We start from the raw sequence: 48,821 nt of genomic DNA, 5'->3' as shown, positions 1-48,821 counted from the left end.
ATCCCGCGGGATGGCCCTTCTGCATTCTGAATCACTCTGACGAGTGGTTATGCCGCCACTCTGCGCATCCCCATATGGGGGATATCATCTTCGAGATAGCCTTCCCCTTCCGCCACAAAACCGTGCTGGCCGTAGAAGCCCTGCAGATGAGCCTGCGCCCCCAGCCAAATGCTGTGGGTCGGCCAGCGCGCCTCGCACGCCTTGACCGCCTCGCCGATCAGCTTATGACCGAGACCGCCGCCGCGCGCCTTGGGTGAGGTCACCACCCGACCGATGGCGGCACCGCTCTCATCGCCGATGCCGGGCGCCATGATCCGCGCATAGGCGGCCAGCAGCTCGCCCTGATAGCCGAGCAGGTGCCAGACCCCGTCGCGGCGATCGAGCCCGTCCAGATCCTGAAAGGGGCAGGTCTGCTCCACCACGAACACCTCGGCCCGCAGCGCCAGCAACTCATACAACTCGTCTGTGGTCAGTTCAGACCAGGGTTTCAGGATCCAGTTCATCGGCAACTCCTTATCAGTTCGGCCTGCCAGCATAATCGTGGCGCCAGCGCCCTGCATTAACCTTTGTTAAGTTCTTTCAGTCGCTTGCGAATGCGGCTCAGGCTGATGGGAGTAATGCCGAGATAGGCGGCAATCTGGTGGTCGGGCACTCTGGCATCGAGTGCGGGAAAGCTGTCGAGAAAGTGCTGATAGCGCGCCTGCGGGCTGCCGGTCAACAGTAACTGCTCCTTCTCCTCCTTGATGCGCAGCTGCACCTCCAACAGGTGCTGGTACCAGCGCGGCCAGCCGGGCAGCTGGCGCAGGTCAGCCAGACTGAACAACTGCAGACGACAGGGCTCCAGCGCCTCCACACTGTAGCGGGCCGGCTCGCCACTGAGCAGGTGGTGAAAGTCGAGAAACTCGTCCCCCTCCCAATAGAACTCCTTGATGTACTCGCGGCCATCCTCCAGCACCAGCTTGGCCCGCAGCAGCCCCTGCTCCACCCTGACCAGCAGATCCGGGCTGTCACCGGCATGCCAGAGGCAGCTTTTCGGGCTGAGGGTCAGCGGGCGGGCAAAAGAGAGGAGGCGCGCGGCCTCCTCTTTATCTGCGACCTGCGCCCAATCGAAGGGGGGTCTGTCAGTCAGCATGATTAACCGCGACGCTGACGCACGGCTTCAAACAGGCAGACACCGGTTGCTACCGAGACGTTGAGGCTGGATACCGCCCCCGCCATCGGGATGCTCACCAGCTCGTCGCAGTGCTCGCGGGTCAGACGGCGCATGCCTTTACCTTCAGCCCCCATCACCAGCGCCATCGGGCCGGTCAGTTTGGCCTGATAGAGGTCGTGATCGGCCTCGCCAGCGGTGCCGACGATCCAGACGCCGCGCTCCTGCAGCTCGCGCAGGGTGCGGGCCAGGTTGGTGACCTGAATAAGCGGCACCACTTCGGCCGCGCCACAGGCGACCTTGCGCACGATCGGGGTGAGACCCGTGGCCTTGTCCCGCGGCACGATGACCGCATGAGCCCCGGCAGCATCGGCACTGCGCAGGCAGGCGCCGAGGTTATGCGGGTCAGTCACGCCATCCAGCACCAGCAGGAAGGGCTGGCGCTCTTGTGCCGCCAACTCGTCCAGCAGACTGGCCAGATCGTGCTCGGCCAGCTTCGGCGCCTCTTTCACCCGGGCCATGATGCCCTGGTGATTGTTGCCTTCCGCTTTGTCATCAAGGGTCTTGCGGTTCACGCTCTGCACGCGCAAGCCGAGGGACTCCAGCTCAGCCAGCAGGGGTTGCAGCCGGTCGTCATCCCGCCCTTTCAGCGCCCATACCTCGATGAAACGCTCCGGGGTACGCTCCAGCAGCGCGGTGACAGCGTGAATGCCGTAGATCAGTTCAGTACTCATTTAGTGCTCTTGGCCTTATCGCGAGCCTTTTTGCTCGGTCGTCTGTTGCTGGGTTTGGCGCGGCCACCCTTGTCGGATTTGCCGTGATCCTTGCCCTCTTTACGTTTTTCGTGGCGCTGGGCGCTCTTGGCCTTCTCTTTCTTGATCTCGGCCTGCTTGCGCGCCATCTCTTTGGCGTTCTTGCCGGTGGCCTTGAGCGGCTCTTCCACCATCACGAAGTCGATCTTGCGATCATCCAGATTCACGCCCATCACCTTGACCCGCACCTTGTCACCCAGACGGTAGCGACGGCGGAAGTTCTCGCCAATCAGCTGCATGTGCAGGGGATCAAACTGGTAGTAGTCGTTGGTGAGGGTGCTGACGTGCACCAGACCGTCGATGTGGATCTCCGCCAGACGCACGAAGAAGCCAAAGCCGGTGACGCTGGCGATAACGCCGTCAAACTCGTCACCCACGTGATCCAGCATGTACTCGCACTTGAGCCAGTCGGCCACGTCGCGGGTCGCATCGTCGGCACGGCGCTCGGTCATGGAGCAGTGCTCGCCCATCGGGTCCACTTCTTCCAGCTGGTAGTGATAACCACCGCTCGGGGTCCACTTGTGGCGCAGGTTGCCCTGCTGCTCCTTGGCAGTCTGGTACTTGATCGCCCGGTGCAGGATCAGGTCGGGATAGCGACGGATTGGCGAGGTGAAGTGCGCGTAGGACTTCAGTGCCAGACCGAAGTGACCGATGTTGTCAGCCTGATAGATGGCCTGACGCATGGAGCGCAGCAGCATGGTGGAGAGCAGCTCCGCATCCGGGCGTCCCTCAAACTTGGCGGCCAGCTCGGCAAAGTCTTTCGGCTCGGGCTCGAGTCCGCCCTTGAGCTCCAGACCCAGTTCGGCCAGGAAGTCACGGAAACCGGTCAGACGCTCTTCGCCCGGACGGTCGTGTACCCGGAACAGGGCAAAGGCTTCGTTCTTCTCGATGTAACGGGCAGCAGCCACGTTCGCCTGGATCATGCACTCTTCGATGATCTTGTGGGCATCGTTGCGCACCAGCGGCACGATGCGGTCGATCTTGCGCTGGGCGTTGAAGATGAAGCGGGTCTCCTCGCTCTCGAACTCCACCGCACCGCGCTGGTGACGGGCATGCTTGAGCGCCTTGTAGAGGTTGTTGAGCTCCTCGATATGGCCCACCAGCGGATCGTACTGCTGACGCAGCTTGGGATCCCCGTCGAGGATCGCCGCCACCTTGGTGTAGGTCAAACGGGCATGAGAGTTCATTACCGCTTCGTAGAACTTGTAGCCGGACATGCGGCCAGCGGCGGAGATGGTCATCTCGCACACCATGCAGAGACGGTCAACTTGCGGGTTGAGCGAGCAGAGGCCGTTGGAGAGAACCTCCGGCAGCATGGGCACCACGAACTCGGGGAAGTAGACGGAGTTGCCGCGCTGATACGCTTCGGCATCCAGCGCCGTGCCGGGCTTCACGTAAGCGGAGACGTCAGCAATGGCAACCCACAGGCGCCAGCCACCACCACGCTTGGCTTCACAGAAGACGGCGTCATCGAAGTCACGGGCATCTTCGCCGTCGATGGTGACCAGCGGCAGGGCGCGCAGGTCGATGCGGCCCTCTTTGGCTTTCTCCGGCACCTGTTCGCCGAGACCGGCAACCTCTTTGGTCACCTCTTCCGGCCAGGAGTGCGGGATACCGTGGGTACGCAGGGCAATTTCGATCTCCATGCCCGGCGCCATGTTCTCGCCCAGCACTTCCAGTACGGTGCCGACGGCATTGATGCGGGAAGTGGCGCGCTGATTGATGCGCACAACCACGACCTGGCTCTGACGAGCCCCTTTGTTTTCCCCTTCCGGGATGATGATGTCCTGGCCGATACGGCTGTCATCCGGCACCACGAAACCAACGCCATTCTCGACGAAGTAACGGCCGACAATGTCTGCCTCACGGGACTTGAGCAGGCGCACCAGACGCGCTTCCTGACGACCCTTGCGGTCAATCTCGGTCGGCTGCACCAGCACGTAATCGCCATGCATCAGGCGTTGCATCTCTCGGTTATTCAGATACAGATCCGGACCACCACCTTCCGGACGCAGAAAACCGAAGCCATCCTTGTGGCCGATTACATAACCTTTGACCAGATTCAGGCGATCCGGCAGGGCATAACATTGGTTGCGAGTGAATACCAGTTGTCCATCACGCTCCATGGCGCGCAGACGACGACGCAAGGCTTCCAACGGCTCTTCATCTTTCAGCTTGAGGACCTTGGCCAACTCTTCACGGGACATGGGCTTTTCATGGCCCTTGATGAGTTCCAGGATCAACTCGCGACTGGCGATGGGGTTATCGTATTTTTCGGCCTCGCGTTCGAGGAAAGGATCTTTTTGAGACATAAGCAGGCCTTAGGGTAGGTGGTAACGGTGCCATTATATCGGAGGGGGGGGCGAATGGCATCCATCGGCTGCCTTTTGGCCAATCTCTCTGTCATACTATCTTCAGTTCGCTGGCATGATGAGACACAGAACTCATGAGTAAGGACACATTTGCCCAATCCGCCGCCTATCTCAAACAGGCGGTCCCTTTGATGATCAAGTACCAGATCCCCACGACGCCGGACAATTACCACCTGTGGTACAACTATGTCTCGGCCAGCATGCCCGAGCTCAACCAGGCGATTGATCAGGCAGTCAAAATGCAGGGAACCTGCTCGCTCACGACCTGCGAGCGGCTCTATCACCAGTATCTGGCCGCTCAGGACGAGAAGCAGATGGAGGCGATGAAACTGAGCCTAGCCGCCATGGCCAACGAGCTCGGCCACTCCATGCAGGACGCCATCTCCGATACCGGCATGTTTCAGGAGATGCTCGACAAGAGTTTTGACAAGCTCAGCCGCATTGATGACGAGGGCTTCAGCCTGGAAGACACCATGGGGATCCTGCGGGAGCTGGTGCGCGAATCACGGGACGTGCGCATGTCCACCATGCACTTTCGCAACCAGCTCAGCAATGCGGAGAAAGAGATCAAAGAGCTGCGGGCCGCGCTCAACGAGACACGCAAACTGGCCAACGAGGATGCCCTCACCAACCTGCTCAACCGCCGCGCCTTCGATCTGGAGCTGGAGGGGTTGATCCGCAGCCAGCACCCCTTCTCGCTGATCCTCGCCGATATCGATCGCTTCAAGAACTTCAACGACGAATATGGTCACCTGCTCGGTGATCAGGTGCTGCGCGCCTTCAGCAAACGGCTGCGCGATGCCTGCAAGGAGGGGGTCACCGCCTATCGGCTGGGTGGGGAGGAGTTCGCCATGCTGGTCCCTCATCGCTCGCTGGCGCTGGCCAGACAGATGGCGGAAAGCATGCGCCGCGCTATCGAGCGGATGTCGATTCTGGATCGCAAATCGGGCCGCCGCATCGACCACATCACAGCCTCGTTTGGCGTGGGCGAGTTCAACGGTCAGGAGAGCGCAGACTGTCTGGTCGAACGTACCGACAAGCTGCTCTACAAGGCCAAGGAGCTGGGGCGCAACCGGGTGATGCCACTCCCTTCCTGATTTAGTCCCTTGTCAGACCGCAATTCCAATGTAAAAAGCCAGTCAGATCAACTGACTGGCTTTTTGGTCTCTCTTGCTCCAACAGGGGCTGTTCATTCCAGCCCCAGTGGAACTCTGCTCAGTGTGAAGGATTACTCCTGCACCTCGCTGACACCTTCGACTTTCACATCAACACGGCGATCCGGAGCCAGGCAGACGATCAGCTCACGCTTGGACTTGCTGACGCAGCTGTCGCCGGTAACCGGTGAGGATTTACCACGCCCTTCCACATTGATCTTGGCGGCCGGGATCCCTTTACCAACCAGATAGTTGGCAACGGTCTGGGCACGCTGTTCGGAAAGCTTCTGGTTGTAGGCATCGGAACCGATACGGTCGGTGTGACCAATTACGGTTGCCACGCCATCTTTGGGTCGTGCTTCTTCAATCTGGCTATAGAGGCTATCCAGTGCCTGACTGGCCTCTGGCTTGAGAGTCGCCTTGTTGAAGTCAAACAGCACATCGGAGCTCAGGGTGAACTGCTTCTCAACCATCACAGGTGCGGGAGCAGGTTCCGGAGCCGGGGCGGGCGCCACAGGGGCAACCTGACCAAAGCGATAGACTGCGCCCACAGAGAGCAGGCCATTGTCCATACGCAACCCGGTATTGTTTCGACTGCCGTAGGGGGTAGTGTATTGATATTCAAGACGGGCAGCCCAATCACGATTGAAGGCATACTCTGCACCCAGCGCGCTGACAAAGTTGAACCGGCCATCACCCCCTTTCAGGTCACTGTTCGCGGCCGCATAACCACCACCGATGCGTCCGTACAAGTCGAGGCTATCAGTTACAGGGAAGCCCAGCTTCAATGATAAATGAATAAGTTGGGCCTGAACTTCATCTTGAAACGCTGCGCCCGTGGCTGAGCGGGCATCATATTTGTACTTACCCAGATAATCGTAGCCATACTCGATGCCCAAGTTCTTGTTAAGCTGATAGCCGGCAAATACACCAGCCCCAAGAGCATCATTGGTCTCATTGCCGAGGGTAAAGCTGTTGCTTTCATCAATGCCGTAGAAGTTGGACCAACCCAGTTTGGCACCGCCATACCAGGTGTTGTCTTGACCGGCAGCCTGGGCATTGGCCGCCAGCAAGCCGGTAACCAGCAAGGTAATCAATGATTTTTTCATGTTTGAGCCTCTGCAACTTTATGTAGGAGGAGGTTAATTGATATCACCTCGTCTTATAGGTGCAACCACCCAAAAGCGATCGCAGCATATCAACGTTAGCCTATTTTCAAGTCACTGATATCAATTAACAAAAAACACTCTAACGCAACCACGTTACAAAAACAGCAACAAACGTTTGTTATTTGAACTGAATGTGGCGCAAAAAGACGCACTGATGAGGATAGATAGGAGAAAAAGGGCCAGCAACATGCTGGCCCGAAGCGATATCAGTGACGAACAAACTCGTAGTGCTGATCGATAAAGTCAGCAACACGCTGGCTCAGTACCTTGTGCACCGTCTTGGTCGGATGCACCTGATCCCAGAACATATGCTCATCGCAGTTGAGAGTCGCTGCTCGCCCTTTTGCCTGCCCGCTCACCACCGCCTGCGCCAGGATCGGGTTACCGGCAATAGCCACTCTTTCGGAGACACTCAAAGCCGGGGTCGCAGCCACCTCGGCGGCGCTGCCGGAGAACGGCTTCCACGTATAGCCGCCACCGTAGCAAGCGTGTTCTGTGTCACTCAGCCCGAACAGCTGGGGATCGCGCATCATCTCATCAAACTGCTTGTCCACTTCGAACAGCTTCACGATGCCAAGGGGAGCCAGCTCTCGAGTGAGGTTCTGCAACTTCTGGTTGTGGTAACTGGCCACATGGCGCACCTTCTCCACTACCTTCATGCTGCGGGCTGACGGGGTCTGCCCCAGATCAGGAATGTTGAACAGCAGGATCTGCTGCGCGCCGTTGAGCACCAACCGGTTGGATGCCAGCCGGATGGTATCGATCACCCGATCCGCATCCCGCTCGGTGTTCCAGCCATAGGCCAGATAGTCGTTGGCACCGACCCAGATCACCACCAGATCATCGGGGCGGAACTTGTCCTTTTTCAGGAACTGATCGATCTCGTAATCGAGATTGTTGATCACCTGATATTTGGGATCCCAGGACCAGAAACCGAGCCAGCCATTCAGAGCCCCCAGATGGTTATAGGCCACCGCGGTCGCACCGCCTTCCGCCTCGTTGGCTACGACCAGACCGGGGAAACGCTCGTCACCCAACTGCTCCAGCCACACCGGGCCGTTGCTGAAGCGCCCGTTGAAGTAGGGTGGGCTGGAGGGGAGATACCCCCGCATCTTTTTGTACATCTTGCCGGTGTCGGAGAGGCTGTCCCCAAACATCACAACCCGGGAAAAAGGTTGGCGTCCCTCTGCCGCTTGCGCGGTCAATGCCATTAACCCCAATAAACAAACAAGCCATTTTTTCATATTGTTATGCTCTTCGATTAAGCAGGTGAGACCTGCGGACTTCTCCTCGAGTGGCGACAGGCATGGGAAGAGTCTGCAGCCACTGACTTCTGGTGAAGGCGACAGATTACAGTTCCAGATGAAATCACACATGTTCCGCCACCGATGAAATCGCTTGCGCTCACAAAACAGACAATCACACCAGCCTATTTCTTTCACACTTGTTTCACGCCCCCCCCGGCACAATGCTCCCATACCAACGACAGGAGTATGAAATGAACAAGGCAAGCGCAAGCGTAATCGGACTGTTGACCCTGATGTCTGTTTCCTCTTTTGCCATGGCGGCCTATACCGGCCCGCAAGAGCAGAACAAGGTTTCCGTTGCTCAACTGAAAGATCTGGCAGATGACAGCTGGGCCACCCTGGAAGGGAAACTGGTCAAGCACCTGGGCGGCGAGAACTATCTGTTCCGTGATGCCAGCGGTGAAGTGGAGGTCGAAGTGGATCAGGATGTGTGGCGTGGCACCGAAGTGGGCCCGGATGATCAGATCCGTATCCGTGGTGAAGTGGACCACAGCTGGAACAAGACCGAAGTGGAAGTCAAAACCCTGGAGAAAGTGGGCGCTGCCCCGCAGACCAAGGGCGGCTTTATTGCCAAATAAGGCCACTTCAACGACGAACTGGCCAGACGTTAAAAGGGCGCTTGATATCAAGCGCCCTTTTGCATGGTTAACCCAGCGTCACCGCTTAACCGGCCCGACTTGCAAAGGCTCTCTTGAACCCCTTCTCGGCCTGATTGACCTTGTAGAGGTAACGGCGCGCCTCCTCTTTGGGATGTTGCTCGGTCAACACCTGATAGACCGCCTCGGGGGAGAGCCGGTTGATCCGGCCCGGCGCCGCCTTGCGATCGCTGGAGAAGGTATTGAGTACCCCGCCCGCACCACCGTTATAGGCGGAGATCACCGCATAGCGACGGGAGCGCGGATCCTCGATATCCGCCAGATAGACGGTCTGCAACAGGTGGAGATAGGCGGTACCAACATCGATGTTGTAGGCCGGGTTGAACAGCTCCTCCCGGGTCGGCTGGCCGTTCTTGCCCTTGACCCGAACATAGACGTCACGACCGGCAGTGGCCGGGATCACCTGCATCAGGCCATAAGCGTTGGCATGGCTCACCGCATAGGGGTTGAAGCTGCTCTCGGTCTTGATCACCGCATAGATCAGGCTCTCCGGCACGCCGTATTTGCGCGACGCTTCCCGGATGATCCCCGCATACTTGTAGCCCCGTCGATCTTCATGGTTGGCCACCATGGGAATATCGACGAAGAAGATGGTGCGAATCCCCAAAGTGCGCTTCTTCATCGCCGTGTTGAGCAGGTAATCGGCATAACGCTCGGCGCGCCAGGAGGCGCGGATTGGCTGGCGCTGATTGTCCAGCACCTGACCGTAGAGGAAGGGCTCGCCGCCGGTCAGAATTTCCCGGTCGGAGTAAAGATCCACTTCGGCCGGATCGTCCGGGGTCAGCAGGGTCTCGATGATGGCGCGACGCAGGTGAGCGCGGGGATCGATGCCCGAGACGGTCTCTACCATGATGTGGCCGCTGGAGAAGTCGATGTGGGCCCGGCTCTTGTACTGATCCGTGTATTTGACGTAGTCAAACTTGCCCGCAAACAGCGCCTCCCGCCCCCATATCTCGTTCACGTTATGGGAGAGCGCGCTGATCATGTGTTCAAAACCGCGGATGTCCTTGCCGTTGACCAGATCGTCATCCTCACTCCCGCTGGGCTTGGGGGAGGATGAGCAGGCACAGAGAAACAGCAGGGTGCACAGCAGCCAAAAAATTCGGCCCATAGGATCCTCAAACCGGGCAGCAGAGCTGCCCATCATTCATTTGCTGCGACTTCATGAGCGGTCACGCCAGTGTGGCGCCATTCCCGCACCTGTTCACACGTACAACAGCCGAAGAGCTTACTGGGCAGGCGGGGTGTAACCTTCGATCTGCACTTCACCTGCATCGAACAGGTAGCTGACCATCTCTTTTTCCAGCAGTTGGCGATGCTCAAGATTCATCATGTTGAGCTTTTTCTCGTTGATCAGCATCACCTGCTTCTTCTGCCACTCGGCCCAGGCTTCCTTGCTGATGTTGTCAAAAATCCGCTTGCCGAGCTCACCGGGATAGAGTTGGAAATCCAGACCCGGGCCCTCTTTTTTCAGGCGTTGGCAAAATACAGTACGGCTCATGTTGACCTCTATGGTTGTAACTCTGGATAGGCGAGGAGACGGGCCGTGGCGGCCGCCAGCCCCACCTCGGCAGGATGGCGTAAGTTATACCAGAGTCGGTTATCTGCTTCCATGAGCCGCAGCGGCTGCGCCTCATCAATGTCAATCAGCAGCGGCAGAATATCGAGATGGAAGTGGCTGAAGGTATGGCGAAAACCGGCCAGTTCCCGATAACCGTGATGGCTCAGGCCGAGGGATGCCAGCAGACCATCCACCTCCGCCAGCGAAGCCACCTGCGGGAAGCAGTAGAGCCCGCCCCAGATCCCCTGTGGCGGCCGCTTCTCCAGCAATAACTCGTCACCATGGCGGATCAACAACATGACGCCATCGCGGGCCGGAATGCTCTTCTTGGGCTTGCTGTTGGGATAAGCGGTAGGCTTGCCTTGCGACAGCCCCTGGCAATCGGCCCGCACCGGACAGCGATCACAGGCAGGCTTGCTGCGGGTGCAGATAGTGGCCCCGATATCCATCATTGCCTGATTGTATTGCGCCACACCCAGCTTGGGAGTGAGCCGGATGGCGATCTCCCACAGCTCGTTCTCCACCTGTTTTTGGCCGGGCCAGCCCGGCAGCGCCAGCCAGCGGGTAAGTACCCGCTTCACGTTGCCATCAAGGATGGCGTGGGGCTGACCCAGAGAGAGCGACAACACGGCCCCGGCGGTAGAACGACCAATCCCCGGCAGCGCCATCACCTCGTCAAAGCGCTCGGGAAAGAGACCATGGTGATGATCGCGGATCTGCTGGGCCGCCTTGTGCAGGTTGCGGGCCCGGGCGTAGTAGCCAAGCCCGGTCCAGTGGTGCAGCACCTCGTCGACAGGGGCATCGGCCAGCGCCACTACATCGGGGAAGCGCGCCATAAAACGCTGGTAATAGGGGATGACTGTGGCGACCTGGGTCTGCTGCAGCATGATCTCCGAGACCCAGACCCGGTAAGGGGTCTTCTCCTGCTGCCAGGGCAAGGTTTTGCGGCCATGAAGCTCGTACCACTCCAGAACCCGGCTTGCGAAGGTTGATTGATTCACGTTGTTCTCATGTCGTTGATATAAGGGGAACTCTGCGGTTCCTTCGGCTCATCTGGCCTGAGCGGGCATAAAGTCATCCCGCAGCACAGCACCAGCTGTCTGGTGCGGCAGCGTAAGGCCTCGCCACGCCCAAGTCAAAGCCCTGCTGACTGGCGCTATGGGCAGGTGGTGGTCAGGCAGCAAAGCGATAACAAAGACGATATACTCGGCCCCACGATTGATGACGGGAGAGACGGTTTGCAGACTTATCTGGTTGGGGGCGCAGTGCGGGATCGCCTGCTGGGATTGCCGCAGGGCGATAGGGATCATCTGGTGGTCGGCGCCACCGTGGAGCAGATGCTGGCGCTGGGTTTTACCCAGGTCGGTCGCGACTTTCCCGTGTTTCTTCACCCCAAAACCCAGCAGGAGTATGCCCTCGCCCGTACCGAACGCAAACAGGGTCAGGGCTACACCGGCTTTGTCTGCCACGCCGCCCCCGATGTGACGCTGGAGCAGGATCTGCTGCGCCGGGATCTCACCATCAACGCCATCGCCGAAGATGATCAGGGCCAGCTCCACGATCCCTACGGTGGCATCGAGGATTTGGAAAAACGGCTGCTGCGCCACGTTTCCCCTGCCTTTGCCGAAGATCCGCTGCGCATCTTGCGGGTCGCCCGCTTCGCCGCCCGCTTCCACGCTCAGGGCTTTACCATAGCGCCGGAAACCTTCGCCCTGATGAGCGAGATGACGGCCGCTGGCGAGCTGGCCCACCTCACGCCGGAGCGAGTCTGGAAGGAGCTGGAAAAAGTGCTGCTGGGGCCGACCCCGCAGATCTTTATCGAGGTGCTGCGCCAGTGCGGCGCCCTCAAGGCACTCTTCCCCGAAATCGACGCTCTGTTCGGCGTCCCCGCCCCGGCCAAGTGGCACCCGGAGATCGACACCGGCATCCACACCCTGATGGTGCTGGAGCAGGCGTGCCGGATCTCCCCGGAATTGACCGTCCGCTTTGCCGCCCTCTGCCACGACCTTGGCAAGGGAGTGACCCCCAAGGAGTTCTGGCCAAGCCATCACGGTCACGGCCAGAAAGGGCTGCCGCTTATTCGCGCTCTGTGCGAGCGGTTCCGGGTACCCAATGAGTGCCGGGATCTGGCGCTGCAGGTGAGCGATCTGCACACCCACATCCATATCGCCTTTGAGCTCAAGCCCGCCACCCTGCTCAAGGTGTTCGACAAGGCGGATGCCTGGCGCCGCCCCGAGCGCTTTGCCCAGTTGCTGGATGCCTGTCGCGCCGACTTCCATGGCCGTACCGGTTTCGAGGAGCGGGTCTACGCCGAGCCGGACTATGTGGCCGAAGCGCTGGCTGCCGCCCAGGCGGTGCCGGTGAAAGAGATAGTGGCGGCCGGTTACAAGGGAGAAGAGATCAAGGAGCAGCTGGCCAAAAAGCGGACCGATGCCATCAGCCGCATCAAGGATGAGTGGACCTTTATCGAAGAGTAACCTCGGCCCCATAACAGACGGCCGCCCTGATGATGAACTCCGCAAGGAGAGCATCGCCAGGGCGGCCGTTTTGCATCCAGGTTTATATGTGAAGGGGCGCTAACCCCTGCTGGTGCCGTTATGCCGGACCAATTCGCTCCATCAGGCTCATATGGGATGAGCCATCGTGGCGCTTGAGGTTCTGGCGATATTCGAACTGGCGCTGGCTCTCCTGCTTGAGCCCCAGCATCAGCGAATAGCACATCGCCAGCATAATCACCGAGAAGGGCAGCGCCGCTATGATGCTGGCCGCCTGCAAGGCTGCCAGGCCGCCAGAGACCAGCAGGATAGCGGCAACCAGCCCCTGCCCCAGACCCCATACGGCGCGGTGCAGTACCGGCGGCTCCTGATCACCGATGGAGAGCAGGGTGGTGATGACCAGCGTGCCCGAGTCACTGGAGGTGATGAAGTAGGTGCAGATGAGCAGGGTCAACACGGCCTTGGCGATCCAGCCGAAGGTATCCCAGTGCAGCAGCTCGACCGTCTTGTAGAGCGCCAGCGTCACATCCTGATTGACCGCAGCGACCACGCCACCATCACCGAACAGCTCCAGATTCATCGCCGTACCGCCAAACACGGTGAGCCAGAACATGCCGAGCAACGAGGGTACCAGCAGCACACCTAGCACAAACTCGCGAATGGTACGCCCCTTGGAGATACGGGCGATAAACATGCCGACAAACGGCGCCCAGGCAATCCACCAACCCCAGTAAAACGCCGTCCAGCTCGACTGCCAGGCCGAGGTGCCGTTGGCCTCGGTGTTGGTCCAGAAGCTCAGTTTGACGATGTTCTGCAGGTAATCACCGATGTTCTGTACATAGGCGTTGAGGATATAGGTGGTCGGCCCCAGCACCAGAAAGAGCGCGAGCACGAAAACACTCAGCCAGATATTGAGCTCGGAGAGGAGCTTCACTCCGCGCCCGACCCCGGAAACCGCCGACAGAGTGGCGATCAGGCTGATACCGCCAATCAGCCAGAGCTGGTTGGACTGCGACACCGCCATACCAAACATCTGGTTGAGGCCGGTATTCATCTGGGAGACCCCCAGACCAAGGGAGGTCGCCACCCCGAAGACGGTGCCGAACACGGCCAGCACATCGGCCGCATGGCCCCAGAAGCCGTAGATCCGCTCGCCGAGGATGGGGTAAAGCACAGAGCGGATCGCCAGCGGCAACTTGCGCCGATAGCTGAAAAAGGCCAGTGACAGGCCGACGATCACATAGATGGCCCAAGGGTGCAGGCCCCAATGGAAAAAGGTGAGGCGCATGGCGATCTGGGCCGCTTCCGGGGTCATCCCTTCGGTAATGAACGGATTGCCCTGCAGATGGTTCATCGGCTCAGCGATGCTCCAGAACACCAGACCGATACCCATGCCTGCGCTAAAGAGCATGGAGAACCAGGCGAAGTAGCCGAACTCCGGTACCTGGTCGTCGTCACCCAGCCGGATGCTGCCAAAACGGCTGAACATCAGGTAGACAGCGAAGAACAGGAACAGGGCGACCACCAGAATGTAGTACCACTTGAACCCGGCAATAATCTGATCCTTGGCACCGACAAACCAGGCGGCCGCGGTATCGGGAACAAATACGCCAAACAGCAAAAACAGGGTGATCACGGTGAGGGCCGTCATGGCCATAGTCGGGTTGAGGCCTTTCAATAGCCCTTTGCTTGCTCGCATCCAGCCTCCTTAGTCGTTGTTGAAAAAGTCTTCGCCCACATGATCACCGGCACCGCCGATGGCGCGATAGACCAGTTTGCCGGCCGCCTGTTCGCGGTGATCCACCAGCGAAACCGAGGGCTGGCCATTCACGGCGTGACGCTTGCCAAGGAAGATGGCCATGGGGACGCCGAGATTGGAGATACCGCTGGTGATCCAGAGGCGGTTGAAGTCGTAAGAGCCACCGATGAACTCCAGCTGTGCCAGGCCGGTATCTAGGCCAGTCAGATAGAAGTTCATGGCACTTTCGTCAGGAAAGAGGTGCACCAGCACATAGGCGTAGCGTAATTCATTCACCAACTCCTTTAGGTTGAAAGTACCTGTCTCACTGCAAGAGAGGGGTAACTCACCATCATAGTGGTGTACCTTGAGGTTGTTCGGGTCTTCATCATAGGCAGGCTGATAGCGCACAAAAGCCGAGGTATCCGGCAGTTCATAGCGCACTCTGACCACACGTAACTCGGCCACCAGAGACTTGATATCCAGCTCGTCATTCATCATTTCGCTCCTCAAATGTCAGGGTGAATTCCGTGAAATGCTCGTCAACCTAACACAAAATTAGTTAGAGCAGAAATTATTACAGCAAAAACCATATTGACCTTGTGACGAATTAGGCGGAAAATTTTGCCCCTCTCCATAGCCCTCCAATGACGCACACCCCATGGAAAAACATGATGAAGTGCTGGTCGCCCTGCGCCAGATTATTCGTGCCATCGACATGCACTCCAGGCGCTTGATCAAAGAAGCCGGGCTCACCTCCCCGCAACTCTTGCTGCTCAAAGGGATCGACGAACTGGGACAGATCTCCATGCGTCAGCTGGCCGATCACACCAACATGAGCCAGGCCACCGCCACCACCATCATGGACCGATTGGAGAGCCGCAAACTGGTGCAGCGCGTTCGCAGCAATACCGACAAGCGCAAAGTTCACGCGACACTGACTGACGCAGGCCACGCCCTGCTGGCCCAGGCCCCGACCCCGCTGCAAGAGCGCTTCATCCAACGTTTTCAATCCCTTGAAACCTGGGAACAGACCCTGCTGCTCTCCTCCCTGCAACGCATCTCCTCCATGATGAATGCAGACGAAATCGACGCGGCCCCGGTGCTGAGCGTCAGACCCCTCACCGAAGAGCAGGCATAGCCCCCACGCTAAATAACCGGGATGTACCGGAAAGTGGACACTAGTTGTGGTGTAACCAATTGCTATAGCCAGTTCGCTCTGGCTAACTGAGTAGTCTCTATCAGACGGGTCTAATTGGCCTGACAGTATGTGGCACATATGGTCGGAGCATGCTGTCATGGCGGGCTTTCTGTTCAGGGCGTAGCTGGCGGGGTGGTCGCCGGTTCAGCCTTGGCGGTTGGGGAGGGTTGCCACTCCACATAGGGGCGGTGGATCTTCTCGTAGATCTCGGCCAGTTTGCCGGTGGCAGCCAGCTGATCGATGGCTTGGCGGAGAAATTCGTCCATCTCATCACCTGCAGCCCCTTTCTGGATGATGAAGACATCCTCGAAATCTCCGAAAAATTCTCGCCTGATATTGGTCAGCCCCAGCTGCTTGAGCATCAGGTCGGCCTCCTCTTGCGCCCAGACAAAGGCGTCGATACGGCCGCGTGAGAGCTTGCGCAGTGACTGCTCGATACTCATCGAGCGCTGCACCGGGAAGGGCATATAGTCGGGAACCGCCTCGATTAGCAGATCCCGTTTGGTGGGCACTATGCCGTAGGCCATATCCGTGGTGACTGGATAACTGGTATTGCTGTAGATGACATGGGCAACCTTGCCAAAACTGCGGGTACTGAAGCGATAAGCCAGCATATCGATATCCTTGAGGTTGCGGATGGCGGGTAGCCCCAGATCAGCCTTGCCGGAGATCACCCCAGCCATGGCACGGGCGATGGGGTAGATGGTGATCTTGATGGTCACATCGGGGTAGAGATCATCGATGGCGTGTACCAGATCGACAAAGGGGCCTGTCTTGTCGGCATTGATCAGCCCTGGCAGCTCGCCAAGGTGGGCATTGAGGATGCGCACCTGTTTCGGCGGCTCGGGGGTGGCGTCGTTTTCCGGAGTCTGCGACAGGCCGAGAGTCGCGCTGCCGAGCAGGGTGACCACGAGCAGCAGAAGGGGGATGTGTCTGGTCATGGCGTGTCTCTCTTGGTGATGGGTCAGCTAAAGTGTAGTCAGCCCGTCGCCAGCGCCCCTCGGCCAGGCCATCATGGATAGGGTTTTACTTCTCGGCCCCCGCTCACTAGACTTCGCCTCCCACTTCTTTGTTGACGTAGCGCCATGACCTTTAGCGAACTTGCCCTTCATCCCGCCTTGCTGGCCTCTTTGCCCGTCACCTTGCAGACGCCGACCCGCATCCAGCAGCTGGCCATACCGGCGGCGCTGGCGGGGCAGGATCTGCTGGCGCTGGCCCAGACCGGAAGCGGCAAGACGCTGGCGTTTGGCTTGCCGCTGCTGCAACGGCTGGATCCTGCCTCCAGCCAGGTGCAGGGTCTGGTGCTGGTGCCGACCCGCGAGCTGGCGATTCAGGTCTCTGCCGCGCTAAAAGAGGGTGCCGAGGCGCTGGGGCTGCGCATCGTGACGTTGTGTGGGGGCGTTGCGCAGGAGCGGCAACAGGCCGAACTGGCGCAGGGGCCACAGCTGCTGGTCGCCACGCCGGGACGGTTGCGGGATCTGCTGACCCAACAGTTGCTGGGGCTGGATGGTTTGCAACTACTGGTGCTGGATGAGGCGGATCGCTTGCTGGAGATGGGCTTTGCTCCCGACATCAAGGCGCTGCTCGGCTTTATTCCTGCGGATCGCCAGACCCTGCTCTTCTCCGCCACCTTGCCTGCCGAGCTGGAGACGCTGGCCAACGGCCTGCTGCGCGAGCCTAACCGTATCGAGGCAAACCCCCTCAATAGTGTGGTGAACGAGATCGAAGAGCGGCTCTATCTGGTCAACAAGAGCAGCAAGGTCCCGGCGCTCATCAGCCTGCTCAAGGAGCAGGCATGGCCGCAGGTGCTGGTCTTTATCAGTGCGCGGGATGATGCCGACGGGGTCGCCAGAAAGCTGGCCAAGGCGGGCATTGCGGTGGCCGCCCTCCATGGCGAGAAGGAGCAGGTGGTGCGCGAGCAGGCGCTCGGTGATTTCAAAGAGGGAAAAATTCGGGTGCTGGTGGCCACCGACCTGATGGCGCGCGGTATCCATGTGGAGGCGCTGCCGGTGGTGATCAATCTGGATCTGCCCGCCAGCGCCCCTGTCTATGTACACCGCATCGGTCGTACCGCCCGTGCTGGCCGTGAAGGGCTGGCCATTTCGCTGGTCTGTCATGGCGAGAGTGACATGCTGCAAGCCATTCGCACCCTGACCGGCCGCGAGCTGCCGTTGGGCGATCTGGCGGGATTCCCGGTCACCGACCAGCCTGCCAGTGGGGAGGGCAAGCGCCCCCCTCGTGACAAGCAGGCCAATCGCCGTACTCAGGCCAAACGCAGCGTCAAGCAGTTCAAGGGCAAGCGCTGACCTCAGGGTTTGCCTTGCTCCCGCGCGAAGAAGTCACGACGCCACTGGCTCAACACCTCCTCCTTGTGCTGTTGCCACAGGGCAGGATCCATCTGCTGTTGGCTGGCCGCCAGTTGCTGCTCCAGCTCGGCCAGCTCTCGCTGGTAGCGGCTGCGTTGATCGAGCTGTTGCTGGCGCGCCCCGGCAAACGCCAGCGTGGCTTCGGCCTTCTCTGCGGGCAGGAAGTGATGGGTCAGGGTGGCCAGCTCCTCATCTCCCCACAGCTGACGGGCTTGCTGCAGGCGGGCATCCGGGTTGAACAGATCCACCGCCAGATCCGGATGATCCGCCGCCCACCGATCCTGCAAGCGGCTGAGGGCGTCCAGCCGCTCGGCCAGCGGTAACTGCTCGCTCTCTTGCGCCAACTGATCCAGCGCCAGGGCATAGCGCCCCTGTAGCCGGATCAGGCTCTCACCCTCGCTCAGCCACCCGGCCTCTGTTGCTTCCAGATTGCTCACACGCTGCGCCAGCGGCAACTCGCTGTCGCTGATCTCGCTGGCAAGCTGGTTGATCAGTTCATCCGGCATCGCCTGCCAGCTGCTGGGCACTTCTTTGCTTTTGCCATCTATCCCCTCAGTGTTTGGCATGCGGGGAGGCGGGCTCCCCGGTTCTGTTGGCAACTGCACATCGGCCAGAGAGGGCGTAGCCGACCGTTCTGGTGATATCGGGGACTGCTCTTCCTGCCAGCCCAGATTCACCAGCAAAAGGGTCAGGATAGCCAGTGCCAGTATCCCGTAACGGCGAGTCATCGGCTGATCTCTCCCTTGACCGGGAAGTGGTCTGAGAGGTTGCTGGTGGGCCAGAGGCTGCCATCGCTGCTGCGCGGGATCCAGACCGTGTTGAGGTTGTGGCTGGCGTTGCCGTACTCCCGGCTCACCACCAGATAGTCCAGATACTCGACGTTGGCGCCACCGGAGAGCAGGCCACCGGCATAGGGGTTGATCCTGGGATCGAAGGTGGCTTCGGTATAGCCGCCATAGGCGGGTTCATTGGCGTTCAGATTGGCCAGCATATTGGCGTAGTCATCGGCAAACTTGCGTTTGTTGACGTTGAAGTCGCCGCCGTAGATGACGGTGTCCGTGGTCGGGATCTTGAGGCTGGCAGCCAGAGAGCGGATCTGACCGAACTGGATCTGCCGCAGTTTGCGCGCCTCGTCGGTGTCGAAGCTGGCGGTGTGGGTGGCGAACAGGTGCCACGCCTTGCCCCCCTTGATCACCTCGGCGTACATCACCCCCTTGTCGGCGAAGCAGTCGGTGCCGGTGCATTGGGGATAGACCAGCTGGGCCTCCCGCACTATGGGATAGCGGCTGACAATCACTACACCGCCGTCGTGGACGTTGACCCCGGGTTTGTCGAGCACCTTGGTCTGGTAGGGATACTCTTTCGCCAGCGCCTGCAAAAAGCCCTCGCGGCGGCCATCGAATACCTCTTGCAGCAGCAGTGCGTCATAGCCCTTGAGATGCTCTGGCAGCAGAGCCAGCCGCTCACCGATGCTGGAGGCGATCACCGGCAGCGCCCAGACGTTGTAGCTGGCCACCTTGAGCCTGTTTTCTGCCGGTTCCGGTTGCTCCCGTTTTTGGGGAGGCGTGATCATATAGTGCAGATCGTCGTAGCGGCCGGTGAACTTGGCGGCAAAGGCCAGCTCTTGTGGCCCCGCAACGCGGTGGATCGCCCGATCGTTTTGCCAGCCGGATGCGCCGGTTGGCGTTTCGCCACCGTGCTGCAAGGTGGTGTTCCACCAGGTTCCCTCCATCAGCTGGTTGAGCCGATAGACGTCGCCACCCGCTGTGGTCACGCTGGTTTCGAACAGATAGCTCTTGCCCGCCTTTACCCCCTCATAGCGATTGAAGCTGAGTACCATGGCGCTCTCCCACGGGCCCAGCTCGGTGCGGTGCTGGCTCCACTGACTGCCGGGTTGCAGCTGGCCGCTGCCGCTTTGGCGGATGTCGATCTGGAGCGGTTCAGGACTGTTGTTGGTGAGGTAGACATCGGTATCGGCCAGTGCCAGTTGCGGGAACTGGCTGACCAGCAGCAGGGCGGCATAACTGAGGGTTTTCTGCATCACAGGATCCTTTTGGTTGCAGGGCAATGGAAAGTGACTGTTATGGCGAATGCAGAGGTCAGTTTGTTTACATTTTGGTTACAAGTAAATGAATTGGTTTTGTTTGGAGCTTTGTGGAGGTGTAAAGCGAGCGAGGCAGCACGCTTAAAGAGAGAGGGGGAGGAGCGAGGGAAGGCGCCCGTGTCAGGCGCCTTCAGGAATTAGCGGTGGGCCAGCGGGTAGGTGAAGAGCGCCAGATGGGCGAAGTTGAAGGCGAAGTGGATCAGGATGGCCACGGAGAGTCGCCCGCTGAGCTGGAATGCCAGGCCGTAGCAGCAGCCTGCCAGGGTCGCAAACAGCGCCAGCAGTGGGCCACCGGGCAAGTGGATGGCTCCGAACAGTAGCGCAGCCACGACGATGCCAATCCAGGGGCGGTAACGCTCGGTCAGCCCCTGCTGGATCGCGCCGCGAAACAGCGCCTCTTCCGCCACACAGGTGAACAGCAGATTGTTGAGTGCAAACAGCCACCACCAGTGGGGCAGACCCACTTCCGGTTTCAGTGCCCCCAACTGCCAGGCGATGACCAGCAGGGCACCCAGCGGCAGCAGTAACAGGGCCAGCGGGCGCCAGCGGATGGCGCCCCCCTTGCCCAGCAGCATCGGGCAGGCCAGCAGCAAGCCAAAGAGCAGCAGCGGTTTGTCGAGGTTCAGATACATGTTGAACGGCACGCTGGCGGGGCCTGCCAGCGCCTGATCCAGCACCTTGAGATTGTTGAAGCCGGGGATCAGGTGCAGGGTCAGCGCAATCGCCCAGAGGATCAGCACCACTCTGGCCGCCATCGCCCAGCGGGCGGGGAGGGTTGGCGTACGCCACGCCAGCAGTAATCCTGCGACCGAGACCAGCAGGGCGGGTAGCGTCATTCGGTCAAGCCACAGTGCCAGCAGCAGGGAGAGTCCCAGCAGAGCAAAGGCGGGAAGACGTTGGCGGAAGAGGGCAAGCAGCACGGCCAGCGCCAGCGCGCCCCAGATAAATGAGTCGGGAAGGGGTAACATTGGATCTCCTTGATCGAGGCAGGCGGCAACCTTAACAAGAGGGCGTCAGCAGGACAACCGCGCAGGAGGTGGTCGGATCCCTTCTCTATACTCATCAACAGGGTAAAGGGAGAGCAGCTGATGAAGCACTGTCTGTGGTTGTTGTGTTGTTGGGGGGTCTGGCTGCAGGCGGCACCCTTGCTGCTGGTGACCGGTGAGTTCACCCCCTATACCGGCAAGGCACTGCCTGAAGGCGGCGAGAGCACCCGGCTGGTGACGACCCTTCTGCAAGAGGCCGGGTATCGAGAGCTCCAGGTCGACTACCTGCCCTGGCCCCGCGGCTATCAGTTGACCCGCAATGGGTTGGTCGCGGCCACCTTCCCCTACGCCTGGACTGCCGAGCGGGCCAAGCTCTTCCACTACAGTGCTCCCATTCATATTGATCGCCTCTCCTGGTTCACCTATCGGGGGAGCGAGGCCATTCAGGCTGGCCGCTGGCAAGGGCTGCGAGTCTGCATTCCGCTGGGGTGGAGCACCAGCCATGCCGACGGGGTGATCAAGCGTTTCGGGCTGGATCTGCAGCGCCCCAAGACCCTGGCACAGTGTCTGCAACTGCTGGATCGCAAACGGATCGATCTGCTGCCGATGAACGAGACGGTGACTAGGGATGCCAGCCGTCAGCTGTTTGGCGATCCCTGCCATCTGCAGGCATTGCCCCACTTTCGCCAGAGCGACACCTTTTACCTGATCATTTCACGGCAGTACCCGGAGGCCGCCAGCCTGCTTGAGCGCTTCAATCATGCCCTGGCTGCCGCCCGTGCCGATGGTCGCTATGACCAACTGATCTCCCGAGCCGGAAAGGGGATCGATTGCCGTTGAGAGTGCACGGCCGGAAAACAAAAAGCCGGAGCAGTGGCTCCGGCTTTCTATTTGCCTTCAGGGACGCTTAGCGGCCTGATTCGGCAATCACGCGGGCGATGATATCGGCGCGCTTGCTGGCTTCCAGTTCGCCCAGGGCGATCAGGCCAGCCTTGAAGATGACGTTCTTCGGCAGGCTGACGTCGTCCAGCGTGGCGATCGCTTCAACGTGCATACCGTTCAGGCGGCTGGCATCGCGCGGGCTCAGGTTGACCTGAGTGTTCATCACCTGCTTGCCTTTCTTCTTGGCAGGTGCAGCCGCTTTCTTGGTGGATTCCTGTTCTTCGTCTTCCGGCAGTTCGTCATCAAAATCGTAAATAGACATAGTCAATCCTGTTGAGTTAGGCAAAAGGGCACGTTTGCCCGACATAGTAATCCGACATTGGGTCAATCAGCCCATATCCTCGTTACGGATAAAGGCGCGCCAGGAGGTGAGCACCTGGGCAAAATCTTCCAGCCCGCACATGGCCAGCTGTTCATCATCGTAGTAGGCGAGATCGTCAAGATCCTCACCCAGCTCGATATTGAGGGCGTTGGCTTTCACCTCCGCCTCTTCATGGGTCAGCAGCAGGGAGTAGTCACCGCCGTTGAGCCGGTATTCGACTCGGGTGCGGTTGGAGAGCTGATCAATGATGGAGAAGAGCTCGTCGAGCTTATCTTCATCTTTGCCAACTTCGTCGATCAGCCACTGACCGATGGCTTCATGGCCCATGGAGAACCGGGCGCGATAGCCACCAAACGGGTCGCGGCGAAATTCATAATCCATAGCACAGTCCAGATCGGAGGGATGGGCCATCACGGGCAGGCGGGTGCAAGCACGCAAGTCCTGCTCCATGGCGGGGCACACATCGGGTAAAGTGGCCTATTCTAGCGATCCCCCTCTCGCTTGTCTTGATGATGTGGCATCTTTGCGCCCATGTGCCCTGAATCGCCTCGTGGTGACGTAGCCAGATCAGCCCCTTGTCCGGAGATGTTATGCAGCTAAACGATAACCTTGCCCGCCAGATCGTCGCACGGGCGATGAAGATCCTGTCGTTCTCGGTCAACGTGATGGACGAACATGGTCTCATCATTGCGTCCGGCAATCCGGAGCGGATCCATCAGCGCCACGAAGGGGCCGTGCTGGCGCTCACCGAGAACCGGGTGGTGGAGATCAGCGAAGCGACCGCCCTGCAGCTCAAAGGGGTGCGACCCGGCATCAATTTACCCATCTCCTATCAGGGGGAGCTGATCGGGGTGATCGGCATCTCCGGCGATCCGGAGGAAGTGCGTGCTTACGCCGAGCTGGTGCGAATGACCGCCGAGCTCATTCTGGAGCAGGCGGCGCTCACCGAGCAGCTGCAGTGGGACAAGCGCCACAAGGAGGAGCTGGTGCTGCAGCTAATCCGTGGTGAAGGGCGGGACGATCAGCTGCAGCAGGCGGCCCGTTTTCTCGGGCTGGACTTGGCCCAGCCCAGGGTGGTGGCCGTGCTGGCGCTGGAGGAGGCCGATCCGGCTCGTCTGCGGGAGCTGGTTCATCAGCTGGAAAATCCGGAGCGGGACAATCTGGTCGCCATCAACGGGCTCGACGAGATAGTGGTGCTCAAACCGGCACAATTGAGTGATGGCGTCTGGCAATCGGCGCAGGAGCGCAGCCGGATCAAGCAGTTGCTGGCCCGCATTCCCCACTTCAAGGTGCATATCGCGGTGGGCGATTACTTCGCCGGGATCGACGGGCTGGCGCGCTCTTACCAGACGGCGCGAGATACCCTGCGCCGTGGCATGCGGCAGGCACCGCGCAAGCAGGTCTACTTCTTTGAGGACTACCGCTTGCCGGTGCTGCTCGGCAGTCTGGCGGACTCCTGGCAGGCGGATCAGCTGCGCACACCGCTACAGAAACTGGCCCGGGAAGATGGCAAAGGGGCGCTGCAGAAGACCCTGCGCCACTATTTCTTGCAGGATTGTGATCTGCATCGCTGTGCCGAAGCCCTGTTCATTCACCCCAATACCCTGCGCTATCGGCTGGGGCGGATAGAGCAGATAACTGGGTTGAATTTCAACAAGTTAGACGACAAATTTTTGCTCTATCTCGGCCTTAATCTCGACTTGTGATTGTGAAGTTGGACAAAAAACCACTTTTACATGATGCAATTTTTGGTTTTTAAGCCAAAGCATTCTGATTGCAGATCTCCATAATGGCGGTCATTCACTCCCATTGAAGGTGTCCGTCATGATCCCGGTTACAGCCCTTGGCGCCATCGCGGCGCTCTCCATCGCCATCTTCCTGATTCTGAAGAAGGTACCGCCCGCTTACGGCATGATCGTGGGGGCTTTGGCCGGTGGTCTGATTGGCGGTGCCGATCTGACCCAGACCGTCGCCCTGATGATCGGCGGCGCCCAGGGGATCACCACAGCTGTGATGCGGATCTTGGCGGCCGGTGTACTGGCGGGCGTGCTGATCGAATCGGGTGCGGCCACCACTATCGCCGAGACCATCGTCAAGAAACTCGGTGAAACCCGCGCCCTGCTGGCGCTGGCGCTGGCGACTCTGATCCTGACTGCGGTCGGCGTATTCGTGGATGTGGCCGTCATCACGGTTGCCCCCATCGCGCTGGCTATCGCCCGTCGTGCCGATCTCTCCAAGGCGGCCATCCTGCTGGCGATGATCGGCGGCGGCAAGGCGGGTAACGTCATGTCCCCCAACCCCAACGCCATTGCCGCGGCTGATGCCTTCCATCTGCCCCTCACCTCTGTGATGGCGGCGGGCATCATTCCGGGCCTGTTCGGTCTGTTGATGGCCTACTGGCTGGCCAAGCGGCTGAACAACAAGGGCAGCAAGGTTGCCGCCGACGAGGTGGTGAGCTTTGCCGGTGCCAAGTTGCCGGGCTTTGCCGCCGCCATCAGTGCGCCGCTGGTCGCCATCCTGCTGCTGGCTCTGCGTCCTGTTGCCGGTATCGTGGTGGATCCGCTGATTGCACTGCCGCTCGGTGGTCTGGTTGGTGCCCTGATGATGGGTAAATTCAGCAAGGTGAACCAGTTTGCGGTCTCCGGCCTCGCCCGCATGGCGCCGGTCGCCATCATGCTGCTGGGTACCGGTACCCTGGCAGGCATCATCGCCAACTCCGGCCTGAAAGATGTGCTGATCAGCGGCCTGACCGCCTCCGGTCTGCCTTCTTACCTGCTGGCGCCTATCTCCGGAGCTTTGATGTCGCTGGCGACCGCCTCGACCACCGCCGGTACCGTGGTGGCCTCCAACGTATTCAGCTCCACCCTGATTGAACTGGGGATCAGCAGTTTGGCCGGAGCGGCGATGATCCATGCCGGTGCCACTGTGTTTGACCACATGCCCCACGGCTCCTTCTTCCATGCCACCGGTGGCAGCGTCCACATGGGGGTGGGGGAGCGCCTGAAACTTATCCCTTACGAAACAGCAGTCGGTCTGACCATTGCCACTGTCTCCACCCTGATGTTTGGCGTGTTTGGCCTCGCCTAAGGAATTGATATGAAAATTGTTATTGCCCCCGATTCATTCAAGGAGAGTCTGAGCGCCATGGCGGTGGCTGATGCCATCGAGGCCGGTTTCAAACAGGTGCTGCCGAACGCCACCTACGTCAAATTGCCGATGGCCGATGGCGGTGAAGGTACGGTGCAATCGCTGGTTGATGCCACCGGTGGCCGCATCCTGCCGGTCGAAGTGACCGCGCCTCTTGGCAACAAGGTGCAGGGCTTCGTCGGCCTGCTGGGTGATGGCCAGCGTGCCGTCATCGAGATGGCCGCCGCTTCCGGCATCCATCTGGTCGCTCCCGAGCAGCGCAATCCGCTGCTCACCTCCAGCTTCGGTACCGGTGAGCTGATCCTGGCCGCGTTGGAGATGGGGGTGAAGCACCTGATCCTCGGTATCGGCGGCAGCGCCACCAATGACGGCGGTGCTGGCATGATCCAGGCGCTCGGTGGCAAGTTGCTCAAAGCCGATGGTTCAGCCATCGAGCTGGGTGGCGCAGGTCTCAGTGAGCTCGCGACCATCGATCTGAGCGGTCTGGATCCGCGTCTGGGTGAGCTGGTTATCGAGGTGGCGTGTGATGTGAACAACCCGCTGTGCGGCCCGAAAGGTGCCTCCGCCGTGTTTGGCCCGCAAAAGGGGGCGACTCCAGAGATGGTTGTCGAACTTGATGCCAACCTCTCCCGTTATGCCGACTGCATCGAACAGGCGCTCGGCAAGCAGGTGAAGGATATTCCGGGGGCGGGTGCCGCCGGTGGCATGGGTGCCGCACTGGTCGGTCTGCTTGGTGCCGAGCTCAAGCCCGGTATCCAGATCGTCATCGAAGCGCTGAAACTGGCCGAGGAAGTGGCCGATGCGGATCTGGTCATCACTGGCGAAGGGCGCATCGACAGCCAGACCATCCACGGCAAGACGCCAATCGGTGTCGCACGTTGCGCCAAGCAGTTCGGCAAGCCGGTGATCGGTATCTCCGGTTGCCTGACCGACGATTGCGGTGTGGTACATGATCACGGGCTGGACGCGGTATTCGCCGTGGTCAACCGCGCCATGTCTCTGCCGGAGGCGCTGGAGAGCGCCAGCACCAACATTCAACTCACTGCGCGCAACGTCGCGGCACTCTATCAACTCAAGGGTTGATCCGGTTCGGCCGATGCGCGCCATCGGCCACTCAATATCCCCGTTTGGGGCATCTCCCATCTCGCGAGATGTCTGACTGCCCTGGCACTTATTTGCCGATCCATCGTGATCGGCTCTTTTCTTTCCGTTCCTTTGTCTTGCCACACTTTTGACTCCATGGGTCAGCGCGGTTTTGATAGGCGCACATCTCCCTTTACGGCATAGTGGTCGTACCAAGTACAAGGAGAGACTCATGTTCCTGCTGACCCTGGGGGTTGCGCTGTTTACCCTGATCCATCTCTACCCCTGTTTTGCGGTGGCCCATCGGGCGCGACTGAGAGAACGGCTGGGTGAGAATCGCTACAAGGGGCTCTTCTCCCTGCTGGTGTTTGTCGCCATCGCCTGCATCATCGCCGGTTGGCGCTCGGCCAGCTCGCTGCCGCTCTACTTCCTGCCGGAGTGGGGGCCGATGACCATGACGGTGATGATGCCCTTTGCGCTGATCCTCTTCTTCTCCGGCCAGGGGCCCAACCATCTGCGCCGCTGGCTGGTGCATCCCCAACTGCTCGGAACCCTGCTCTGGGCGGTGGCCCATCTGCTGGTCAACAGCGAGGCCAGATCTCTGGTGCTGTTTGGCGGCATCGGGCTGTGGGCGCTGGTGAGCATGGTCTGGATTTCGGTGCGGGACTGGCAGCGATATCCCCGCCCGGCGGCTAACTGGACGGGCACCGGCATCAGCGTCGGGGCGGGCCTGGCTGCCACCGCGCTGCTGGTGTTCTGGGGCCACGGCTGGCTGACCGGCATTCCATTGCATTGAGAGTGAACTGCGGCTCTGGTAACCGCGTATGATGGACAAAACAAAAGGAGTCTTGGCGATGAAATGGTTCACTCTGTTGCTGTTATTGGGGGCCAGCGTGGCCTCTGCGGCGTGCCCAGATTATTTCAATGTGGAGATGCGGGAGCTAAACAACTCTCAGCGCCATAACCTCTGTCAGCTGACTGAGGGCAAGGTGGTACTGGTGGTCAATACCGCCTCCTACTGCGGCTATAGCGGCCAGTTTCGCGATCTGGAGAAGCTTTATCAGAGCTACAAGGATAAGGGGCTGATTATTCTCGGTTTCCCCTCCAACGACTTTTGGCAGGAGGCGGGCAACGAGAACAAGACCGCCGAGGTGTGTCGCCGCGACTATGGCGTCACCTTCCCCATGTTCAATCGGGTAGCGGTGCGGGGCTCCGATGCAGTGCCACTGTTCAAGGGGCTGGCGGCGGCCGCTGATGGGGATGAGCCGAACTGGAACTTCCACAAGTATCTGGTGGGGCGCGATGGCAAGCTGATCGCCAGCTACGGCGCCAACCAGAATCCGGCTGACGACCCCCTCAAACTGCAGATCACCCGGGCGCTGGGGCTCTGACTCTACCCCTTGGCGGGCGGCTCTGGAATAATGGGCTTCCGCCACTCAATCCGGTTATCTTGTGCTGCAACGTCTTCCTCAAATGGTGATCTTCGATGCGCTGGTGCGCGAGCAGGGGATCTCTGCCGCCGCCCGTCGTCTCGGGGTCTCCAAATCTCATATCAGCAAGCAGCTGGCGCTGCTGGAGACCACCCTCGGTGCCCAGCTGGTGCAGCGCACCACCCGCCGTTTCGTCCTGACCGAGCTGGGTCAGGAGTATGCCCGTCACTGCCATGCGCTGGTGGCGGTGGCGCAGGAGGCGGACTCCATGATCGCCGAGCGGCGTGGCAAGGTGAGTGGCGTGCTCCATCTCGGGGTGGGCCAATCCTTTGGCCGCTTGCACGTCATTCCTCATCTCAAGGCGTTTCAGGATCGCTATCCCGAGCTGGAGCTGGAGGTCTCGCTGTTCGACCACAGAACCAATCTGGTGGATGAGGGGCTGGATCTCTGGCTCACCACCTATGAGGACAAGCCGGAAGGGCTGGTGGGACAGCGGCTGGCCGACATCGGCTTCGTGGTGGCGGCTTCGCCGGATTACCTGCTGAGCCACGGTACGCCGCTTCATCCCAAGGATCTGGCCCAGCACAACTGCATCACTTACCAGAGTCGGGAGCGGCGCTATCACCAGTGGTCGTTTCGCCAGGGCAAGGAGCGCCAGACGGTGCAGGTGGCGGGCAACTATCGGGTGGATATGGCGGAGGCGGTGCGGGATGCTGCACTGGCCGGGCTCGGCATCGCCTATATCGCCAACTACTTGCTGGACAAGGAGTTACAGAGCGGCAAGCTGATCCCGGTGTTGCCAGGGTGGCGACCGAACCAGCAGATGGCGGTACATGCCGTTTATGCCCGGCGCGAACATCTGGATCCCAAGATCCGTCTCTTCATCGATTTCCTCAAGGCCAGCTTTGGCCCCGAACCCTATTGGGAGCAGCGACTGGCCCCCTGGCTCGGGGGTAAATTGTCCGGCGGTGAGGAATGATTGTTTCCATTTAAGAACTCTCGATTTCTCCTGATACTAAAACCGAACCAAATCAGCCAGTTGGCGCAACCGATATCGTGCAAACGTTTTTTCTAACAGGGTTGTAACCAAGCGGACTTGCAGTGACGGGGTGAGAGGCGCAGAATCCGCGCCCATCTTTTGCCCCACCTGATGGAGTCCCTATGATTGCCCTGCTCGGCATCCTGAGTATCCTGGCGCTTGCCGTCATCTGCTCTGATAATCGTCGTCGTATCCCGTTGCGAACAGTTGGCCTTGCCCTCTGCCTGCAAATCATGTTTGCCGGTCTGGTGCTCTGGTTGCCTGCTGGTCAGCACGTGCTGAACGGGGTCAGCGAGAGCGTAAGTAGCGTGATCGGTTATGGTCAGGAGGGGATCGCCTTCCTGTTCGGTGATCTGGCCAAGTTCAAGCTGGGCTTCATCTTTGCCTTCAACGTGTTGCCGGTCATCATCTTCTTCTCCGCGGTGATCGCCATCCTCTACCACATCGGCATCATGCCTCGGGTGATCGCCCTGCTGGGTGGTGGCTTGCAGAAATTGCTGGGCACCGGCCGTGCCGAGAGCCTCTCCGCGACCGCCAACATCTTCGTCGGCATGGTGGAAGCGCCGCTGGTGGTCAAACCCTACCTCTCCAAGATGTCCGATTCCCAGTTCTTCGCTGTGATGAGCTGTGGTCTCGCCTCTGTCGCCGGTGGCACCCTGGTGGGCTATGCCAGCCTCGGGGTTGAGCTGAAATACCTGATCGCAGCGGCCTTCATGTCGGCCCCTGCCGGTCTGGCGATGGCCAAGATCCTGGTGCCGCCGGGAGCTGAAGAGGTCGATCACCATCAGGATGTGGAGATCCCCCGCGCCACCAACGTGATCGAAGCGGCGGCCGATGGCGCCATGTCTGGCCTCAATATTGCGGTGGCGGTCGGTGCCACCCTGCTGGCCTTCGTTGGCGTGATCGCCATGCTCAATGGTCTGCTCGGCTGGGCTGGCGGTCTGGTGGGGCTGGATCTGAGCTTCCAGATCATTCTGGGCTGGCTGTTTGCCCCCGTATCCTGGCTGATCGGGGTACCCTGGGATCAGGCGCAAGCCGCTGGCGCTCTGATCGGTACCAAGATCGTGGTCAACGAGTTCGTCGCCTTTATCGGTCTGGTGCAGGATCAGACCCTGAGCGAGTCGAGCAAGGCCATCGTGACCTTCGCCCTGTGTGGTTTTGCCAACATCTCCTCCATGGCGATCCTGATCGGCGGTCTGGGCTCCATGGTGCCGGAGCGCAAATCCTTCATCGCCCGTTACGGCATGCGCGCCATTCTCTCCGGCGTGCTGGCGAACCTGATGAGTGCCTGTCTGGCCGGTCTGTTCCTTGCCCTGTAACCGCTGCGGCACGGAATAGATGCAACAAGGGCGCTGCGATGGCGCCCTTGTCATATGGATAAAATGAAGCCCCGACCTTGGTCGGGGCTTCTTGTTGCTGCTCAGTCGACGTAGAAGGTCTGCTGGAAGCTGAGGTTCTGTTGCTGCCCGCCGCCCATGATCTTCAGGGTGAACTGATAGGTATCTTCGTTGCGGTAGGGGAGGGTTGCTAGATAGTAGATGGCATCGCCCTCTTTTACCTCCTGAAAGTTCAGGGTGCGGATGGTGCCGGTCAGGTTCTTGGCCTCGCCGGTGATCCCCACGGCTTGCGCCACTTTCTGCTTGTCCTGTACCGCGATATTGATGATGGCGTTGTAGCGGCTGCGCTCCAGTCCATACGCCTTGGCGACCTCTGGTGTAAGGAAGCTGGAGTTGAAGGCGTTGTAGTGCACCAGCCAGGGCCCCAGCTCCTTCATCTGTTCTGCCTTGAGCGGCAGGGTCATCAGCAGTGCCAGCAGGCCACTCATCCAGGCTATTTTCATCTGTCATCCCTCTCATATCTACGGTTGGCGCAGGCCGATTCATTCAGCCTTGCGCGTCATTCAGCAGTGCACTCACTTCTTGCGGCAACTGTTTGGGGCTGTCGATGGCGACGGTTTTATGCCGCCCCAGTTCGCCCCGCACTATGGTGATCTGTCCCTTGGCCACCTTGAACTGCTTGGCCAGAAACTTGATCAGATGGCTGTTGGCCTGGCCATCGACGGGCGGCGCCGTGATGGCCACTTTCAGCTCTTCGCCATGCAATCCGATGATCTGATCCCGACTCGCCTTGGGCTGGATCACCAGATGCAGTACCAGTTCATCCCCTTGTTGCAGGACGGCTGGCATCAAATCATCCACCACAGCTGGCCGAACAGGTCACCCAGCAGGTAGTTGATGGCTTGCAGGCCGATAAAGGCGACCAGCACCGAGAGATCCAGTCCGCCCAGCGCCGGCAGTACGCGGCGGATAGGAGCGAGGAACGGCTCGGTCAGCTGATGCATCACGTATTCGATGGGGTTGCGGCCCTGGCTGACCCAGCTCAGGATGGCGCGGATCAGCAGTACCCAGAAGATCATCGAGCCCGCTTTCTTCAGCACGGTCAGCGCGGCAAACAGGCTGATGCTGAGCCAGTCCGCCAGCAGTACGTTCATGCTCTTGAGCAGGGCCAGCTTGAGGAAGGCGACAGCCAGCGCCAGCACCACGGAGGCGAGATCGATGCCGCCAAAGCCCGGGATAACGCGGCGCAGCGGGATCACCAGCGGATTGGTCAGCTTGACCACCATCTGGCTCATCGGGTTGTAGAAGTCGGCGCGGGCCCACTGCAGCCAGACGCGCAGCAGGATCACCATCAGGTAGAGATCGAAAACGGTGTTAATCAGAAAGTAAGCAGTGTTCATCTGGGCTCCTGTTAGAAGAGGGTTTCCATTTCGGTGGCGCGAGCAACGGCCGCCTGCATGGCTTGCGCAGTCAGCGGCATCAGCCCCTGCTGCTGGAATGTCTTGATGGCTTCGGCTGTGGTGCCGCCCTTGCTGGTGACCTGCTCACGCAGGGTTTGCAGCGCCAGCTCAGGGTTCTGCTCCACCATGGTGGCTGCGCCCAGCGCGGTCTGCTGCACCAGCAGGCGTGCCTGCTCGGGCGAGAAGCCCATCGCCTCTGCCTCTTCGGCGATGGCCTGCATAAAGAGGAAGAAGTAGGCCGGAGCACTGCCCGCCGCGGCGATGACGCCGTTGATGCCGGACTCTTGCTCCACCCAGAGGGTCTTGCCGACCGCCTGCATCATCTGCTCGGCAAAGTCGCGATCCGCGGCGGCAATATGTTCGGGTGCATAGAGACCGGTCATGCCCAGACCCAGCAGGGCCGGGGTATTGGGCATGGTGCGGATGATGCGGTCATGGCCACCGGCCATCTCGCCAAGGCGCGCCACCTTGATACCGGCCGCGATGGAGATGAGCAGCTTGCCCTCAAGGGAGCCCAGCTCGGCAACCAGCGCGGCCAGCATGCCGGCCATCAGCTGCGGTTTGACCGCCAGCACGATCACCTCTGCGTCGCGGGCCGCCTCGGCATTACTCTGGGTGATGCGAATGCCATGTTCGCTCGCCAGCGCCTCCAGCTTGGGCAGACTGGGGTTGGCTGCAGTGATCTGCCCAGCGGGATAACCCGCCTTGACCAGTCCGGCGATGATGCTGCGGCTCATATTGCCCGCGCCGATAAAGGCCAGCGTTCTATGCTGCATCAGATGCTCCTGTAGCACATGGGGTCGCGGCGGGGTGGGTGCTGCCTGCACCACCAGACGCCAGAATTCGGTGTTCCATCAAACGCTCCTGTTGATGAAGTCGCGGCAAGAGGCGGACGTATGGGTTATCCGCTGGCCTTGCCTATGAGTAGTCACGGGCGCCGAAGATGGCGGTGCCGACCCGCACCATGGTGCTGCCGTGGGCTATCGCCAGTTCAAGATCCTCGGTCATCCCCATCGAGAGGGTATCCACCGTGGGGTATTGTCGCGCAAGCTCGGTGAACAGAGTCTGCATACGGGTCATTTGGGCGGCCAGTACGCTCTCGTCACTGGTGTGCTCGGGAATGGCCATCAGCCCCCGCAGCACCAGTCGCTCACTTTGAGAGACCAGCTCGGCAAGGCGGAAAATCTCTTGTTCCGACGTTCCGGATTTGCTGCTCTCTCCGCTAATATTGATTTGCAGACAAACATTTAGCGGTGCCATTGTAGTTGGGCGCTGGTTGTTGAGGCGGTCGATCAGCTTGTCCCGATCCACGCTCTGCACCCAGTCAAATCGTTCGGCGACCAGTTTGGATTTGTTCGATTGCAAAGGGCCGATAAAGTGCCACTCTATGTCGCTATATTCCGGCTGCTGGCGCAAGGTATCGATCTTGGCCGCTGCTTCCTGAGCGTAGGATTCGCCAAAGCAGCGCTGACCTGCGGCATGGGCAGCCATGATGGCCTCGACCGGCTTGGTCTTGCTCACGGCCAGCAGGCGGATCTGCTGCAAGTTGCGGCTCGCCCGTTCGGCGGCCTGGGCAATACGTTCCTTTACCTGAAACAGGTGCTGGGCAATCTGGTTCATATTTCGTTAGTGATCTTGTGATGGGAGAATGACAAGTCTATGGATATCACAGAGTTATTGGCTTTCAGTGTAAAGCATAAAGCCTCGGATCTACACCTCTCGGCCGGGGTTCCCCCGATGATCAGGGTTGATGGTGAGGTTCGCAAGATCAATTTGCCAGCCCTGGAACACCGGGAAGTGCATGCCCTCATTTACGACATCATGAACGACCATCAACGCAAGGAGCTGGAGGAGAACTTCGAGGTCGACTTCTCGTTCGAGGTGCCCAATCTGGCCCGTTTCCGGGTTAACGCCTTCCAGCAGGCGCGCGGTTCAGGCGCGGTATTTCGTACCATCCCCAGCACTGTGCTGAGCCTCGAAGATCTCGATGCGCCGGAGATCTTCCGCAAGATCGCCGAATTCCCGCGCGGTCTGGTGTTGGTGACCGGCCCGACCGGCTCGGGTAAATCGACCACCCTGGCGGCCATGGTCAACTACATCAACGAGAACTTCCATCACCATATCCTCACCATCGAGGACCCCATCGAATTCGTCCACGAGAACAAGCGCTGTCTGGTGAACCAGCGGGAAGTGCACCGCGATACCAAGAGCTTCAGCAACGCCTTGCGCTCGGCCCTGCGGGAAGACCCGGACATCATTCTGGTGGGCGAGATGCGCGACCTTGAGACCATTCGTCTGGCCATGACCGCCGCCGAAACTGGCCATCTGGTGTTTGGCACCCTGCACACCTCGTCGGCGGCCAAGACCATCGACCGTATCATCGACGTCTTCCCCGGCGCGGAGAAGGACATGGTGCGCTCCATGCTCTCCGAATCCCTGCGGGCGGTCATCTCCCAGACCCTGCTCAAGCGTATTGGCGGTGGCCGGGTGGCGGCCCACGAGATCATGATGGGCATTCCTGCGGTGCGTAACCTGATCCGGGAGGACAAGATTGCCCAGCTCTACTCGGTGATCCAGACCGGGATGACCCACGGCATGCAGACCATGGATCAGAGCCTCAAGCAGCTGGTGAGTCGTGGCGTGGTGGCATCCCTCGATGCCAAGGCCAAGGCTGTTGATCCCAACAGCATTTAAGCGACTCGCACCCAGGGAGGGATAGATGATGAATCTGGATGATCTGCTGAGCGAGCTGGTCGAGCGAAAGGGATCGGATCTGTTTGTGACGGTGGGCTCGCCGCCCACCCTCAAGGTGAATGGCCATCTGGTGTCGCTGGGGGGGGAGGCGCTCGACAAGAAGGGGGCGTTGACGCTGGTCAGGGATACCCTCAGCAGCGATCACTTCGAGCGCTATATCCGCACCAAGGAGGCCAACTACGCGATCTATCGCGAAGCGCTTGGCCGTTTTCGGGTCAGTGCCTTCTGGCAGCAGGAGCTGCCCGGCATGGTGGTGCGGCGTATCGAGACCCGCATTCCCACCTTTGAAGATTTGCAGCTACCCAAGATCCTGCAAGAGGTGGCGATGGCCAAGCGGGGGCTGGTGCTGTTTGTCGGCGCCACCGGGGCGGGCAAATCGACTACCCAGGCGGCGATGATCGGCTATCGCAACCAGCATGCCGATGGTCACATTCTGACGGTGGAAGATCCGGTGGAGTTCGTCCATCAGCATGGTCGCAGTCTGGTGACCCAGCGAGAGGTGGGGATCGACACCGAGTCGTTCGATGTGGCGCTGAAAAGCTCGCTGCGTCAGGCACCGGACGTGATCCTGATCGGCGAGATCCGCAGTCAGGAGACCATGGAGTTTGCCCTGCAGTTCGCCGAGACGGGACACCTTTGTCTCGCCACTTTGCATGCCAACAATGCCAACCAGGCGCTGGATCGCATCCTCCATCTGGTGCCGCAAGACAAACACCGCCAGTTCCTGTTCGATCTCTCTTTCAACCTCAAGGCCATCGTCGCTCAGCAGCTGGTGCCAAGTATGGATGGCAAGCGGCGCTGCGCTGCGTTCGAGATCCTGCTCAATACCCCGCTCATCACCGACATCATCCGCAAGGGGGAGATGCATCGCCTCAAGGAGGTGATGACCAAATCCACCGAGCTGGGTATGCAGACCTTCGATCAGGCGCTCTTTAGCCTGTTCTGCGCCGGCCAGATTGGCTACAGTGAGGCACTCGCCCACGCTGACTCGGCCAACGACCTGCGACTGCTGATCAAGCTCTCCGGTCGCGAGCGGCTCGGTACCGGCACGCTGGACAATGTGACGCTGGATGAATGAATCATGGGGCCGCTCTGCCGTTCGGCCCCTCGCCATAAAGGAACGTTATGCTGATTGTGGTTTCCCCGGCCAAGACGCTGGATTACGAGTCACCGCTGGTGACACCCCGTTTCACCCAACCCGAGCTGCTGGATCACTCCGCCGAACTGATTAGCCGGGCCCGCCAACTGAGCCCGGACCAGATCGCCACTTTGATGAAGATCAGCGACAAGCTGGCCGGTCTCAATGCCGCCCGTTTTGCCGAGTGGCAGCCAGATTTCACCCCCGCCAATGCCCGTCAGGCGCTGCTGGCCTTCAAGGGGGATGTCTACACCGGTTTGGCGGTGGAGGATTTTAGCGAGGCCGATTTTGACTTCGCTCAGGCACACCTGCGGATGCTCTCCGGCCTCTACGGCGCGCTTCGCCCCCTCGATCTGATGATGCCCTATCGGCTGGAGATGGGGACCAAACTCGACAATAGCCGCGGTAAGGATCTCTACCAGTTCTGGGGGGAGGTGATCACTCACCATCTCAACGACGCGCTGGCAGCGCAGGGGGATGAAGTGTTGATCAATCTGGCCTCCGACGAGTATTTCAAGTCGGTACGCCCCAAGAGCCTGAAAGGGCGGATTGTCACACCGGTGTTCAAGGATGAGAAGAACGGCCAGTTCAAGATCATCAGCTTCTACGCCAAGAAGGCGCGCGGCATGATGGCCCGCCACATCATCAAGCACCGTCTGACCGAGGTGGAGCAGCTGACCGGTTTCAACGCCGAGGGCTACTACTTCGTACCGGAAGAGTCGGACGCCAATACCCTGATGTTTAAACGCGCCGAAAATTAATTACAAAAAGAGGGAACCAATCTTTCGACCCGCGGGTCTGAATATGTGAATCCTCTGTTGTAAGCACTTTTTATTCGCCGACGTTTGATACGTCGGCTTTTTTATTGCCGTTTTTATTGTCCATCGATTGCCTTCGCCGGGACTATGTGGTTCAGATAGACTCAAGACAGGGAGCGAGTCGTCGTGAGGTGAATATGGAACAGAAAAATGCCATTCGGCAGGTTGCCGTACCTTGGGCTCCGTCCCGCCAGCTACCACCCGGGCTGGTCGTTGCCGAGCTGCATCAGGATCTCTGGAGCGACTCCCTGACCATCATGCTGGGGCGGGCACGCAGCATCGATCTGCCCCCGCAAATCCTCTGCCGGGTCTATTTTCGCCATATCTACGCCCTGCGGGTTATCGAAGATTGCGATCTGGCCGAGGGGAAGGATAGTCACACCATCGAAGAGCAGATCCAGCTCATCACCCCATCCCGTTTTGCCAGCTGGTTCCATCAGGAGTCGGACGGCCTGCATCTGGATGAAGATCTGCAGCACTATCGCATCTCGACCTGGGATTATTGCGCCGATGTGCTGACCTCCTCGGCGCCGGAGCTGCAGTTCCTGCCCCAGAGCGAGTAGCCAGCTGTTACGTCAGAGGCGAAGGATGATCCTTCGCCTCTTGGTTTTTGGGTAGGTGCAGATTTTGTGGCGCTCAGGCCACTCAACCCGGGTGGTGGCCTGTTGTGTCGGCACAAAAAAAGCGCCTCAGAGGAGGCGCGGGGAAAAAGACAGATTGGAAGCGTCACATGGGTGCTACTTGAATCAGCGAATGAGCCGTGCCATTCAAGTATGGAGCCATCATGCCAAGCTCAATCTGAAGTAGTTCTGAGGCGATTCTTCATTTTCTGTTCATCTTGTCAGCAAAGCGTGGCCACTGATTGAAAGCCTTTTCATTCTGGCCACGATATTGTCCCGTCCCTCTCCGAGGCGGTCATCGTGTTATGGGGCCAGCTCGAATGTTGTGCCAGTCTGTTCCAGTTCCAGCAACCAGCGCTTGATGGGAATGCCGCCAGCATAGCCGGTCAGCTCGCCGCTGCGTCCGATCACCCTATGGCAGGGCACTATGATGCTGAGCGGATTGCGGCCGTTGGCGGCGCCCACCGCCCGCACTGCCTTGGGATTGCCGATAGCCTGGGCAATCTCGAGATAGCTCACGGTCTCGCCATAGGGGATATCACACAAAGCGTTCCACACCGTTTGCTGGAACGGGGTGCCCTTCGCTGCCATGGGCAGATCGAACTGCTGCAATTTTCCGGCAAAATAGGCGGTGAACTGCTCGACGAAAGGAGCAAGAGTCAGGTCATCACGCAGCCACTCATCGGTCGGAGTTACCGGCTGCTCCCCCTGTACGAACTCCACATAGCGCAGGCCATCCTGATCGATGGCGACCAGCAGGGGGCCGCGGGCGCTGTCGCAAAAACTGTATCTCATCGGCTGACATCCTTTGGGGGCTGGGGGGGCTCAGTCCAGTACCGGTTTGCCGCGGGCGGACTTGATATCCCCCTTGCGTTTCTTGGCATCGACCCGTTTGCGCTGGGAGCTGCGGGTCGGCTTGGTGGCATGGCGAGCCTTGGGGCGCCAGGCTGCTTTCTTCAGCAACTCCACCAGACGGCTCATCGCCTCCTTGCGGTTCATGTCCTGGCTGCGATGGCTCTCGACCCGGATCAGGATAAAGCCATCGTGTACCCGGCTGTCGCTCAGCTTGTCGAGACCCTCCTTGTAGAGGGGCGTCAGGCTGGGAGAGTTGCGGTAATCGAAGCGCAACCAGACGGCGGAGTCGGTCTTGTTGACGTGCTGTCCACCGTTGCCCTGTGCCCGCATGGTCTGAAATTGCAGCTCATGCCAGGGAATCGTGACGCTGTTGGAGATAACTAACATGCTGTTTTGCTCTTGTTTGGTGCATACCCGCTGACCGCTGCAGCATGGTGCCTCATTATGGGGCGTGCTGGCCAGTTATGGGGATGTGCCTGGCGAATGGCGCCGACATTAAACTCTATCTATATGAAATAAAACAATAAAAATACTTGGCATAAGAATTGAAACCCGATTCATGACACACCATGGATTGGGAGCAACCAGATGAAGCTGATTAGTGCGATTATCAAACCGTTCAAGTTGGACGATGTCCGCGAGGCTATTGCCAACCTGGGGGTGGAAGGGCTGACCGTGTCCGAGGTCAAGGGATTTGGCCGCCAGAAGGGACACACCGAATTATACCGGGGAGCCGAGTATCAGGTCGACTTCCTGCCCAAGGTGAAGCTGGAGATTGCTACCGCCGATGATAACGTGGAAGGGGTGATCGAGGCGATCTGCAAGGCGGCCTATACCGGCAAGATCGGCGACGGCAAGATTTTTGTCTACGACTTGCTGCAAGCGGTGCGCATCCGCACCGGCGAGAGTGACGACGAGGCGCTGTGATGAACCGCATCAGTGACGTACAGATCTGTTGACCTCCCGATCTCGGGGAATCCCGATGGAGTGAGCGCTTATTGAAGCCTGACCAACATAACGTTTTGCTCAGAAGAGGCCGAATGGGATTCCATCCGGCCTTTCTTTGTTGCTTTTAGCTATGTATTTGCTCACGCAAGCGGCAATGCCTCATGACGTGACTATCTTAGTTTGGTAACAGGGCTGGATGAATCTGCCTATCTGAGAACGTAGTATGCACAAGTGTTTTACACCCGTCTGATTCAGTGCGGCTGTCCGGTGATCTCATCCTGGGGCTTGTGTTGCCACACAGCACCGAGCAGCAGCTTGAGCAGTAGCCCGGGCGGGTTGTCCAGCAGCTTGCCGGACTCCAGCAGCAACTGGCCATCGGCACGAAACCCGAGGCTGGCATCTATGGTGCCATCCTCCGAGACCACCTGGATCAGGCCATTGAGGGCAGAGCGTTCACCGGGCTGACAGCGCAGCCGCAGTTCGCGGGGTTCCCCCAGCAGGGTGAAGGCGCGGCTCAGCGGGGGGGAGTCTTCATAGTCGGGCCAGTTGAAGAAGTGATACTGCTCGGCCAGGGTGCCTGCCTGCTGGCAGAACTGGTCGAATAGCTGCCCGATCGCCTGATACTCCTGATCGAGTCGTCTTGCCTGCTCTTCAATCCGTTTCATTGTTTACTCCTTGTCTATCCACTTGATCAGACATTGCTTTTCTGACCCCGTGACTGCCGTTTTCCAGATATGAGGCCAAATGGCCGCGAGGTCTGTGAGCCGGATCGAAGTTTCAGTCTGAAAACGTTATCTTGTTGAAACTGGATGGTTTTTTTGCCCTTCCGCTCACATTTGAATCGATTGCCGCTGATTAATATGGCACCGCCTGGCAATGACCGGGTGCTCGACTATCGAGACTAACTACAGCGGGAATTATAAAAATATGGATATGAAAAAGACCAAAGTGGCGCTGGTAACAGCCTCACTGCTCGCGCTTTTGTCTGGCTGTAATGACAACAGCTCATCTACTTCTACACCTGAACCTTCTGATGGACCTGTCGCTCGCTTGCCCAAGATGGATCCCCCCAAGGAGCTGCTGCAAGCAGGCCCCAACGAGGTAGTCATTGCGCTGGTGGATACCCAGTCGGCAGCCAAGGGGGCCAAGGCACCATTTGACAGCCACAGCCTGCACCTTTGGAACAACGATGCCTGTAACGCTACCTCTGATAGTGGCCTGAATACCGGGTGGGATGACAAGAGCAAGACTCCTGCCACTGCCGACAGCTTTGGTCCGGCCTGGGTTGTTCCGCTCAAAAATGTGGAAGGGTGCATCAACTTTATCGCTCGCAACGGCGATCTGGCCAACCTGACCGGCAGCGATATGAAGGTGAGCTTCAGTGAGCATCCGGATCGCACCGTGGCTATCGTCGCGGGTAAGAAAGATCTGTTTGGCAGCCGTGCCGAAGCCTTTACCGCCGCCTTTGGCGTGGCGGGGGCCAGCGCTCATCTTATCGATGGCAATACCCTGATTTGGCAAGGGGGCAAGGACAAGCCGCACGTTCGCCTCTATTACACCGACTCGGGCACTATCAAGGCCAATACCGATGGGGTGTTCGATTTCCCCTATATCAGCCTGACCGCGACCAGCCTCACTGCCGAGCAGCAGGCCAAATATCCGCATCTCAAGGATGCCGCCGCTTTTGCCCTGCCAACCGGTAAAGATCTCAAGCCCCTGCTCAAGGGGGAACTGGTGGCTATCGGCACCGATGCCGACGGTATCCTGCAAGGAGCGACCCTGGTGCAGAGCGCCGGTGCCCTCGATGCGCTCTATGCTCCCGAGGCGACCAAGCTGAGCTATGGCGCCGTGGTGGAAGGCAACCGGGTGACCTTCCGCCTCTGGGCGCCGACCGCCAAGTCGGTCAAGCTGGCCCTCTACAACGCCAGCCATCAGAAGAGTGGTGAAGTGGCCATGACCTTCGACAGCGCCAGCGGCAGCTGGAGTTACGAAGGGGGCAGCGAGCTGATCGGCCAGTTCTACCGCTACGATATGGAGGTTTACCATCCGCTGAGCCGCAAGGTTGAGCACTACGAGGTGACTGATCCCTACTCCTTGAGTCTGGCGATGAACTCCGAGTTCAGTCAGGTAGTGGATCTCGACGATCCGGCCCTGAAACCGGAAGGATGGGACAGCCTCAAGGCGCCACACAGCCAGCAGAACCCCGCCGATATCACCATCTATGAGGCCCATGTTCGCGACCTGACCGGCAACGATGCCTCCACCGATGAAGAGAAGCGCGGCAAATTTGTCGGCCTGACCCAGCTCGACTCTGTACCGGTCAACCATCTGAAATCCCTGGCAAAGAGCGGCGTCAGCCACCTGCACCTGCTGCCGGTGTTCGATATCGCCACCGTCAACGAGGATCCGGCCAAGGTGGCCAATCTCGGCGATGACTTCAGCAAGCTCTGTCAGGTCAATCCGGATGTGAAAACATCCAAATTTGGCGGCTATTGCGGTGGCGGTCAGACCGTGGGAGATGTGCTGGCCGACCTGCAAGGGGGCGACAGCAAGGATAATCCGCAGGTGCAGGAGCTTTCCGGTTACCTGCGCGGGGTCGACTCCTTCAACTGGGGTTATGATCCCTACCACTACACCACGCCGGAAGGCTCCTACGCGACCAACGCCGAGGGGACCAAACGTATTCTGGAGTTCCGCGAGATGGTCAAGGCCATCAAGCAGAACATCGGCATGAACGTGGTGATGGACGTGGTCTACAACCACACCAACGAATCCGGGCTCGGCCCCAAGTCGGTGCTCGACAAGATAGTGCCCTGGTACTATCAGCGCCTCAATCCGGAGACCGGCTCGGTGGAGAACTCCACCTGCTGCTCTAACACGGCGCCGGAACACGCCATGTTCGCCAAGCTGATGGATGACTCTCTGGTCACCTGGGCGCGCGACTACAAGATCGACGCCTTCCGCTTCGACCTGATGGGCCACCATCCGAAAGATCAGATGGTTCAGGCGTTGGCCGCGGTGAAGAAGGTCAATCCCGAGATGTACTTCTACGGCGAGGGGTGGAACTTCGGCGAAGTGCAGGATGACAAGCGCTTCGTGCAGGCTACCCAGAAGCATCTGGGCGGTACCGGCATCGGCTCTTTCTCGGACCGCTTGCGCGATGCGGTGCGCGGCGGCAGTCCGTTCGACGGCGGCGATACCATTCGCAAGACCCAGGGCTTTGGCAACGGTGCTTTCGTCGATCCTAACGAAATGAGCAAGGTGGATCTGGCTACGGCCTTGCACCAGTCCGATCTGGTGCGGCTCGGCATGGCGGGCAACCTCAAGGAGTTCGTGCTGACCGACAAGGATGGCATGCCGAAGAAAGGCACCGAGATTGACTACAACGGTCAGCCTGCCGGTTATGCCCAGGATCCGGTGGAAGTGCAGAACTATGTCGACAAGCACGACAACCAGACCCTGTTCGACAACCTGATCTACAAGGCTCCTGTCGGAGCCGATCTGGTGCGGATGCAGGGGGTCTCGCTGGCGACTGCCATGCTGGGTCAGGGCATTCCCTTCACCCACGCCGGTGTCGAGCTGCTGCGTTCCAAATCCATGGAGCGGGACAGCTATGACTCGGGCGACTGGTACAACAAGGTCGACTACACCCTGGGCGACAACAACTTCGACAAGGGGTTGCCGCGCAAGGACAAGGATGGCGACAACTATCCGCTGATCGAGCAGGTGCTCGGCAAGCATGCCAAGCCGGGCTCGGCCGAGATGGCGCAGATGGTGAGCTTCTATCAGGAGCTGGCGGAACTGCGCAAATCATCGCGTCTGCTGCGTCTTGGCAGCGGTGCCGAGGTGATCAAGCGGGTCGACTTCCGCAATACCGGCCCGGATCAGGTGCCCGGCCTTATCGTCATGACGGTGGATGATGGCGTCAGTGCCGGGGCGGATCTGGATCCGGCCATCGATGGCCTGGTGGTGATGATCAACGCCACCAACCAGAGCCTGAGCATCGGCGACTTCCGTGACGGCAACGATCAGCCCATCGACCTGAGCGGTATGGTGCTTGGCAGCAAGCATCGCGCAGTCGACAGCATCGCCAGCGGCGCCGCCTATGATAATGGCCAGCTGACGCTGGGGGCCTGGTCGGCCGCTGTGTTCGTCAAGCCGCAGTCTGGTGCACAGGGCGCGGGCCTGCCAGTCAGCAAGAAGACCGACCTGAGCACCCTGCCACCGTTTGGCAACACCGATGTTTATTTGAAGGGGTTCCTCGATGAGTGGGGTAACACCAACCAGATGACCTTCAGCGGCAACTTTATGTACGAGTTCACTACCGAGGTGAGCACCGACAAGCTGGGTACCACCAACGTCAAGATCGCTGACGCCAGCTGGGGGCCGGTCAACTACGGCAGCTGCAACGCCGGTGACAAGCTGGTGGTTGGCACTCCTCTGACCCTTTGCAAGGGGGGAGAAACCGGCAATATCGGTGTCGATCTAGCCAAGGCAGGCAGCTACAAGTTTGTCTTCACCGCCATGAACAAGGACAAACCGACCCTGAGCGTCAGCTTCACCGAGCCGGTGCAGAGCTGCAAGGTGCTGGATACAGTGGCGGGCAATCCGCTCGGCTACAACCTGTTCGTCAAGGGTGAGCTCTCCGGCTGGAATGCCCAACCCCAGTACCAGCTGAGCTACAAGGGGATGGACGGCGATCTCGCCATCTATCAGGCGGCGTTCAACTATGCCGGCAGCACCGAGTTCAAGGTCGCCAACGAGGACTGGAGCAAGGAGTACCTGCTCAACGGTGGCGGCGCGGTGAACGCTGAAACCGGCTATTCGTTCGCCTTCTCCAAGGGTGGCAGTGCCAATAACAGCATCACCCTGCCGCAGGGGCTGTGGAGTGTGCTGGTGAAGGTTGACCCGGCTGGCGTCAAGGCAGGTACTGCCGTCATTCAGGAGTGCAGCGTCAAGTAAGCAAACCATTGAGTCCGGGGGATGGCTCGGCGCCCCCGGGTTGAATTCCACCTTGCCAAGGGTGGGATAACTCCGAGAGAGTAAGCAAAGCGCGACTGCCGACCGGCAGGCGCGCTTTTTCTTTTACGGGGTGCCGTGAGAGAAATGAGGGGAAAAAGAAAAGCCGCCCCGGTTGGGGCGGCGGTTGTTATTTCACGGTTTCTGATTGTGCGGGATTAGCGCTTGCGCAGCAGGCGCAGGGCGTTGGCGGTCACCAGCGCGGTGGCGCCGGTATCAGCCAGCACCGCAATCCACAGGCCGGTAATGCCGAGCAGGCTGGTGACCAGGAAGATGGCCTTCAGCCCCAGCGCCAGCGCAATATTCTGGTGAATATTGGCCAGTGCCGCCCGCGACAACCGGATCATCGCGGCAATACCGCCGAGCTGGTTGTGGGTCAGCGCCGCATCGGCGGTCTCCAGCGCCACATCGGTGCCGCCCCCCATGGCGATGCCGATACTGGCCCGCTTCATGGCGGGGGCATCGTTGATACCATCGCCGATCATGGCAACCTTCCGGGTGCTGGCCAGCTTGGCGATCTCTTCTACCTTGTTCTCCGGCAGCAGACCGGCGCGCCAGCCCATGCCCAGCTCGGTGGCGATCGCCTCGGCGGCACGGGGGTTATCCCCGGTCAACATGATGCTGTTGAGCCCGAGTCGTTTGAGCTCTTGCAGCGCGGCGGCGGCCTCCGGCCGGATCTGATCCCGCAGCGCCAGCAGGGCGACCGGCAGCGCTTGGTCGCCGCTGCTCTGGCAGAGCACCACGACGGTCTTGCCCTGCCGCTCCAGCGAAGCAATCCGGGTCTGCTGCTCCGCATTCAGGGTTGCCACCCGGCTCGGTGCCAGCAGTTGCCACAGTTCACCGTTGATGCGTCCCTCAACCCCCATGCCCGGCAGGGCACGCAGGTCGCGAGCCTCCGCCAGCGTCAGCCCCTGTTCGGTCGCGTTGGCGACCACGGCGCGGGCCAGCGGGTGGTGGGAGCCCTGCTCGATGGCAGCCGCCAGTGCCAGCAACTCGGCCTCCGGTTGGCCATTGAGGCTCACCAGCTCGGTCAACTGCGGCTTGCCCAGCGTCAGGGTGCCGGTCTTGTCAAAGGCGACTGTATCGATATGGGCCAGTCGCTCCAGTGCGGCCCCCCCCTTGATCAGCGCCCCCTGACGGGTTGCGGCGGCCAGCGCCGAGGTGACCGCTGCCGGGGTGGAGATGACCAGCGCGCAGGGGCAGCCAATGAGCAGCAGCGCCAGCCCGCGATAGATCCACTCGTCCCAGCTCTGGCCGAAGGCAAGGGGCGGCATCAGCACCACCAGCAGGGCGACCAGCATCATGGCCGGGGTGTACCAGCGGCTGAAGCGGTCGATAAAGCGCTCGATGGGCGCGCGCTGGCTTTCGGCCTCCTCGATGAGGTGCAGAATGCGGTCGATGGCGTTGTTGCCGGGCTCGGAGACGACTTCAAGGCGCAGCACTCGATCTGCAGCCAGACTACCGGCCGGCACCTTGTCACCCTGACGGCGTTCCACCGGAATAGACTCACCGGTCAGGGCGCTCTCGTCAAACGCACCGAGTTCATCGAGCAGGCGGGCGTCGGCAGGTAGACGGGCACCCGGGGCGATTTCGATAATATCGCCGGGACGCAGCTCATCGGCAGCTACCTCTTCCCACACCTCGCCCTCGGCAGTGGTACGGATCCGCAGCGCCTTGTCAGGCACCAGCGCCATCAGGGCGGTGACTCCGGCCCGGGCGCGTCCGGCAGCGTAGGCCTCCAGATGTTCCCCCAGCATAAAGAGCAGCAGCACCATGGCCGCTTCGGCGGTTTCGCCGAGGAACAGGGCGCCCACGGCGGCTACCGTCATCAGGGTCTCGATGGCGAAGGGGGAGCCGCTTTTGGTCAGCGCCCACGCCTTGCGAGAGATAGGCCACAGCCCCCAGAGGGTCGCTAGGGTAAAGAGCGGCTGACCGAACTCTTTCGGCAGTAGGGCGGCAACCAGCATCAGACTGGCCAGTGACAGGGGCTGCCAATATTTGCCCAGGGTGGTCAGCAGAGGGCTTTGGCGTGTTGCTTCCTTTGTGATTGTGTGGGCTGTATTGGCCTGAGCACCCTTGAGCTGGAAACCGGCGGCCAGCACGGCGGCGGTGACGGGATCGGGGGATAGGCCGGGGGCCAGATCCACCACCAGCTTCTCGGTGGCAAACAGCACGCGCGCCTGTTGCACGCCGCTCACCCGGCTGACGGCGGTCTCGATCTTGCGGGCGCAGCTGGGGCAATCCATTCCCATCACCTGCCAGCTATGGCGGCTGTTGCCTTGCGCAGGCGCAACCAGCGGGTCGGCAGGGGGCATATCGTGCCCATGCTCATGCTTATGATCGTGAGCTGGCGATAAGGGGGCGCTGCAGCACGCTTGATCGTGACAGCCTCCTCGGGGAGGCTCTTCATCCCCGGGGGATTCATTGCCGTCACGGGATGCGTGCTCATGAGGCGTCGGGGTTGAACAGCAACTGACGGGCGTGGTGTTGTCGCAGCAGTGGCTATCGTGGTGATGCTCACTCTGGCCGGGGGCCGCCTTGCTGACGGCCTTGATGGGGGCGGCGTGCTGATGATTGCAGCAGGATTTGCTCATGATGAGTCCCTCTTGATGGATCCCGCCCCTGCGAGATCCCTGATTACCGAGAAGGAGTCTAAACCTTGGTGTTAAGTCCAAGGTCAACCCCTTTATATCCCTTGTCTTCGCGGGTGTTTGTCTGGTCTCGCCGCCCCTATACTGATCACCCGGATTTTTACTACACCAATAAAGGACATAACACATGAGCAACTCAGTCACTCTGCAAGGCAACCCGGTTTCCGTCGCTGGTCACTTCCCGGTCGCCGGTGAGCAAGCCAAGCCCTTCTCCCTGGTGGCCAAGGATCTCTCCGACGTGACCCTGGCAAGCTTTGCCGGTCAGCGCAAAATCCTGAATATTTTCCCGAGCGTCGATACTCCCACCTGCGCGACCTCTGTGCGCAAGTTCAACGAGCAGGCCAGCGCGCTGGAGAACACTGTCGTGCTGTGCATCTCCGCCGATCTGCCGTTCGCCCAGTCCCGCTTCTGCGGCGCCGAAGGTCTGGACAAGGTAGTGACCCTCTCTACCCTGCGCGGTGCGGCCTTCATGGAAGATTACGGCGTGGCCTTCTCTTCCGGCCCGCTGGTAGGTCTGACCGCTCGCGCCATCGTGGTGCTGGATGGTGACAACAAGGTGCTGCACAGCGAGTTGGTCGCCGAAGTGGCCGACGAGCCGAACTACGCTGCGGCGCTGGCCGTGCTGTAAGGCCGCAAGCCATAAAAAAATCCCGCTTCGGCGGGATTTTTTTATGGCTATGATTTGTGGCATCGAGCACCCGCGGGGCTATTTTTGCATGTCAAACAGAACAGGCCACCTAGATATGAGTGTTAATGCGTTACGTAATAAAGTCTCGTAACCTTATGGCCATTATCCAACGTTGTATTTTTATGCAGCTCAATAATTGAAAATTCATTTTATTGATTAATCAGATGGTAGCCAGAGACGAAGAAAAACCTGCTTATAGCAGGTATGTTCTATTTTTGCCTTCGGTTTTTTCGTTGTATTGAGCAGCAAGAAACGATTTTCCATTGGTTGTTGCAGGAGATAGACTCAAACTAAAGCAATACGGTGGAAAATTTAACCATGAGTGACGTAATCAAAAAGTTCCTGAAGCTGGAGGCCGCCTCCGGAATTATTCTGATCATGGCTGCCATGCTGGCAATGATTTTGGCCAATACCGCGCTGGCTGGCGGGTATCAGGCGTTTCTCGACACCCCGGTGCAGGTGCGCATCGCGGCCCTCGACATCAACAAGCCGTTGCTGCTCTGGATCAACGATGGCTTCATGGCGATCTTCTTCCTGCTGGTCGGGCTCGAAGTGAAGCGCGAGATGCTGGAAGGGGCGCTCTCGACCCGGGTTCAGGCGACCTTCCCGGCTATTGCGGCGGTGGGCGGCATGCTGGCTCCGGCCTTGATCTACGCATTTTTCAACTATTCGGATGAAGTGGCGCGCGCTGGCTGGGCGATCCCGGCTGCGACCGATATCGCCTTTGCCCTCGGGGTGATGGCGCTGCTCGGCAAGCGGGTGCCGGTGAGCCTCAAGGTATTTCTGTTGGCGCTGGCCATCATGGATGACCTCGGCGTCATCATCATCATCGCGCTCTTCTATACCCAGCAGTTGTCGCTGGAGGCGCTGGCCATCGGTATTCTGGCAACCCTCACCCTGCTTTGGATGAATCGTCGTGGTGAGGACAGGATCAGCCTCTACATGCTGGTTGGCCTAGTGCTCTGGGTTGCGGTGCTCAAGTCTGGCGTCCATGCGACCCTGGCAGGCGTGGTAGTGGGCTTTATGGTTCCGCTTAACGGCAAGCGTTACGCCTCGCCGCTCAAGTATCTGGAGCATCAGCTGCACCCCTGGAGTGCCTATCTGATCCTGCCGCTGTTTGCCTTTGCCAACGCCGGGGTATCGCTGGAAGGGATTGGTCTCTCCTCCCTGCTGAGTCCGGTGCCTATGGGGATCATGCTGGGGCTGTTTATCGGCAAGCCGCTCGGGGTGTTCACCATCAGCTGGCTGTCGGTCAAGCTGGGCATCGCCCAGTTGCCGCCTGGGGTCAACTTCAAGCAGATTTTTGCGGTCAGCATCCTCTGTGGCATCGGGTTCACCATGTCGATGTTTATCGCGTCGCTCGCCTTCGAGCACGGTGGGCTGGATTACGGCAGCTACTCTCGCCTCGGGATCCTGGTGGGCTCCACCATGGCTGCGGTAGTCGGCTATCTGGCCTTGCGCATGGCCCTTCCCAAGGGTGAAGGGGAACAGAGTACGGA

General features: G+C 59.8%; 47 protein-coding genes (1 of these 47 cut by a window edge). 21 read left to right on the top strand and 26 right to left on the bottom strand.

Going from position 1 to position 48,821, the window contains the following annotated elements; all coding sequences use genetic code 11:
- Positions 1-47: 47 nt before the first annotated feature.
- From AB5Y86_RS11890 to rnr, 4 genes are read right to left on the bottom strand one after another with little or no spacing between them, the layout of a single operon-like run.
- Complete coding sequence (locus tag AB5Y86_RS11890) at positions 48-503, bottom strand: GNAT family N-acetyltransferase (protein WP_042052447.1); 456 nt, start codon at positions 501-503, stop codon at positions 48-50.
- Positions 504-559: 56 nt separating this feature from the next.
- A complete protein-coding gene (locus AB5Y86_RS11885; RefSeq protein ID WP_108612042.1) occupies positions 560-1,132 on the bottom strand; it encodes a Crp/Fnr family transcriptional regulator in 573 nt (190 codons plus the stop codon).
- A 2-nt stretch (positions 1,133-1,134) separates the two neighbouring features.
- Positions 1,135-1,884, bottom strand: a complete 750-nt coding sequence (rlmB, locus tag AB5Y86_RS11880) for a 23S rRNA (guanosine(2251)-2'-O)-methyltransferase RlmB (protein WP_204420269.1) — start codon at positions 1,882-1,884, stop codon at positions 1,135-1,137.
- On the bottom strand, positions 1,881-4,274 hold the full coding sequence (rnr, locus tag AB5Y86_RS11875) for a ribonuclease R (RefSeq protein WP_368192922.1): 2,394 nt from the start codon (positions 4,272-4,274) through the stop codon (positions 1,881-1,883). The genes rlmB and rnr overlap by 4 nt, the downstream gene beginning before the upstream one ends.
- Before the next feature lie 134 nt (positions 4,275-4,408).
- On the opposite strand from rnr, the gene AB5Y86_RS11870 reads away from it, so the two are divergent.
- Positions 4,409-5,431, top strand: coding sequence for a GGDEF domain-containing protein (locus AB5Y86_RS11870; protein WP_019445736.1), 1,023 nt, complete (start codon positions 4,409-4,411; stop codon positions 5,429-5,431).
- A gap of 131 nt (positions 5,432-5,562) precedes the next feature.
- Here AB5Y86_RS11870 and ompA read toward each other — a convergent pair whose 3' ends face one another.
- Positions 5,563-6,597, bottom strand: a complete 1,035-nt coding sequence (gene ompA, locus AB5Y86_RS11865; protein WP_124928502.1) for a porin OmpA — start codon at positions 6,595-6,597, stop codon at positions 5,563-5,565.
- Positions 6,598-6,863: 266 nt separating this feature from the next.
- A complete protein-coding gene (locus tag AB5Y86_RS11860; RefSeq protein WP_047434505.1) occupies positions 6,864-7,901 on the bottom strand; it encodes an SGNH/GDSL hydrolase family protein in 1,038 nt (345 codons plus the stop codon).
- A gap of 254 nt (positions 7,902-8,155) precedes the next feature.
- Here AB5Y86_RS11860 and AB5Y86_RS11855 point away from each other — a divergent pair, with 254 nt between their 5' ends.
- A complete protein-coding gene (locus AB5Y86_RS11855; RefSeq protein ID WP_005335826.1) occupies positions 8,156-8,542 on the top strand; it encodes a YgiW/YdeI family stress tolerance OB fold protein in 387 nt (128 codons plus the stop codon).
- Between the two features lie 85 nt (positions 8,543-8,627).
- On the opposite strand, the gene mltC is transcribed toward AB5Y86_RS11855, so the two are convergent.
- From mltC to mutY, 3 genes are all read right to left on the bottom strand, one after another.
- The gene (mltC, locus tag AB5Y86_RS11850) at positions 8,628-9,731 is read right to left on the bottom strand and encodes a membrane-bound lytic murein transglycosylase MltC (RefSeq protein WP_335830659.1); all 1,104 of its coding nucleotides are present in this window, start codon (positions 9,729-9,731) and stop codon (positions 8,628-8,630) included.
- A gap of 117 nt (positions 9,732-9,848) precedes the next feature.
- The gene (locus AB5Y86_RS11845) at positions 9,849-10,121 is read right to left on the bottom strand and encodes an oxidative damage protection protein (protein WP_005335828.1); all 273 of its coding nucleotides are present in this window, start codon (positions 10,119-10,121) and stop codon (positions 9,849-9,851) included.
- An 8-nt stretch (positions 10,122-10,129) separates the two neighbouring features.
- Positions 10,130-11,182: an A/G-specific adenine glycosylase gene (gene mutY, locus AB5Y86_RS11840; protein ID WP_101529682.1), complete on the bottom strand. Its 1,053-nt coding sequence runs from the start codon at positions 11,180-11,182 to the stop codon at positions 10,130-10,132.
- A 237-nt stretch (positions 11,183-11,419) separates the two neighbouring features.
- On the opposite strand from mutY, the gene AB5Y86_RS11835 reads away from it, so the two are divergent.
- Entirely contained in the window at positions 11,420-12,658 is a 1,239-nt protein-coding gene (locus tag AB5Y86_RS11835) for a multifunctional CCA addition/repair protein (RefSeq protein WP_368192921.1), read from the top strand.
- Between the two features lie 118 nt (positions 12,659-12,776).
- Here AB5Y86_RS11835 and AB5Y86_RS11830 read toward each other — a convergent pair whose 3' ends face one another.
- Complete coding sequence (locus tag AB5Y86_RS11830) at positions 12,777-14,375, bottom strand: BCCT family transporter (RefSeq protein ID WP_368192920.1); 1,599 nt, start codon at positions 14,373-14,375, stop codon at positions 12,777-12,779.
- Positions 14,376-14,384: 9 nt separating this feature from the next.
- Positions 14,385-14,912: a hypothetical protein gene (locus AB5Y86_RS11825; protein ID WP_005335836.1), complete on the bottom strand. Its 528-nt coding sequence runs from the start codon at positions 14,910-14,912 to the stop codon at positions 14,385-14,387.
- 163 nt (positions 14,913-15,075) lie between these two features.
- Between AB5Y86_RS11825 and AB5Y86_RS11820 the strand changes: the two genes are divergently transcribed.
- On the top strand, positions 15,076-15,555 hold the full coding sequence (locus tag AB5Y86_RS11820; protein WP_368192919.1) for a MarR family winged helix-turn-helix transcriptional regulator: 480 nt from the start codon (positions 15,076-15,078) through the stop codon (positions 15,553-15,555).
- Positions 15,556-15,728: 173 nt separating this feature from the next.
- On the opposite strand, the gene AB5Y86_RS11815 is transcribed toward AB5Y86_RS11820, so the two are convergent.
- The gene (locus tag AB5Y86_RS11815; RefSeq protein ID WP_368192918.1) at positions 15,729-16,556 is read right to left on the bottom strand and encodes a transporter substrate-binding domain-containing protein; all 828 of its coding nucleotides are present in this window, start codon (positions 16,554-16,556) and stop codon (positions 15,729-15,731) included.
- 144 nt (positions 16,557-16,700) lie between these two features.
- Here AB5Y86_RS11815 and AB5Y86_RS11810 point away from each other — a divergent pair, with 144 nt between their 5' ends.
- Positions 16,701-17,921, top strand: coding sequence for a DEAD/DEAH box helicase (locus AB5Y86_RS11810; RefSeq protein WP_368192917.1), 1,221 nt, complete (start codon positions 16,701-16,703; stop codon positions 17,919-17,921).
- Positions 17,922-17,923: 2 nt separating this feature from the next.
- Here the strand turns inward: AB5Y86_RS11810 and AB5Y86_RS11805 are convergent, their stop codons facing one another.
- From AB5Y86_RS11805 to AB5Y86_RS11795, 3 genes are all read right to left on the bottom strand, one after another.
- A complete protein-coding gene (locus tag AB5Y86_RS11805; protein WP_368192916.1) occupies positions 17,924-18,709 on the bottom strand; it encodes a hypothetical protein in 786 nt (261 codons plus the stop codon).
- Entirely contained in the window at positions 18,706-20,022 is a 1,317-nt protein-coding gene (locus AB5Y86_RS11800; protein ID WP_368192915.1) for a sphingomyelin phosphodiesterase, read from the bottom strand. The genes AB5Y86_RS11805 and AB5Y86_RS11800 overlap by 4 nt, the downstream gene beginning before the upstream one ends.
- 200 nt (positions 20,023-20,222) lie before the next feature.
- Positions 20,223-21,053 (bottom strand): CPBP family intramembrane glutamic endopeptidase, encoded by an 831-nt coding sequence (locus AB5Y86_RS11795; RefSeq protein ID WP_139473011.1) that lies wholly within the window; start codon positions 21,051-21,053, stop codon positions 20,223-20,225.
- 120 nt (positions 21,054-21,173) lie between these two features.
- On the opposite strand from AB5Y86_RS11795, the gene AB5Y86_RS11790 reads away from it, so the two are divergent.
- Positions 21,174-21,911, top strand: coding sequence for a substrate-binding periplasmic protein (locus AB5Y86_RS11790; RefSeq protein ID WP_368192914.1), 738 nt, complete (start codon positions 21,174-21,176; stop codon positions 21,909-21,911).
- Positions 21,912-21,978: 67 nt separating this feature from the next.
- Here the strand turns inward: AB5Y86_RS11790 and AB5Y86_RS11785 are convergent, their stop codons facing one another.
- Both AB5Y86_RS11785 and AB5Y86_RS11780 read right to left on the bottom strand, forming a co-directional pair.
- The gene (locus AB5Y86_RS11785) at positions 21,979-22,275 is read right to left on the bottom strand and encodes a hypothetical protein (protein WP_005340323.1); all 297 of its coding nucleotides are present in this window, start codon (positions 22,273-22,275) and stop codon (positions 21,979-21,981) included.
- A gap of 66 nt (positions 22,276-22,341) precedes the next feature.
- Entirely contained in the window at positions 22,342-22,716 is a 375-nt protein-coding gene (locus AB5Y86_RS11780) for a YacL family protein (RefSeq protein WP_101530225.1), read from the bottom strand.
- Positions 22,717-22,925: 209 nt separating this feature from the next.
- Between AB5Y86_RS11780 and AB5Y86_RS11775 the strand changes: the two genes are divergently transcribed.
- The 7 genes from AB5Y86_RS11775 (at position 22,926) to AB5Y86_RS11745 (ending at position 30,353) form a co-directional block, all read left to right on the top strand.
- On the top strand, positions 22,926-24,041 hold the full coding sequence (locus AB5Y86_RS11775) for a sugar diacid recognition domain-containing protein (RefSeq protein WP_323875858.1): 1,116 nt from the start codon (positions 22,926-22,928) through the stop codon (positions 24,039-24,041).
- A 118-nt stretch (positions 24,042-24,159) separates the two neighbouring features.
- A complete protein-coding gene (locus AB5Y86_RS11770; RefSeq protein ID WP_368192913.1) occupies positions 24,160-25,422 on the top strand; it encodes a GntP family permease in 1,263 nt (420 codons plus the stop codon).
- 9 nt (positions 25,423-25,431) lie between these two features.
- Positions 25,432-26,565, top strand: a complete 1,134-nt coding sequence (locus AB5Y86_RS11765; protein WP_368192912.1) for a glycerate kinase — start codon at positions 25,432-25,434, stop codon at positions 26,563-26,565.
- Positions 26,566-26,797: 232 nt separating this feature from the next.
- The gene (locus tag AB5Y86_RS11760; protein ID WP_042084306.1) at positions 26,798-27,361 is read left to right on the top strand and encodes an NnrU family protein; all 564 of its coding nucleotides are present in this window, start codon (positions 26,798-26,800) and stop codon (positions 27,359-27,361) included.
- Positions 27,362-27,419: 58 nt separating this feature from the next.
- Positions 27,420-27,956: a glutathione peroxidase gene (locus AB5Y86_RS11755; RefSeq protein WP_368192911.1), complete on the top strand. Its 537-nt coding sequence runs from the start codon at positions 27,420-27,422 to the stop codon at positions 27,954-27,956.
- 82 nt (positions 27,957-28,038) lie between these two features.
- Complete coding sequence (locus AB5Y86_RS11750) at positions 28,039-28,974, top strand: LysR family transcriptional regulator (protein ID WP_185900079.1); 936 nt, start codon at positions 28,039-28,041, stop codon at positions 28,972-28,974.
- A gap of 182 nt (positions 28,975-29,156) precedes the next feature.
- Complete coding sequence (locus AB5Y86_RS11745) at positions 29,157-30,353, top strand: NupC/NupG family nucleoside CNT transporter (protein ID WP_005348874.1); 1,197 nt, start codon at positions 29,157-29,159, stop codon at positions 30,351-30,353.
- A 101-nt stretch (positions 30,354-30,454) separates the two neighbouring features.
- On the opposite strand, the gene AB5Y86_RS11740 is transcribed toward AB5Y86_RS11745, so the two are convergent.
- The 5 genes from AB5Y86_RS11740 to AB5Y86_RS11720 all read right to left on the bottom strand — a co-directional run bounded on the left by AB5Y86_RS11740 (position 30,455) and on the right by AB5Y86_RS11720 (position 33,451).
- Positions 30,455-30,874 (bottom strand): DUF4426 domain-containing protein, encoded by a 420-nt coding sequence (locus AB5Y86_RS11740; protein WP_005357936.1) that lies wholly within the window; start codon positions 30,872-30,874, stop codon positions 30,455-30,457.
- Positions 30,875-30,917: 43 nt separating this feature from the next.
- A complete protein-coding gene (yggU, locus tag AB5Y86_RS11735) occupies positions 30,918-31,220 on the bottom strand; it encodes a DUF167 family protein YggU (protein WP_005357938.1) in 303 nt (100 codons plus the stop codon).
- The gene (locus tag AB5Y86_RS11730; protein WP_005340343.1) at positions 31,220-31,771 is read right to left on the bottom strand and encodes a YggT family protein; all 552 of its coding nucleotides are present in this window, start codon (positions 31,769-31,771) and stop codon (positions 31,220-31,222) included. Before AB5Y86_RS11730 ends, yggU begins: the two co-directional genes overlap by 1 nt.
- Before the next feature lie 11 nt (positions 31,772-31,782).
- The gene (gene proC / locus AB5Y86_RS11725) at positions 31,783-32,607 is read right to left on the bottom strand and encodes a pyrroline-5-carboxylate reductase (RefSeq protein WP_150390231.1); all 825 of its coding nucleotides are present in this window, start codon (positions 32,605-32,607) and stop codon (positions 31,783-31,785) included.
- 142 nt (positions 32,608-32,749) lie between these two features.
- Complete coding sequence (locus AB5Y86_RS11720) at positions 32,750-33,451, bottom strand: YggS family pyridoxal phosphate-dependent enzyme (protein ID WP_076495788.1); 702 nt, start codon at positions 33,449-33,451, stop codon at positions 32,750-32,752.
- 39 nt (positions 33,452-33,490) lie between these two features.
- On the opposite strand from AB5Y86_RS11720, the gene tapT reads away from it, so the two are divergent.
- From tapT to AB5Y86_RS11700, 4 genes are all read left to right on the top strand, one after another.
- A complete protein-coding gene (gene tapT, locus AB5Y86_RS11715; RefSeq protein ID WP_005340354.1) occupies positions 33,491-34,525 on the top strand; it encodes a type IVa pilus ATPase TapT in 1,035 nt (344 codons plus the stop codon).
- Positions 34,526-34,553: 28 nt separating this feature from the next.
- Entirely contained in the window at positions 34,554-35,663 is a 1,110-nt protein-coding gene (tapU, locus tag AB5Y86_RS11710; protein WP_005340356.1) for a type IVa pilus ATPase TapU, read from the top strand.
- A gap of 47 nt (positions 35,664-35,710) precedes the next feature.
- Positions 35,711-36,484 carry a peroxide stress protein YaaA gene (gene yaaA / locus AB5Y86_RS11705; protein WP_144715000.1) on the top strand — a complete coding sequence of 258 codons (774 nt, stop codon included), beginning with the start codon at positions 35,711-35,713 and terminating at the stop codon, positions 36,482-36,484.
- Between the two features lie 194 nt (positions 36,485-36,678).
- Complete coding sequence (locus AB5Y86_RS11700) at positions 36,679-37,104, top strand: hypothetical protein (protein ID WP_108613288.1); 426 nt, start codon at positions 36,679-36,681, stop codon at positions 37,102-37,104.
- 360 nt (positions 37,105-37,464) lie between these two features.
- Here AB5Y86_RS11700 and AB5Y86_RS11695 read toward each other — a convergent pair whose 3' ends face one another.
- Both AB5Y86_RS11695 and arfB read right to left on the bottom strand, forming a co-directional pair.
- Positions 37,465-37,956 carry a methylated-DNA--[protein]-cysteine S-methyltransferase gene (locus AB5Y86_RS11695; protein WP_368192909.1) on the bottom strand — a complete coding sequence of 164 codons (492 nt, stop codon included), beginning with the start codon at positions 37,954-37,956 and terminating at the stop codon, positions 37,465-37,467.
- A 30-nt stretch (positions 37,957-37,986) separates the two neighbouring features.
- Positions 37,987-38,403 carry an alternative ribosome rescue aminoacyl-tRNA hydrolase ArfB gene (arfB, locus tag AB5Y86_RS11690; RefSeq protein WP_021230947.1) on the bottom strand — a complete coding sequence of 139 codons (417 nt, stop codon included), beginning with the start codon at positions 38,401-38,403 and terminating at the stop codon, positions 37,987-37,989.
- Positions 38,404-38,604: 201 nt separating this feature from the next.
- On the opposite strand from arfB, the gene glnK reads away from it, so the two are divergent.
- A complete protein-coding gene (glnK, locus tag AB5Y86_RS11685) occupies positions 38,605-38,943 on the top strand; it encodes a P-II family nitrogen regulator (RefSeq protein ID WP_005341406.1) in 339 nt (112 codons plus the stop codon).
- Positions 38,944-39,215: 272 nt separating this feature from the next.
- Here glnK and AB5Y86_RS11680 read toward each other — a convergent pair whose 3' ends face one another.
- On the bottom strand, positions 39,216-39,629 hold the full coding sequence (locus AB5Y86_RS11680) for a hypothetical protein (protein ID WP_005348835.1): 414 nt from the start codon (positions 39,627-39,629) through the stop codon (positions 39,216-39,218).
- Positions 39,630-39,891: 262 nt separating this feature from the next.
- On the opposite strand from AB5Y86_RS11680, the gene pulA reads away from it, so the two are divergent.
- The gene (gene pulA / locus AB5Y86_RS11675) at positions 39,892-43,926 is read left to right on the top strand and encodes a pullulanase-type alpha-1,6-glucosidase (RefSeq protein ID WP_368192908.1); all 4,035 of its coding nucleotides are present in this window, start codon (positions 39,892-39,894) and stop codon (positions 43,924-43,926) included.
- A gap of 215 nt (positions 43,927-44,141) precedes the next feature.
- Here pulA and AB5Y86_RS11670 read toward each other — a convergent pair whose 3' ends face one another.
- Positions 44,142-46,577 (bottom strand): zinc/cadmium/mercury/lead-transporting ATPase, encoded by a 2,436-nt coding sequence (locus tag AB5Y86_RS11670; RefSeq protein ID WP_368192906.1) that lies wholly within the window; start codon positions 46,575-46,577, stop codon positions 44,142-44,144.
- Positions 46,578-46,761: 184 nt separating this feature from the next.
- Between AB5Y86_RS11670 and tpx the strand changes: the two genes are divergently transcribed.
- Together tpx and nhaA are read left to right on the top strand one after the other, a co-directional pair.
- Positions 46,762-47,262 carry a thiol peroxidase gene (gene tpx / locus AB5Y86_RS11665; protein WP_005341463.1) on the top strand — a complete coding sequence of 167 codons (501 nt, stop codon included), beginning with the start codon at positions 46,762-46,764 and terminating at the stop codon, positions 47,260-47,262.
- 378 nt (positions 47,263-47,640) lie between these two features.
- A protein-coding gene (nhaA, locus tag AB5Y86_RS11660) for a Na+/H+ antiporter NhaA (RefSeq protein ID WP_005348917.1) crosses the window boundary here: on the top strand, positions 47,641-48,821 show its 5' portion. 10 nt of this gene lie beyond the right edge of the window; the window shows 1,181 of its 1,191 coding nt (coding positions 1-1,181); the start codon lies at positions 47,641-47,643; the stop codon falls past the right edge of the window.

Source organism: Aeromonas sp. s8 (assembly GCF_040907785.1).
In the GTDB taxonomy this organism is placed as follows: domain Bacteria; phylum Pseudomonadota; class Gammaproteobacteria; order Enterobacterales; family Aeromonadaceae; genus Aeromonas; species Aeromonas veronii.
The sequence above is the reverse complement of the archived record's forward strand: the minus strand, read 5'-3'. Positions and strand labels throughout refer to the sequence as shown.

Excerpts from the sequence above, each read along its gene's own strand:
- AB5Y86_RS11800 (WP_368192915.1), bottom strand. The coding sequence starts at position 20,022 with ATGCAGAAAACCCTCAGTTATGCCGCCCTGCTGCTGGTCAGCCAGTTC.
- ompA (WP_124928502.1), bottom strand. The coding sequence starts at position 6,597 with ATGAAAAAATCATTGATTACCTTGCTGGTTACCGGCTTGCTGGCGGCC.
- AB5Y86_RS11795 (WP_139473011.1), bottom strand. The coding sequence starts at position 21,053 with ATGTTACCCCTTCCCGACTCATTTATCTGGGGCGCGCTGGCGCTGGCC.
- AB5Y86_RS11790 (WP_368192914.1), top strand. The coding sequence starts at position 21,174 with ATGAAGCACTGTCTGTGGTTGTTGTGTTGTTGGGGGGTCTGGCTGCAG.
- glnK (WP_005341406.1), top strand. The coding sequence starts at position 38,605 with ATGAAGCTGATTAGTGCGATTATCAAACCGTTCAAGTTGGACGATGTC.
- AB5Y86_RS11765 (WP_368192912.1), top strand. The coding sequence starts at position 25,432 with ATGAAAATTGTTATTGCCCCCGATTCATTCAAGGAGAGTCTGAGCGCC.
- yaaA (WP_144715000.1), top strand. The coding sequence starts at position 35,711 with ATGCTGATTGTGGTTTCCCCGGCCAAGACGCTGGATTACGAGTCACCG.
- yggU (WP_005357938.1), bottom strand. The coding sequence starts at position 31,220 with ATGCCAGCCGTCCTGCAACAAGGGGATGAACTGGTACTGCATCTGGTG.
- AB5Y86_RS11780 (WP_101530225.1), bottom strand. The coding sequence starts at position 22,716 with ATGGATTATGAATTTCGCCGCGACCCGTTTGGTGGCTATCGCGCCCGG.
- AB5Y86_RS11770 (WP_368192913.1), top strand. The coding sequence starts at position 24,160 with ATGATCCCGGTTACAGCCCTTGGCGCCATCGCGGCGCTCTCCATCGCC.
- AB5Y86_RS11845 (WP_005335828.1), bottom strand. The coding sequence starts at position 10,121 with ATGAGCCGTACTGTATTTTGCCAACGCCTGAAAAAAGAGGGCCCGGGT.
- AB5Y86_RS11785 (WP_005340323.1), bottom strand. The coding sequence starts at position 22,275 with ATGTCTATTTACGATTTTGATGACGAACTGCCGGAAGACGAAGAACAG.
- AB5Y86_RS11730 (WP_005340343.1), bottom strand. The coding sequence starts at position 31,771 with ATGAACACTGCTTACTTTCTGATTAACACCGTTTTCGATCTCTACCTG.
- AB5Y86_RS11700 (WP_108613288.1), top strand. The coding sequence starts at position 36,679 with ATGGAACAGAAAAATGCCATTCGGCAGGTTGCCGTACCTTGGGCTCCG.
- tpx (WP_005341463.1), top strand. The coding sequence starts at position 46,762 with ATGAGCAACTCAGTCACTCTGCAAGGCAACCCGGTTTCCGTCGCTGGT.
- AB5Y86_RS11805 (WP_368192916.1), bottom strand. The coding sequence starts at position 18,709 with ATGACTCGCCGTTACGGGATACTGGCACTGGCTATCCTGACCCTTTTG.
- AB5Y86_RS11750 (WP_185900079.1), top strand. The coding sequence starts at position 28,039 with ATGGTGATCTTCGATGCGCTGGTGCGCGAGCAGGGGATCTCTGCCGCC.
- tapT (WP_005340354.1), top strand. The coding sequence starts at position 33,491 with ATGGATATCACAGAGTTATTGGCTTTCAGTGTAAAGCATAAAGCCTCG.
- arfB (WP_021230947.1), bottom strand. The coding sequence starts at position 38,403 with ATGTTAGTTATCTCCAACAGCGTCACGATTCCCTGGCATGAGCTGCAA.
- AB5Y86_RS11890 (WP_042052447.1), bottom strand. The coding sequence starts at position 503 with ATGAACTGGATCCTGAAACCCTGGTCTGAACTGACCACAGACGAGTTG.
- AB5Y86_RS11830 (WP_368192920.1), bottom strand. The coding sequence starts at position 14,375 with ATGCGAGCAAGCAAAGGGCTATTGAAAGGCCTCAACCCGACTATGGCC.
- AB5Y86_RS11860 (WP_047434505.1), bottom strand. The coding sequence starts at position 7,901 with ATGAAAAAATGGCTTGTTTGTTTATTGGGGTTAATGGCATTGACCGCG.
- AB5Y86_RS11825 (WP_005335836.1), bottom strand. The coding sequence starts at position 14,912 with ATGAATGACGAGCTGGATATCAAGTCTCTGGTGGCCGAGTTACGTGTG.
- AB5Y86_RS11755 (WP_368192911.1), top strand. The coding sequence starts at position 27,420 with ATGAAATGGTTCACTCTGTTGCTGTTATTGGGGGCCAGCGTGGCCTCT.
- AB5Y86_RS11815 (WP_368192918.1), bottom strand. The coding sequence starts at position 16,556 with ATGACCAGACACATCCCCCTTCTGCTGCTCGTGGTCACCCTGCTCGGC.
- AB5Y86_RS11695 (WP_368192909.1), bottom strand. The coding sequence starts at position 37,956 with ATGAGATACAGTTTTTGCGACAGCGCCCGCGGCCCCCTGCTGGTCGCC.
- AB5Y86_RS11670 (WP_368192906.1), bottom strand. The coding sequence starts at position 46,577 with ATGAGCAAATCCTGCTGCAATCATCAGCACGCCGCCCCCATCAAGGCC.
- proC (WP_150390231.1), bottom strand. The coding sequence starts at position 32,607 with ATGCAGCATAGAACGCTGGCCTTTATCGGCGCGGGCAATATGAGCCGC.
- AB5Y86_RS11720 (WP_076495788.1), bottom strand. The coding sequence starts at position 33,451 with ATGAACCAGATTGCCCAGCACCTGTTTCAGGTAAAGGAACGTATTGCC.
- rnr (WP_368192922.1), bottom strand. The coding sequence starts at position 4,274 with ATGTCTCAAAAAGATCCTTTCCTCGAACGCGAGGCCGAAAAATACGAT.
- AB5Y86_RS11775 (WP_323875858.1), top strand. The coding sequence starts at position 22,926 with ATGCAGCTAAACGATAACCTTGCCCGCCAGATCGTCGCACGGGCGATG.
- AB5Y86_RS11820 (WP_368192919.1), top strand. The coding sequence starts at position 15,076 with ATGGAAAAACATGATGAAGTGCTGGTCGCCCTGCGCCAGATTATTCGT.
- AB5Y86_RS11870 (WP_019445736.1), top strand. The coding sequence starts at position 4,409 with ATGAGTAAGGACACATTTGCCCAATCCGCCGCCTATCTCAAACAGGCG.
- AB5Y86_RS11810 (WP_368192917.1), top strand. The coding sequence starts at position 16,701 with ATGACCTTTAGCGAACTTGCCCTTCATCCCGCCTTGCTGGCCTCTTTG.
- AB5Y86_RS11740 (WP_005357936.1), bottom strand. The coding sequence starts at position 30,874 with ATGAAAATAGCCTGGATGAGTGGCCTGCTGGCACTGCTGATGACCCTG.
- mltC (WP_335830659.1), bottom strand. The coding sequence starts at position 9,731 with ATGGGCCGAATTTTTTGGCTGCTGTGCACCCTGCTGTTTCTCTGTGCC.
- tapU (WP_005340356.1), top strand. The coding sequence starts at position 34,554 with ATGAATCTGGATGATCTGCTGAGCGAGCTGGTCGAGCGAAAGGGATCG.
- AB5Y86_RS11745 (WP_005348874.1), top strand. The coding sequence starts at position 29,157 with ATGATTGCCCTGCTCGGCATCCTGAGTATCCTGGCGCTTGCCGTCATC.
- AB5Y86_RS11680 (WP_005348835.1), bottom strand. The coding sequence starts at position 39,629 with ATGAAACGGATTGAAGAGCAGGCAAGACGACTCGATCAGGAGTATCAG.
- AB5Y86_RS11885 (WP_108612042.1), bottom strand. The coding sequence starts at position 1,132 with ATGCTGACTGACAGACCCCCCTTCGATTGGGCGCAGGTCGCAGATAAA.
- AB5Y86_RS11760 (WP_042084306.1), top strand. The coding sequence starts at position 26,798 with ATGTTCCTGCTGACCCTGGGGGTTGCGCTGTTTACCCTGATCCATCTC.
- rlmB (WP_204420269.1), bottom strand. The coding sequence starts at position 1,884 with ATGAGTACTGAACTGATCTACGGCATTCACGCTGTCACCGCGCTGCTG.
- pulA (WP_368192908.1), top strand. The coding sequence starts at position 39,892 with ATGGATATGAAAAAGACCAAAGTGGCGCTGGTAACAGCCTCACTGCTC.
- AB5Y86_RS11855 (WP_005335826.1), top strand. The coding sequence starts at position 8,156 with ATGAACAAGGCAAGCGCAAGCGTAATCGGACTGTTGACCCTGATGTCT.